The 56,067-nt window shown below is 66.3% G+C and carries 60 protein-coding genes and 1 pseudogene (2 of these 61 cut by a window edge); 26 read left to right on the top strand and 35 right to left on the bottom strand.

What is annotated here, in order from left to right; translation table 11 throughout:
- Positions 1-189, bottom strand: partial view of a type VII secretion protein EccCb gene (gene eccCb / locus G6N68_RS03495; RefSeq protein ID WP_443093970.1) — the 5' end (the start) only. The gene continues 3,345 nt to the left of window position 1, outside the view; the window shows 189 of its 3,534 coding nt (coding positions 1-189); it begins with the start codon at positions 187-189; the stop codon falls past the left edge of the window.
- Between the two features lie 50 nt (positions 190-239).
- Here eccCb and eccD point away from each other — a divergent pair, with 50 nt between their 5' ends.
- The 3 genes from eccD (at position 240) to G6N68_RS03480 (ending at position 3,354) form a co-directional block, all read left to right on the top strand.
- Positions 240-1,400, top strand: a complete 1,161-nt coding sequence (gene eccD / locus G6N68_RS03490) for a type VII secretion integral membrane protein EccD (protein ID WP_163707911.1) — start codon at positions 240-242, stop codon at positions 1,398-1,400.
- A 13-nt stretch (positions 1,401-1,413) separates the two neighbouring features.
- Positions 1,414-2,757: a type VII secretion-associated serine protease mycosin gene (gene mycP, locus G6N68_RS03485; protein ID WP_163718112.1), complete on the top strand. Its 1,344-nt coding sequence runs from the start codon at positions 1,414-1,416 to the stop codon at positions 2,755-2,757.
- A gap of 114 nt (positions 2,758-2,871) precedes the next feature.
- A complete protein-coding gene (locus tag G6N68_RS03480) occupies positions 2,872-3,354 on the top strand; it encodes a hypothetical protein (RefSeq protein WP_163707908.1) in 483 nt (160 codons plus the stop codon).
- A gap of 34 nt (positions 3,355-3,388) precedes the next feature.
- Here G6N68_RS03480 and eccB read toward each other — a convergent pair whose 3' ends face one another.
- Positions 3,389-4,759 carry a type VII secretion protein EccB gene (gene eccB, locus G6N68_RS03475; protein ID WP_240355350.1) on the bottom strand — a complete coding sequence of 457 codons (1,371 nt, stop codon included), beginning with the start codon at positions 4,757-4,759 and terminating at the stop codon, positions 3,389-3,391.
- A gap of 172 nt (positions 4,760-4,931) precedes the next feature.
- On the opposite strand from eccB, the gene G6N68_RS03470 reads away from it, so the two are divergent.
- Both G6N68_RS03470 and G6N68_RS03465 read left to right on the top strand, forming a co-directional pair.
- Positions 4,932-5,657 carry a cutinase family protein gene (locus G6N68_RS03470; RefSeq protein ID WP_163718107.1) on the top strand — a complete coding sequence of 242 codons (726 nt, stop codon included), beginning with the start codon at positions 4,932-4,934 and terminating at the stop codon, positions 5,655-5,657.
- 32 nt (positions 5,658-5,689) lie between these two features.
- Positions 5,690-6,328, top strand: coding sequence for a cutinase family protein (locus G6N68_RS03465; RefSeq protein WP_163707905.1), 639 nt, complete (start codon positions 5,690-5,692; stop codon positions 6,326-6,328).
- Between the two features lie 6 nt (positions 6,329-6,334).
- Here the strand turns inward: G6N68_RS03465 and truA are convergent, their stop codons facing one another.
- The 8 genes from truA to infA form a co-directional block, all read right to left on the bottom strand.
- Complete coding sequence (gene truA, locus G6N68_RS03460; RefSeq protein WP_205351224.1) at positions 6,335-7,234, bottom strand: tRNA pseudouridine(38-40) synthase TruA; 900 nt, start codon at positions 7,232-7,234, stop codon at positions 6,335-6,337.
- A complete protein-coding gene (gene rplQ / locus G6N68_RS03455) occupies positions 7,176-7,820 on the bottom strand; it encodes a 50S ribosomal protein L17 (RefSeq protein WP_163707901.1) in 645 nt (214 codons plus the stop codon). Before rplQ ends, truA begins: the two co-directional genes overlap by 59 nt.
- A 113-nt stretch (positions 7,821-7,933) precedes the next feature.
- Complete coding sequence (locus tag G6N68_RS03450) at positions 7,934-8,977, bottom strand: DNA-directed RNA polymerase subunit alpha (protein WP_069417554.1); 1,044 nt, start codon at positions 8,975-8,977, stop codon at positions 7,934-7,936.
- An 84-nt stretch (positions 8,978-9,061) separates the two neighbouring features.
- Positions 9,062-9,667, bottom strand: a complete 606-nt coding sequence (gene rpsD, locus G6N68_RS03445) for a 30S ribosomal protein S4 (protein ID WP_163707898.1) — start codon at positions 9,665-9,667, stop codon at positions 9,062-9,064.
- 22 nt (positions 9,668-9,689) lie between these two features.
- On the bottom strand, positions 9,690-10,106 hold the full coding sequence (rpsK, locus tag G6N68_RS03440) for a 30S ribosomal protein S11 (protein ID WP_036352831.1): 417 nt from the start codon (positions 10,104-10,106) through the stop codon (positions 9,690-9,692).
- A gap of 3 nt (positions 10,107-10,109) precedes the next feature.
- Positions 10,110-10,484: a 30S ribosomal protein S13 gene (rpsM, locus tag G6N68_RS03435; RefSeq protein WP_069417556.1), complete on the bottom strand. Its 375-nt coding sequence runs from the start codon at positions 10,482-10,484 to the stop codon at positions 10,110-10,112.
- A 349-nt stretch (positions 10,485-10,833) separates the two neighbouring features.
- The gene (rpmJ, locus tag G6N68_RS03430) at positions 10,834-10,947 is read right to left on the bottom strand and encodes a 50S ribosomal protein L36 (protein WP_003886927.1); all 114 of its coding nucleotides are present in this window, start codon (positions 10,945-10,947) and stop codon (positions 10,834-10,836) included.
- A gap of 36 nt (positions 10,948-10,983) precedes the next feature.
- Positions 10,984-11,205 carry a translation initiation factor IF-1 gene (gene infA / locus G6N68_RS03425; protein WP_003418601.1) on the bottom strand — a complete coding sequence of 74 codons (222 nt, stop codon included), beginning with the start codon at positions 11,203-11,205 and terminating at the stop codon, positions 10,984-10,986.
- 245 nt (positions 11,206-11,450) lie between these two features.
- On the opposite strand from infA, the gene G6N68_RS03420 reads away from it, so the two are divergent.
- The 6 genes from G6N68_RS03420 (at position 11,451) to G6N68_RS03395 (ending at position 17,361) form a co-directional block, all read left to right on the top strand.
- Complete coding sequence (locus G6N68_RS03420) at positions 11,451-12,299, top strand: LLM class F420-dependent oxidoreductase (protein WP_163707895.1); 849 nt, start codon at positions 11,451-11,453, stop codon at positions 12,297-12,299.
- A 9-nt stretch (positions 12,300-12,308) separates the two neighbouring features.
- Positions 12,309-13,166 carry an LLM class F420-dependent oxidoreductase gene (locus G6N68_RS03415; protein ID WP_163707892.1) on the top strand — a complete coding sequence of 286 codons (858 nt, stop codon included), beginning with the start codon at positions 12,309-12,311 and terminating at the stop codon, positions 13,164-13,166.
- 10 nt (positions 13,167-13,176) lie between these two features.
- The gene (gene rfbB, locus G6N68_RS03410) at positions 13,177-14,172 is read left to right on the top strand and encodes a dTDP-glucose 4,6-dehydratase (protein WP_163707889.1); all 996 of its coding nucleotides are present in this window, start codon (positions 13,177-13,179) and stop codon (positions 14,170-14,172) included.
- 1 nt (position 14,173) lies between these two features.
- Entirely contained in the window at positions 14,174-14,782 is a 609-nt protein-coding gene (gene rfbC, locus G6N68_RS03405) for a dTDP-4-dehydrorhamnose 3,5-epimerase (protein WP_163707887.1), read from the top strand.
- Positions 14,783-14,848: 66 nt separating this feature from the next.
- Complete coding sequence (locus tag G6N68_RS03400) at positions 14,849-15,346, top strand: lipoprotein LpqH (RefSeq protein WP_163707884.1); 498 nt, start codon at positions 14,849-14,851, stop codon at positions 15,344-15,346.
- A 122-nt stretch (positions 15,347-15,468) separates the two neighbouring features.
- Entirely contained in the window at positions 15,469-17,361 is a 1,893-nt protein-coding gene (locus tag G6N68_RS03395) for a PecA family PE domain-processing aspartic protease (protein WP_163707881.1), read from the top strand.
- A gap of 68 nt (positions 17,362-17,429) precedes the next feature.
- Here G6N68_RS03395 and G6N68_RS03390 read toward each other — a convergent pair whose 3' ends face one another.
- A complete protein-coding gene (locus G6N68_RS03390; protein WP_163707877.1) occupies positions 17,430-18,146 on the bottom strand; it encodes a maleylpyruvate isomerase N-terminal domain-containing protein in 717 nt (238 codons plus the stop codon).
- Positions 18,147-18,275: 129 nt separating this feature from the next.
- Here G6N68_RS03390 and G6N68_RS03385 point away from each other — a divergent pair, with 129 nt between their 5' ends.
- Positions 18,276-18,563: a hypothetical protein gene (locus G6N68_RS03385; protein ID WP_163707874.1), complete on the top strand. Its 288-nt coding sequence runs from the start codon at positions 18,276-18,278 to the stop codon at positions 18,561-18,563.
- A gap of 49 nt (positions 18,564-18,612) precedes the next feature.
- Here the strand turns inward: G6N68_RS03385 and G6N68_RS03380 are convergent, their stop codons facing one another.
- The gene (locus G6N68_RS03380) at positions 18,613-19,476 is read right to left on the bottom strand and encodes an LLM class F420-dependent oxidoreductase (protein WP_163707871.1); all 864 of its coding nucleotides are present in this window, start codon (positions 19,474-19,476) and stop codon (positions 18,613-18,615) included.
- A gap of 70 nt (positions 19,477-19,546) precedes the next feature.
- Between G6N68_RS03380 and G6N68_RS03375 the strand changes: the two genes are divergently transcribed.
- The 3 genes from G6N68_RS03375 to mmsB are packed head-to-tail and all read left to right on the top strand — an operon-like array spanning position 19,547 to position 23,149.
- Positions 19,547-21,067, top strand: coding sequence for a CoA-acylating methylmalonate-semialdehyde dehydrogenase (locus G6N68_RS03375; RefSeq protein WP_163707868.1), 1,521 nt, complete (start codon positions 19,547-19,549; stop codon positions 21,065-21,067).
- An 18-nt stretch (positions 21,068-21,085) separates the two neighbouring features.
- On the top strand, positions 21,086-22,246 hold the full coding sequence (locus G6N68_RS03370) for an isobutyryl-CoA dehydrogenase (RefSeq protein WP_163707865.1): 1,161 nt from the start codon (positions 21,086-21,088) through the stop codon (positions 22,244-22,246).
- Between the two features lie 9 nt (positions 22,247-22,255).
- On the top strand, positions 22,256-23,149 hold the full coding sequence (gene mmsB, locus G6N68_RS03365; protein ID WP_163707862.1) for a 3-hydroxyisobutyrate dehydrogenase: 894 nt from the start codon (positions 22,256-22,258) through the stop codon (positions 23,147-23,149).
- 6 nt (positions 23,150-23,155) lie between these two features.
- On the opposite strand, the gene G6N68_RS03360 is transcribed toward mmsB, so the two are convergent.
- Positions 23,156-23,650 (bottom strand): hypothetical protein, encoded by a 495-nt coding sequence (locus tag G6N68_RS03360; protein WP_163707858.1) that lies wholly within the window; start codon positions 23,648-23,650, stop codon positions 23,156-23,158.
- Positions 23,651-23,897: 247 nt separating this feature from the next.
- Positions 23,898-24,398: a MarR family winged helix-turn-helix transcriptional regulator gene (locus G6N68_RS03355; RefSeq protein WP_163707855.1), complete on the bottom strand. Its 501-nt coding sequence runs from the start codon at positions 24,396-24,398 to the stop codon at positions 23,898-23,900.
- A gap of 80 nt (positions 24,399-24,478) precedes the next feature.
- On the opposite strand from G6N68_RS03355, the gene G6N68_RS03350 reads away from it, so the two are divergent.
- Positions 24,479-25,204 carry an ABC transporter ATP-binding protein gene (locus G6N68_RS03350; RefSeq protein ID WP_371871529.1) on the top strand — a complete coding sequence of 242 codons (726 nt, stop codon included), beginning with the start codon at positions 24,479-24,481 and terminating at the stop codon, positions 25,202-25,204.
- On the top strand, positions 25,201-27,714 hold the full coding sequence (locus tag G6N68_RS03345) for an FtsX-like permease family protein (RefSeq protein ID WP_163707852.1): 2,514 nt from the start codon (positions 25,201-25,203) through the stop codon (positions 27,712-27,714). The genes G6N68_RS03350 and G6N68_RS03345 overlap by 4 nt, the downstream gene beginning before the upstream one ends.
- 381 nt (positions 27,715-28,095) lie before the next feature.
- Here G6N68_RS03345 and G6N68_RS30485 read toward each other — a convergent pair.
- From G6N68_RS30485 to secY, 13 genes and pseudogenes are all read right to left on the bottom strand, one after another.
- Positions 28,096-28,627: pseudogene (locus tag G6N68_RS30485) on the bottom strand (PPE family protein); the annotation flags it as partial.
- Between the two features lie 79 nt (positions 28,628-28,706).
- Entirely contained in the window at positions 28,707-29,288 is a 582-nt protein-coding gene (locus tag G6N68_RS03335) for a class I SAM-dependent methyltransferase (RefSeq protein ID WP_163707850.1), read from the bottom strand.
- Between the two features lie 31 nt (positions 29,289-29,319).
- Positions 29,320-29,925 carry a DUF4389 domain-containing protein gene (locus G6N68_RS03330; RefSeq protein ID WP_163718099.1) on the bottom strand — a complete coding sequence of 202 codons (606 nt, stop codon included), beginning with the start codon at positions 29,923-29,925 and terminating at the stop codon, positions 29,320-29,322.
- Between the two features lie 23 nt (positions 29,926-29,948).
- Complete coding sequence (locus G6N68_RS03325) at positions 29,949-31,136, bottom strand: FAD-dependent oxidoreductase (protein WP_240355349.1); 1,188 nt, start codon at positions 31,134-31,136, stop codon at positions 29,949-29,951.
- Positions 31,133-32,176: a pyridoxal phosphate-dependent aminotransferase gene (locus G6N68_RS30480; RefSeq protein ID WP_240355348.1), complete on the bottom strand. Its 1,044-nt coding sequence runs from the start codon at positions 32,174-32,176 to the stop codon at positions 31,133-31,135. Before G6N68_RS30480 ends, G6N68_RS03325 begins: the two co-directional genes overlap by 4 nt.
- A complete protein-coding gene (locus tag G6N68_RS03320) occupies positions 32,176-33,195 on the bottom strand; it encodes a 3-oxoacyl-ACP synthase III family protein (protein ID WP_163707844.1) in 1,020 nt (339 codons plus the stop codon). Before G6N68_RS03320 ends, G6N68_RS30480 begins: the two co-directional genes overlap by 1 nt.
- A 4-nt stretch (positions 33,196-33,199) precedes the next feature.
- Complete coding sequence (locus tag G6N68_RS03315; RefSeq protein WP_163707841.1) at positions 33,200-33,865, bottom strand: SRPBCC family protein; 666 nt, start codon at positions 33,863-33,865, stop codon at positions 33,200-33,202.
- Positions 33,828-35,591, bottom strand: a complete 1,764-nt coding sequence (locus G6N68_RS03310; protein ID WP_163707838.1) for a thiamine pyrophosphate-binding protein — start codon at positions 35,589-35,591, stop codon at positions 33,828-33,830. Before G6N68_RS03310 ends, G6N68_RS03315 begins: the two co-directional genes overlap by 38 nt.
- A 50-nt stretch (positions 35,592-35,641) precedes the next feature.
- Entirely contained in the window at positions 35,642-36,382 is a 741-nt protein-coding gene (locus G6N68_RS03305; protein WP_275899948.1) for an anti-sigma factor family protein, read from the bottom strand.
- Positions 36,383-36,440: 58 nt separating this feature from the next.
- Positions 36,441-36,974 carry a sigma-70 family RNA polymerase sigma factor gene (locus G6N68_RS03300; protein ID WP_163707835.1) on the bottom strand — a complete coding sequence of 178 codons (534 nt, stop codon included), beginning with the start codon at positions 36,972-36,974 and terminating at the stop codon, positions 36,441-36,443.
- Between the two features lie 76 nt (positions 36,975-37,050).
- Positions 37,051-37,851 carry a type I methionyl aminopeptidase gene (gene map, locus G6N68_RS03295; protein ID WP_163707833.1) on the bottom strand — a complete coding sequence of 267 codons (801 nt, stop codon included), beginning with the start codon at positions 37,849-37,851 and terminating at the stop codon, positions 37,051-37,053.
- A gap of 2 nt (positions 37,852-37,853) precedes the next feature.
- Positions 37,854-38,399 (bottom strand): adenylate kinase, encoded by a 546-nt coding sequence (locus G6N68_RS03290; protein ID WP_163707830.1) that lies wholly within the window; start codon positions 38,397-38,399, stop codon positions 37,854-37,856.
- Positions 38,396-39,721, bottom strand: a complete 1,326-nt coding sequence (gene secY / locus G6N68_RS03285) for a preprotein translocase subunit SecY (RefSeq protein ID WP_163707826.1) — start codon at positions 39,719-39,721, stop codon at positions 38,396-38,398. Before secY ends, G6N68_RS03290 begins: the two co-directional genes overlap by 4 nt.
- Before the next feature lie 209 nt (positions 39,722-39,930).
- On the opposite strand from secY, the gene G6N68_RS03280 reads away from it, so the two are divergent.
- Together G6N68_RS03280 and G6N68_RS03275 are read left to right on the top strand one after the other, a co-directional pair.
- The gene (locus G6N68_RS03280; RefSeq protein WP_163707823.1) at positions 39,931-40,866 is read left to right on the top strand and encodes a class I SAM-dependent methyltransferase; all 936 of its coding nucleotides are present in this window, start codon (positions 39,931-39,933) and stop codon (positions 40,864-40,866) included.
- 67 nt (positions 40,867-40,933) lie between these two features.
- Positions 40,934-41,827, top strand: a complete 894-nt coding sequence (locus G6N68_RS03275) for a class I SAM-dependent methyltransferase (RefSeq protein WP_163707820.1) — start codon at positions 40,934-40,936, stop codon at positions 41,825-41,827.
- 245 nt (positions 41,828-42,072) lie between these two features.
- Here G6N68_RS03275 and G6N68_RS03270 read toward each other — a convergent pair whose 3' ends face one another.
- Together G6N68_RS03270 and G6N68_RS03265 are read right to left on the bottom strand one after the other, a co-directional pair.
- Positions 42,073-42,738, bottom strand: a complete 666-nt coding sequence (locus G6N68_RS03270; protein WP_163707817.1) for a GNAT family N-acetyltransferase — start codon at positions 42,736-42,738, stop codon at positions 42,073-42,075.
- A gap of 43 nt (positions 42,739-42,781) precedes the next feature.
- Positions 42,782-44,125 carry a xylulokinase gene (locus G6N68_RS03265; protein ID WP_163707814.1) on the bottom strand — a complete coding sequence of 448 codons (1,344 nt, stop codon included), beginning with the start codon at positions 44,123-44,125 and terminating at the stop codon, positions 42,782-42,784.
- A 30-nt stretch (positions 44,126-44,155) separates the two neighbouring features.
- Here G6N68_RS03265 and G6N68_RS03260 point away from each other — a divergent pair, with 30 nt between their 5' ends.
- The 3 genes from G6N68_RS03260 to G6N68_RS03250 are packed head-to-tail and all read left to right on the top strand — an operon-like array spanning position 44,156 to position 46,745.
- Positions 44,156-45,142 (top strand): NAD(P)-dependent oxidoreductase, encoded by a 987-nt coding sequence (locus G6N68_RS03260; RefSeq protein WP_163707811.1) that lies wholly within the window; start codon positions 44,156-44,158, stop codon positions 45,140-45,142.
- A complete protein-coding gene (locus G6N68_RS03255; RefSeq protein WP_163707809.1) occupies positions 45,142-45,795 on the top strand; it encodes an L-fuculose-phosphate aldolase in 654 nt (217 codons plus the stop codon). Before G6N68_RS03260 ends, G6N68_RS03255 begins: the two co-directional genes overlap by 1 nt.
- 17 nt (positions 45,796-45,812) lie before the next feature.
- On the top strand, positions 45,813-46,745 hold the full coding sequence (locus G6N68_RS03250; protein ID WP_163707805.1) for an MBL fold metallo-hydrolase: 933 nt from the start codon (positions 45,813-45,815) through the stop codon (positions 46,743-46,745).
- Here the strand turns inward: G6N68_RS03250 and G6N68_RS03245 are convergent.
- From G6N68_RS03245 to G6N68_RS03235, 3 genes are all read right to left on the bottom strand, one after another.
- Entirely contained in the window at positions 46,725-47,948 is a 1,224-nt protein-coding gene (locus tag G6N68_RS03245; protein WP_163707802.1) for a cytochrome P450, read from the bottom strand. The two genes, G6N68_RS03250 and G6N68_RS03245, sit on opposite strands and share 21 nt — an antisense overlap.
- Positions 47,945-48,487, bottom strand: a complete 543-nt coding sequence (locus G6N68_RS03240) for a TetR/AcrR family transcriptional regulator (protein WP_163707799.1) — start codon at positions 48,485-48,487, stop codon at positions 47,945-47,947. Before G6N68_RS03240 ends, G6N68_RS03245 begins: the two co-directional genes overlap by 4 nt.
- A gap of 86 nt (positions 48,488-48,573) precedes the next feature.
- Positions 48,574-49,437 carry a helix-turn-helix transcriptional regulator gene (locus tag G6N68_RS03235; RefSeq protein ID WP_163707796.1) on the bottom strand — a complete coding sequence of 288 codons (864 nt, stop codon included), beginning with the start codon at positions 49,435-49,437 and terminating at the stop codon, positions 48,574-48,576.
- Positions 49,438-49,511: 74 nt separating this feature from the next.
- Between G6N68_RS03235 and G6N68_RS03230 the strand changes: the two genes are divergently transcribed.
- Positions 49,512-50,159, top strand: a complete 648-nt coding sequence (locus G6N68_RS03230; RefSeq protein ID WP_371871528.1) for a class I SAM-dependent methyltransferase — start codon at positions 49,512-49,514, stop codon at positions 50,157-50,159.
- A 124-nt stretch (positions 50,160-50,283) separates the two neighbouring features.
- On the opposite strand, the gene G6N68_RS03225 is transcribed toward G6N68_RS03230, so the two are convergent.
- Entirely contained in the window at positions 50,284-51,102 is an 819-nt protein-coding gene (locus G6N68_RS03225; RefSeq protein WP_163707790.1) for an SDR family NAD(P)-dependent oxidoreductase, read from the bottom strand.
- A gap of 100 nt (positions 51,103-51,202) precedes the next feature.
- Between G6N68_RS03225 and G6N68_RS03220 the strand changes: the two genes are divergently transcribed.
- Positions 51,203-52,159, top strand: coding sequence for a class I SAM-dependent methyltransferase (locus tag G6N68_RS03220; RefSeq protein ID WP_163707787.1), 957 nt, complete (start codon positions 51,203-51,205; stop codon positions 52,157-52,159).
- 23 nt (positions 52,160-52,182) lie between these two features.
- Positions 52,183-53,097 carry a class I SAM-dependent methyltransferase gene (locus tag G6N68_RS03215; protein WP_163707784.1) on the top strand — a complete coding sequence of 305 codons (915 nt, stop codon included), beginning with the start codon at positions 52,183-52,185 and terminating at the stop codon, positions 53,095-53,097.
- Between the two features lie 8 nt (positions 53,098-53,105).
- On the opposite strand, the gene sppA is transcribed toward G6N68_RS03215, so the two are convergent.
- Complete coding sequence (gene sppA, locus G6N68_RS03210) at positions 53,106-54,863, bottom strand: signal peptide peptidase SppA (RefSeq protein WP_163707782.1); 1,758 nt, start codon at positions 54,861-54,863, stop codon at positions 53,106-53,108.
- Positions 54,864-54,904: 41 nt separating this feature from the next.
- On the opposite strand from sppA, the gene G6N68_RS03205 reads away from it, so the two are divergent.
- A complete protein-coding gene (locus tag G6N68_RS03205) occupies positions 54,905-55,849 on the top strand; it encodes an LLM class flavin-dependent oxidoreductase (protein WP_163707779.1) in 945 nt (314 codons plus the stop codon).
- Between the two features lie 69 nt (positions 55,850-55,918).
- Here the strand turns inward: G6N68_RS03205 and rplO are convergent, their stop codons facing one another.
- Positions 55,919-56,067 carry the end of a 50S ribosomal protein L15 gene (gene rplO / locus G6N68_RS03200; protein WP_163707776.1) on the bottom strand. It continues 292 nt past the right edge of the window, so 149 of the gene's 441 nt are visible here — the last part of the coding sequence; its start codon lies beyond the right edge, outside the window; it ends in the stop codon at positions 55,919-55,921.

The raw sequence follows: 56,067 nt of genomic DNA, 5'->3' as shown, positions 1-56,067 counted from the left end.
CGGGTTGCGGGTGACCGGAGACCCCGAAACAAGCGCCGTAGTCATGACCGAAAGCGTTGCGACGGAAATGACGAGCGGCAGCAGGCGCCCCGCTATGCCGGTGGATTCCAGGGGCGAAACCGGCGGCGGTGCGGCTACCTCGATCATGCTGCGGGAACATATGCAGCGCCCGGATGCGCCGCAATTCACCTGTGGACAGCCGCAAACCCGGGCACCGCACAATCGTTAGCGTCACAACGGTGTCCGCTTCCGATAGTGAGCTACGCCGGGTTACCGTCCATTCCGCCGCCGCATCCGCGGATTTGACCCTTCCGGCGAACCTGCCCATCACCGCGTTGATCCCTTCGATACGTGACATCCTGGGCATCCGCGGCGCCGAGACCGCAACGCGTTATCACTTGTCGCTACCGGGTGCGCCCGCCCTGCCGGGTACGACGACGTTGGCGCAACACGGCATTCGGGACGGGTCAGTACTGGTCTTGACCAAGTCCTCACCCGTAGCGCCCATCCGTCGTTGTGATGATGTGCCGGAAGTTGTTTCGGCCACGCTTGCGGCCAACCATCCCGACATGACCGGGCACACCGCCCGGGTCACCCTCGCAGTCATCGCCACCGTGTTTGCGGCGTTGGCGGGCCTGTTCGCCGTCCCGGGGCCTGCGGGTACGCCCCATGTCCTGCTCGCCACGATGGCGGCGACGGCGACGTCGGTTCTTGCAATGCGGGTAACCGGTTGTGACGGAGTCATTTTGCGGGGAGTGGCTTGTTTCGCGACGGTGGCAGCGGTTGCCGCACTGGTAGGTGTACTTACGACGATGCCGCCGCTCGCCATCGCTTCGCTGGTCACGCTGGCTTCCTTCGCCCTGCTCGAGGTGTCGCCACGAATCTCCATCGTGCTGACCGGCTTGTCACCCCGCCTAGCTGCCGATACAGACCTCGATACCACCGATCATGTTGCCGCTAGGGCGACGCGCGCTGGCGGCTGGCTGGCCGGCCTGCACACCGCGTTCTCGGCGTCCGTGGCCTCCGGTGCCATCGTCACCGTCCTGGCGAGTCCGCACTGGGTGGCCGTCGCATCGGCCGCGACAGCCGGTTGCCTACTATTGCTGCGCGCCCGCTCGATGGGTCTGGTCGCGATCATCGGCGGAATGACAGTTGCCACAACCACCTTCGTTGTCGTCGTGGTGCGGGGTCTAGTGCCCGGGCAATGGGTGGCGGCAATGGCCGCGGGGTTGACAATTGTGGCAATGTTTGTGGCACTGCGCCTGGGCTCCAACGCCCTGGCGCTGTCGCCCATCGCACGACGCGGTGTCGAATCGCTGGAGTGTCTAGCGCTGGTCGGTTTGGTGCCACTGGCCGCTTGGAACTGCGGGGCTTTCAGCGCCGTTAGTGGCTGGGTGTGACGTGAAAACCGCTATGGCTGCGGCTCGGGTTGTGCGGTTGTGGCTCGCCGCGGCCCTCATCGCACTGCCCCCATGTGCGCTTCCCGCGATGGCACACGCCGTCGCACCACATCCGATCGACGAAAAGTGGCTACCGCGACCGGGATTGCCCGCACCACCGCAGCCCACCGTGCAGCGCGAGGTATGCGCCGTGGTCCACGCAGACGCGAACCTCACCGGCGCCGGCGCACCCGTTCAGTTCGCGGATTTCGACTTGACGCGGCTGTGGCAATTCACCCGTGGCGGCGGCCAGCGGGTCGCGGTCATCGACACCGGCGTCGCCAGACACCGCCGACTCCAAAATCTCATCGCCGGAGGTGACTACGTGTCCACCGGGGACGGCACCCAGGATTGCGATGCACACGGCACTTTGGTGGCCGGAATCATCGCTGCCGCGCCCGATCCCAGCTCCGACCAATTCAGCGGGGTGGCACCCGACGCAACAATCATCGGCATCCGCCAGTCGAGCGCGAAATTCGCCCGGACGAGCAATCGGTCAGCCGGGGGCGTGGGTGACGTCGACACGATGGCCAAGGCCGTCCGCACCGCAGCCGACCTCGGCGCGACGGTGATCAACATTTCCACGGTGGCCTGCGTCCCGGCCGCCAACGAACTCAACGACCGCGCCCTAGGCGCCGCGCTCGCCTACGCCGTCGATATCAAGGACGCCGTCGTGGTCGCCGCCGCCGGCAACGCCGCCGACGACGCGCACTGCCCGGCGCAGCGGCCGGACGCCACCCGCGACACCGTCACCGTCGCGGTCAGTCCGGCCTGGTACGACGACTACGTCCTGACCGTCGGTTCGGTGAACGCCGACGGAGCCCCTTCCGCGTTCACCCTCGCGGGACCGTGGGTGGATGTCGCGGCCTCCGGCGAGGGAATCACCTCCCTCAGCCCGGCCGGCGATGGGCTCGTCAATAGCATTGCGGGACAACATGGATCGCGGCCGTTGACCGGTACCAGCTACGCCGCTCCCCTGGTGAGCGGGCTAGTCGCGTTGGTCCGGGCCCGATTTCCCGAGCTGACCGCCCGGCAAGTCATGCAGCGCATCGAGTCGACGGCGCATCATCCTCCCGCGGGACGGGACGCACTGGTCGGCAACGGCGCCGTTGACCCGCCGGCCGCCATCAGCACCGGTCCGATACCGCAACCGGTCGCAGCCAGGCCATCACCCCTGTCACCGCCGCAGCCGCCTACCCGCTACCAGCCGGACCGCCGCGACCGCAACGTGGCGTTGGTCGGCGCGGCGTGCTGCGTGGTTGTTCTGGTCGCCGTCGGGTTGATGCGTCCCAGTCGCAAGCGCGTTGCGGGCGACTGAATGCGGAGCGCAAGTTGCGTTGACCTCGTCGCAAATTTTGCGTTAATTACCGATGGGACAACAGGATTGGTTGCATAAGTGCTGGTGCCCATTCCGGGGATGTACCATCCCCCAATGAGACGACATGTGATGCTGGCCCTCGCGGTTTCCACCGCGTCGTTCATCGCGGTGGCAGCCGCCCCGCTTGTCCGCGCCGACCGCGCTACACCGCAGCCCGGCGCGCCCTGCAGCGGATCCGCTGACAGTAGCGGGGCAATTGTTGGCTCACAAACGTTTTCACCGCAAGGGGAAGTGCTGCTATGCGCGAAAGATGCTGACCCAATATCTGTCTGGCAGCACCTTGACGGCATCCAACGGCCGGTTCAAATCTGGTTTAGCTATGGTCCGGACGCGACGTTGAATGCCGATGATGGCTTCGTCTCGGGTCAATATTGGGTCGCCGGTGCACGTAGCGGAAGGTGCACCGTAGTGCAAACCCCCTCCACCGCAGGGCCGCCCGTCGTGAAGACGAGCAACAGCGAGAGGATGGACTTCAAGCTGATACCCGACCTGGCGACCATTACGTTCAAGGGGGAATGCGATTGGCGGTCCTTCTGACGACGAGCAGATTTCGCGAGAACTCAAGTCGGGGTTAAGGCGGCCCGCTGCCAATGGTGTCGCGGGCGACTGATGCCTTGGCCTTGGTGAGTTCCGGTCCGGCAGGCAGCATTGCCAACACCGGCCACGGCGCCGGGACCGCCTGCGCGGTTAGACCGAGGTCGTGAGCCGCCTGGTCGTCGCCAATGGCGAAGCGGACCCCGGTGTCGGTCACCAGGTAACGCGTCGCGGCCCGACGGCCTCCACCCGAGAGGCTGCGCGCGGCCGCGAATGCACTGCGGCCCGGCGGGAGGTAGACCTCGTCCAATGCGGGGCCGGGACCGTCGGCCTGCGCCAACGTCACCGGCAGCTGTCCGTCGGGCAACGGCACGCCACCGCCAAGCAGGAATCCAGCGTGCCCGGAAGCCCAGCCCACGCACACGGATGCGGCGTCGACCAGCTGCGGCACCCGCTCCGGAAAATCTGCGACCGGCAGGGTGTCCACGACGGGCGAGGCACGGATCACATCGGGTGCCACGGCGACCACGTTCGCGGCGGACTGCGCGTCGCCGAAGCGCAGCAGGTCCGCGACGACCTGGCCGACGCGCTGCACCCCGCCCGCCAGGACAACGAAGTACTCGTCGCCCTCCGCGCGCGTGATACGCAGCACAGTGCCCACCCGAAACCCGGGCAGGGCGGCCGACCGCCCGCCGGCCCCGCTAATCCTGGGCGCACTGATCGGCGGCGCCTCTGGGATGGCCGCCAGCAACGCCGGGGCGACGACGTGAGGAGTCCGCCCGTCCAGCCGCAGCGCCCGCTGCACCGCACCATCGGCGAGATCGACCGAAGCCCGACGGCCGTGGTACAGCAGTTGAGCCGGCAAACCCGATTGAGCCCTGACCAAAAGAGCCTGATCGGGGGCAACCCGGGCGCTGTATTCCCCCACCGAGCCGACGAGCACCGTCGTCTTCCCGGCCGAGTCGCATATCGTCCACATCGACTCGGATTCGGACAATGGCGGCGCCAGCAGCTGCGGCGCCCCCGGAATACCGAGCAGTGGACCACGTTTGGTGTGTCGAAAGGCAGCATCGTGCACCGGTTTTGGGTTCGCATCGGTGCCCGCGATCAACCGCGCCGAGGCGAGGTTGAGCACCGGGTGCCAGGCATCCCCCACCCGGACGAATAGCGCCCCGGACTCTTGCCCGAGCGCGATCGGCGCACCGCCCAGCCCAGCATCCGGTCGTAGCAAAGCAACAAACGCGCATCCGGCCGTGGCGACCATCGTCAACACACAGCCGACCGCCAGCGCCCTCGTCCGGGCGCTCAGCGATTCGTGGAGCACATCGACGTGGTGGTACAGCAACGCGCATTCCAGGCGCCGCAGTAGGAGTCGGTGGCCGCTGGCGTGCAATCGGGTGGCTCTCACCAGCGCTTACGGTAGGTCCTGAGCCGCACGCTTTGGCGCCGTTTATCCACAGGCACGCAGGCTTCACACAGGTTTGGGCCATGAGCGCGGTGGGTAGAATTTCGGAGTGAATCAGGCATTTTCGCGGCTTTTTGCTGCCCTGGGCACGGCAGTCGGGCTGCTGGTTGTGTCCATGGGAACCGGCCAGACACCCGTAGCCTCGGCGGACGACTGTCCGGACGCCGAGGTCGTTTTCGCACGAGGAACCAACGAGCCACCGGGCCTGGGACGCGTCGGCGATGCCTTTGTCGACGCGCTGCGCCAGCAGGCCGGCGGCATGGACATCGGGAGCTATGGCGTGAACTACGCCGCCAGCAAGCTGCAATTGCACGGTGGCGACGGCGCCAACGACGTCATCAATCACGTGAAGTCCATGGCGTCGTCCTGCCCTGACACCAAGATCGTGCTGGGCGGCTACTCACAGGGCGCTTCGGTGATGGACATCGTCGCCGGCGTTCCGATCGGCGGCATCAACTGGGGCAACTCGCTGCCGCCCGAATACCAGAACAACATCGCCGCGGTCGTCACCTTCGGGGACATCGCCGACCGCGCCGGCGGGTCGCTGCCGACCAAGAGCGCTCTCTTGGGCTCCAAGGCCATCGACTTCTGCAACCCCGTCGACCCGATCTGCCACGCCGGCGCCGGGAACGAGTGGACCGGACACACCGAGGGCTATGTCCCCGTCTACACCACCCAGGCGGCGAGTTTCGTCGCGTCCAAGCTGTCGGCGCTCGTCGGCGTCCCGCACATGCCGCCCGGGTATGTACCGCAGGTTCCGATTCCGCTGGTGCCCACCCCGGCTCCGCCCGTGCCCAGCACGGCCATGCCGGGGGCGGGAATGGTCGCGGCGGTCCACTGACGCACGCTGAATAGCCCGTAATATGCCGTGGCATGAGGCGGGTTGGGGCGGCCGTCGTGATCGCGATGGCCAGTTTGGCGGTTGCTCTGACCCCCGCATCGAACTCACCTAAAGCCCAGGGCGCGGGTTGCCCTGACGTCGAGGTGATCTTCGCCCGCGGCACCGGCGAGCCGCCGGGCGTGGGACGCGTCGGGAGCGCGCTGGTCAGCTCACTGAAGCAAAAGACCCGCAAAAACATCGGGGCGTACGCCGTCAACTATCCGGCCAGCAAGAACTTTCTCGCCGCGCGGGACGGCGCCAATGACGCCAGTGCGCACATCCAGCACATGACTACCGCGTGCCCCCGCACCAAGCTGGTGCTCGGCGGATATTCGCAGGGCGCCGCGGTGATCGACATCGTCACGACCGCACCGATCGCCGGTCTGGGCTTCGATGAGCCGCTACCCGCCGAAGCCGCCAACCACGTTGCCGCGGTCACCCTCTTCGGCAATCCGTCCGCTCGCGCCGGCGGTCTGATGACCGCCCTGAGCCCGCGCTTCGGCGACAAAATTCTTGACCTGTGCAACCAGGGTGACCCGATCTGCTCCGACGGCAATCAGTGGAAGGCGCACCTGAGCTACGTTCCCGGATTCACCAATCAGGCCGCGAGTTTCATCGCGGCACGGCTCTAACCCGCTCTAACCCGGGGTCCGCAGATCCCGCGTGATCAGTACGCGCGCCGCAAGCTGGTCGTCGGCCGGATAGTCCACCCCGATCAGCGTCAACCCGCGCGCCGGCGCCGCCGCGAAATCACTGGATCGGCTTGTCGCAGTGAGCAACTCGGCACACCACTCCGGCGGGCGCCGATGCTCGCCGACGGCGAGCAGCGCCCCGACCAGTGACCGCACCATCGACCAGCAGAAGGCGTCAGCGGTGACGTGGGCCGATATCAGGTGACCGTCTTGCGACCAGTCCAGCCGCTGCAGTTCGCGGATCGTGGTGGCACCCTCGCGGTGCCGACAGAAGGCCGCAAAGTCGCGCAATCCCAACAGTTCTCGCGAGGCTGCCGTCATCGCAGCCACGTCCAGGTCGCGAGACCAGGGGGTGACATAACGCGCCAACTGCGGCTCCACACCGTAGGGTGCCGTCGACAACCGGTACCGGTAGTGCCGCCGCAACGCGGAGAACCTGGCGTCGAAATCCTTTGGCGCACGGACGATGTTGATGACCCGAACGTCCTCAGGCAGAAACCTGGCCAGCCGCCGTATCAGCGGAACGAACTCCGCGTCGCCGGGGCGTGGCGACCGCGAATAGGCGCGCGGCAGGGCATCCGACGGCACGTCGGCATGGGCCACCTGCGCGGTGGCATGCACTCCGGCATCGGTGCGCCCAGCCGCGCGCAGCCGCACCGGTGTGCGGAAAATCGTCGTCAGCGCCTCGTCGAGTACGCCCGCGACCGTGCGCTGGCCGGCTTGGACGGCCCAGCCTGCGAAGTCGGTTCCGTCATAGGCGATATCGAGCCGCAGACGGACGTCCCCGCTAATTCTCAGAGGCCTCTTCGGGCTTGTCGGACGCGGCCTCGTCGGAGGCGGCCTCACCGGACTCGTCGGCCTCTTCGACCGCGGCTTGCGGAGCGGCCGCGGCCGTCTCCTCGGCCTCGGTCGCCTCCGCCTTGGCTTCCGTCGCCTCTTCGGCGGCCTCGTCGGCCGCAGGACCTTCGGTCGCCTCCGGCTCGACCGCGGCCTGCGGTGCCGCAGCGGCGGCCACGGGCGCGTCCTTCTTCGAAGCCTTCACCCGACGGGCCCGGTCGGCCTCGGCGGTCACCGTCTTCTCCCGCACCAGTTCGATCACGGCCATGGGCGCGTTGTCGCCCTTGCGCGGCTCGACCTTGATGATGCGGGTGTAGCCGCCGTTGCGGTCCGCGAAGAACGGACCGATCTCGGCGAACAGCGCGTGCACCACGTCCTTGTCGCGGATCTTCTTGAGCACCTCACGCCGGTTGTGCAGCGTGCCCTTCTTGGCGTGGGTGATCAGCTTCTCCGCGTACGGCCGCAATGCCCGGGCCTTCGGCTCGGTGGTCTTGATCCGACCGTGCTCGAACAACGACGTAGCCAGGTTGGCCAAGATCGCCTTCTGGTGTGCAGACGACCCGCCGAGGCGAGGGCCCTTGGTGGGCTTGGGCATTGCAACTTCTCCTCAATGGGGGCCGACCCCCGTATCAGGTAGGGCCGGGACGGACGGTCTTGCATTTGTCCGGTTCCTCAGCGGCCGCTACACGGCCGCATCGTCACCGGACGTTACAGCTGTTCGGTTTCGGCGTAGTCCTGGTCGTCGTAGGCACCCTCGGTGGACCAGGTACCGGTGGCGACGTCGTAGCCGGCGACCTCCGACGGGTCGAAGGTCGGCGGGCTGTCCTTGAGCGACAGGCCCAGCTGGTGCAGCTTGACTTTCACCTCGTCGATGGACTTCTGACCGAAGTTACGGATGTCGAGCAGGTCGGACTCGGTGCGCGAGACCAACTCGCCGACGGTGTGCACACCCTCACGCTTGAGGCAGTTGTACGACCGCACGGTCAGGTCCAGGTCGTCGATCGGCAGCGCGAACGACGCGATGTGGTCGGCCTCGGCCGGCGACGGCCCAATCTCGATGCCCTCGGCCTCGACATTGAGTTCGCGTGCCAGACCGAACAATTCGACCAGCGTCTTGCCGGCCGAGGCCAGCGCGTCGCGCGGGGTGATGGAGCTCTTGGTCTCCACATCCAGGATCAGCTTGTCGAAGTCGGTGCGCTGCTCGACACGGGTGGCGTCCACCTTGTAGGTGACCTTGAGCACCGGCGAGTAGATGGAATCGACTGGGATACGGCCGATTTCGGCGCCGGACGCACGGTTCTGGACGGCGGGGACGTAACCGCGGCCGCGCTCGACGACGAGTTCGACCTCCAGCTTGCCCTTGTCGTTCAGGGTGGCGATGTGCATGGACGGGTTGTGCACGGTGACACCGGCGGGCGGCACGATGTCGCCCGCAGTGACCTCACCCGGCCCTTGCTTGCGCAGGTACATGGTGACCGGCTCGTCCTCCTCGGAGGACACGACCAGACTCTTGAGGTTCAAGATGATGTCGGTGACGTCTTCCTTGACCCCGGGCACGGTGGTGAACTCGTGCAGCACACCGTCGATGCGGATGCTGGTGACGGCCGCGCCGGGAATCGACGACAGCAGCGTGCGACGCAGCGAATTGCCAAGGGTGTAACCAAATCCCGGCTCCAGCGGCTCGATGACGAACTGGGACCGGTTGTCGGTGAGGACTTCCTCCGACAAGGTGGGACGCTGAGAAATCAGCATGGTGTTTCTTCTTCTCCTTCTCGGCACCCGCTATTTGATGCCGTTAGGTGTCCGCCGCTGCGGCCGCAGCGCCGGAGGTCTGCGTTACTTCGAGTAGTACTCGACGATCAGCTGCTCAGCGAGCGGCACGTCGATCTGCGAACGCTCGGGCAGCTGGTGGATCAGGATCCGCTGACGCTCGCCGACGACCTGAAGCCAACTCGGGACCGGGCGGTCACCCGCCGTCTCCCGCGCGATCTGGAACGGCACCGTGTTCAGCGACTGGTCCCGCACATCGATGATGTCGTACTGCGACACCCGGTAGCTGGGGACGTCCACGCGCACGCCGTTGACCAGGAAGTGACCGTGCGTGACCAGCTGGCGGGCCATCCGACGGGTCCGGGCCAGCCCGGCGCGGTACACGACGTTGTCGAGCCGGCTCTCCAGGATGCGCAGCAGTTCTTCACCGGTCTTGCCGGAGTGACGAACGGCCTCTTCGTAGTAGCGGCGGAACTGCTTCTCCATCACGCCGTAGGTGAAGCGCGCCTTCTGCTTCTCCTGCAGCTGCTGACGGTATTCGCTCTCCTTGACCCGCGCGCGGCCGTGCTGGCCGGGGGGGTAAGGGCGCTTTTCGTAGGACTGGTCGCCACCGACGAGGTCGGTGCCCAGCCGGCGCGACTTGCGGGTAACGGGTCCGGTGTAACGAGCCATGAAAGTTCTCCTCCTCGACCCTCTAGACCCTGCGCCGCTTGGGCGGACGGACGCCGTTGTGCGGCTGCGGGGTGACGTCAGAAATCGCGCCGACCTCCAGGCCCGCGGCCTGCAGGGAACGGATCGCGGTCTCGCGGCCCGAGCCCGGGCCCTTCACGAACACATCGACCTTGCGCACGCCGTGCTCCTGGGCCTTGCGCGCGGCATTCTCCGCGGCCAGCTGCGCGGCGAACGGAGTCGACTTACGCGAACCCTTGAAGCCGACGTGACCCGACGACGCCCAGGCAATGACGTTGCCTTGCGGGTCGGTGATCGTCACGATCGTGTTGTTGAACGTGCTCTTGATGTGCGCGGCGCCGTGCGGGACGTTCTTCTTCTCCCGGCGGCGGGTCTTCTGGCCCTTCTTGGGCCCCCCGGCACTGGCTTTCTTCGGTGGCATCGGTTACCTGGCCTTCTTCTTGCCTGCGATGGTGCGCTTGGGGCCTTTACGGGTCCGCGCATTGGTCTTGGTCCGCTGGCCGCGCACCGGCAGGCCGCGGCGGTGCCGCAGACCCTGGTAGCAGCCGATTTCGATCTTGCGGCGAATGTCGGCCTGCACCTCGCGGCGCAGGTCACCCTCGACCTTCAGGTTCGCTTCGATGTAGTCACGCAGATGGGTGAGCTGGTCGTCGGTGAGGTCCTTGGTGCGCAGGTTCTTGTCGATGCCGGTGGCGGCAAGGATCTCGTTCGAACGGGTACGACCGATGCCGTAGATGTACGTCAGCGCGATCTCCATGCGCTTGTCGCGCGGGAGATCGACGCCCACTAGTCGAGCCATAGGTGGCGTTTCCTCTTTCTCAGCGGAGGTCTTTTCCCAGTCCGTTCCCGCAATCCGTAGGGATCTGCGGGGCCCGGCCTCCGTCCGGGCGCAGCCGAGCTAGCCCATCTCTATAGATGCCAGCCGCTCAGTGGTGCTGGGAGGTCTGCATTCAGTTGTGTTACGCGGGCCGGCGGGCCGTTGCTGTTTGCGGCGACCCGCTGCGCCCGGCTGTGCCGCGCTTGCGATCGCCGCCCTGCTGTTTGCGGCGACCCGCTGCGCCCGGCTGTGCCGCGCTTGCGATCGCCGCCCTGCTGTTTGCGGCGACCCGCTGCGCCCGGCTGTGCCGCGCTTGCGATCGCCGCTGTGATCAGCCTTGCCGCTGCTTGTGGCGGGGATCCTGGCAGATCACCATGACCCGTCCATGCCGACGGATCACCCTGCACTTGTCACAGATCGGCTTGACGCTGGGGTTCACCTTCACGGCAGTTCGGTCCTGTTCTCGTTCTCGGATGTTGGCTTACTTGTAGCGGTACACAATGCGGCCGCGGGACAGGTCGTAGGGAGACAACTCCACCACCACCCGGTCCTCGGGCAGGATGCGGATGTAGTGCTGCCGCATCTTGCCACTGATGTGGGCGAGCACCTTGTGACCGTTCTCCAGCTCAATGCGGAACATTGCATTGGGCAGGGGTTCGACCACGCGACCCTCGACCTCGATGGCACCGTCCTTCTTTGCCATTACTTTCTGGCGATCCTCACTTGTTGTCAGTGCACGCTGTATCGGCGCAGCATGCCTCCGGACTACTAAAACGTGGGCCGGTGATGGAAATTCCGCGAACTGCTCCGCAGATTTCAGACTGGGCACGCAAAGAGCCGGCACGGACGCCGCACCGTTGTTCCACGATACCCGCCCGGACGCACCGCCGCAAAACGCCAAGGGAATAGGGCAGGAATACGGTCGGGGTCCGCCAAGTTGGTCCAACCATGACCGATTCTGCTGAGCGCAAACCCGACCTTACTCGCTTCGGAACGATGGGACTCAAGGTCACGCCCGAGCAGGCAAAAGACATCGAAGCCCTGGGATACGGGGCCGTCTGGGTGGGTGGTTCACCGCCGGCCGAGCTGGACTGGGTGGAACCCATTCTCGAGGCGACGACGACGTTGCAGGTCGCTACCGGCATCGTCAACATCTGGACGGCCGCCGCCAAGCCGGTTGCCGAGTCCTTCCACCGCATCGACAAGGCGTATCCGGGCCGATTCCTGCTCGGCATCGGCGTCGGTCATCCCGAGGCGATCAGCCAGTACCGCAAGCCCTACAACGCGCTGACCGAGTACCTGGACCAACTCGACGAATACGGCGTGCCCGCCAACCGTCGCGTGGTCGCGGCCCTCGGACCCCGGGTGCTGAAGCTTTCCGCACAGCGCGCCGCCGGCGCGCACCCCTACCTGACCACACCGGAGCACACCGCGCAGGCGCGGCAACTGATCGGCCCAGACGCGTTCTTGGCCCCCGAACACAAGGTCGTGCTCACCACCGACGCCGAGAAGGCCCGCACGGTGGGCCGAAAGGCCCTGCGGATTTACCTCGACCTCGCGAACTACCTGAACAACTTCAAGCGAATGGGCTTCAGCGATGACGACATCGCCGCGCCGGGCAGCGACCGGTTGGTCGATGCCGTCGTCGCCTACGGGACGACCGATGCCATTGCGGCCCGGCTCCGGGAGCACCTCGACGCCGGCGCCGACCACGTGCCCGTTCAGGTCCTGACCCGAAGTGACAACCTGGTTCCAGCGCTGGCCGAACTCGCTGGGGCACTCGGACTCAACCGATAGGAGCAGCAGATGACTGGCGGAGTTTCACTCAAACCCGATCTCGGCCGATTTGGCGTCTGGACGGGACCTTCTATCACTCCCGAGTTCGCGGCAGGCATCGAAGAACGCGGCTACGGCGCCGCCTGGATCGGCTACTCGCCTCCCGCGGAGCTGGCGTGGGCGGAGCCCGCCCTGGCGCAGACAACCTCACTGCAGCTCGCGACCGGAATCGTCAACGTGTGGACGGCGGCCGCCCCGGCCGTCGCCGAGTCCTATCACCGGATCGAGAACGCCTACCCGGGGCGGTTCCTGCTCGGCGTCGGCGTCGGCCATCCGGAGCACACCAAGGAGTACGTCAAGCCCTATGACGCATTGGTCTCCTACCTCGATGAACTCGACGCGGCCGGGGTGCCCACCAGCCGACGGGTGCTCGCCGCGCTCGGCCCCAAGGTGCTGCGACTGGCGGCGGACCGCAGCGCCGGCGCCCATCCGTACCTGACCACCCCGGAGCACACGGCCAAGGCGCGCGAACTGGTCGGCAACTCGGTGTTCTTGGCGCCGGAGCACAAAGTCGTCCTCACGACCGACGCCGAGGAGGCCCGCGCCATCGGTCGCAAGTTCGTCGACTTCTACCTGGGCCTGACCAACTACGTGAACAACTGGCTGCGCCTCGGGTTCACCCAGGCCGATGTGGACAAGCCCGGCAGCGACAAACTGATCGACTCGGTGGTGGCCTATGGCACCCCCGAGACGATCGCGCGTCGCCTCAACGAGCACCTCGAAGCGGGCGCGGACCACGTGGCGATTCAGGTGTTGGGACGATCAGGCGACGAGGAGGTGTTGTCCGCCCTGACGGAACTGGCGGGGCCGCTCGGCCTTACCCGTTAGGGTTTGACCCATGCGACTCCTAGTCACCGGGGGGGCCGGGTTCATCGGCGCGAACTTCGTGCACAGCACCGTGCGCGAGTATCCCGACGACGCGGTGACGGTGATCGATGCACTGACGTACGCCGGCCGGCGCGAGTCGCTGGCCGCCGTCGAGGACTCGATTCGGCTGGTAGAGGGCGACATTTGCGACGCCGAACTGGTCGACAACTTGGTTGCCGAGTCCGACGCCGTCATCCACTTCGCCGCCGAATCCCACGTCGACAACGCGCTGGACAATCCCGAGCCTTTCCTGCACACGAACGTCATCGGAACCTTCACCATCCTGGAAGCGGTACGCCGCCACGGGGTGCGGTTGCATCACATCTCGACCGACGAGGTGTACGGCGACCTCGCCCTTGACGAACCCCAGCGGTTCACGGAGGCCACGCCCTACAACCCGTCGAGCCCCTACTCGGCGACCAAGGCCGGCAGCGACATGCTGGTGCGCGCCTGGGTGCGGTCCTACGGCGTGCGCGCGACGATCTCGAACTGCTCGAACAACTACGGGCCGTATCAGCACATCGAGAAGTTCATCCCGCGTCAGATCACCAATATCCTCACCGGCCGGCGCGCCAAGCTGTACGGCACCGGCCACAACGTCCGCGACTGGATCCACGTCGAGGATCACAACAGCGCCGTCCGGCGGATCCTGGAAAAGGGTCAGATCGGGCGGACCTACCTGATCAGCTCGGAGGGAGAGCGCGACAACCTCACCGTGCTGCGCACCCTGCTGCGCCTGATGGACCGGGATCCCGACGACTTCGACCACGTGACCGACCGGGTCGGCCACGATCTGCGCTACGCCATCGATCCGTCCACGCTCTACAACGAATTGGGCTGGGCGCCGAAACACACCGACTTCGAAGAGGGCCTGCGCAGCACCATCGAGTGGTATCGAAACAACGAATCATGGTGGCGCCCGATAAAGGACGCCGCGGAAGCCCAGTACGAAAAGCGCGGGCAATGAGATGAAAGCACGCGAACTCAAAGTTCCTGGCGCCTGGGAAATCACGCCGTCCATCCATCCCGACTCCCGCGGCCTGTTCTTCGAATGGTTCACCGACCACGGTTTCCGCGAGTTCGCCGGTCACCGCCTGGACATCAAGCAGGCCAACTGCTCGGTGTCGTCGGCCGGAGCACTGCGGGGGCTGCATTTCGCCGAGTTACCGCCCAGCCAGGCCAAGTATGTGACCTGCCTGACCGGCGCGATCTTCGACGTCGTGGTCGACATCCGGGTTGGCTCACCGACATTCGGCCAGTGGGACGGGGTCCGCCTCGACGCACAGAACCACAAGTCGATCTACATCTCCGAGGGCCTTGGCCACGGTTTCCTTGCGCTCGAAGACAATTCGACGGTCATGTACCTGTGCTCGGCGGAATACAACCCACAGCGCGAACACACCATCCGGGCCACGGATCCCGCGCTGGCCATCGACTGGCCACTGGTCGACGGGGCATCCCCGAGCCTGTCCGACCGCGACGCCGCGGCCCCGACCTTCGAGGATGTGGTCGCCTCCGGCCTGCTGCCCAAGTGGGAGGATGCCCGGGCGTTCGTCGCGAAGCTGCGCGGCGACTGATTCGACATACTGCTTCACTAGATCCGCCCTGTTGCGGGCGTGCAGTCCTGTTCGAAGGAGAACTCGATGAAACGTGAATTGGTGATCGGTGTTGGCGCGGTGTCCCTCATGGCGGGTATGGCCGGCTGTTCCGGCGGTGAAAAGGGTGCCACCACATCGTCGAACACACCGACCACCGTTGTCGCCAGCGCGACCACCAGTTCCGCCTCGGCAACCATCACCCCTGCGGCAGCGGGAGAAACCCGCGTACTCATCGGCGGCCAACCGCTGAACACCGCCGGACCCGTAGTGTGCACCGGCTACGAAGGCAGGTTCTCCATTCAAATCGGCGACCCGATCACCGGCGTCATCGTCGGACTCGAACAGGACGGATCGGCAGTGCACAACGCCGGATTCGGCAACGTCGACGGCATCGTCCTGAGCTTCACCGACGGTGCACCCGGCAACAGTGCCACGGCGACCAAGAATGGCGACAGCTATCGGTTGACCGGCACCGCGACGGGTGTGGACAGCGCCGGGCAACTCGTGACCAAGCCCTTCGAAGTCGACGTCACCTGCCCCTAGCCGTGGTCTGTACAAATAATTGTGTAACGGCGTCGTCAATTCGCGCCAGTGCGCGCGCGTAAATAGCTACCATCCCTAAAACGCCAGCGGTGTGGACCGCCTGATCAGCGCGGGAGGGCGCTATGTCGTTTGTGATCGTGGCGCCGGAAGCGGTGGCTGACGCGGTGACAAGCCTCGAAAACCTCGACGCGACAGTCCGTTCCGCGCGCGCGGCGGCGGCAGTGCCGACGACGACCATCGCGGCGGCCGCCGCCGATGAGGTGTCGACCGCCATCGCGACCCTGTTCGCGCAGCACGGAGCGGCCTTCCAGGCGCTCAGTGGCCGGGGAGCCGCATTCCACACCGAGTTGGTGCAAACACTCGAGGCGAGTGTGCGCGCCTATGCGGCGGCCGAGGCGGCCGACGTGACGCTGCTGCAGGTCGTTGAGGCGGTGCTGGAAGCCGTTCAGCAGGATGTGCTGGCTCTGATCAACGCGCCGACCAACATCCTGTTGGGACGTCCGCTCATCGGCGACGGCGCCAACGGCATCACCGATGCGGCCGGAGTCGGTTCGGCCGGCGGTGCGGGCGGAATCCTGTGGGGCAATGGCGGTCGCGGCGGCGCCAGCATCGCCGACGGCGCGCCGGGCGGTCCCGGCGGACCGGCCGGCTTGATCGGTACCGGCGGAGCGGGCGGTATGGGTGGGCTCGCCGCGGCCGGCGGGGCCGGCGGCACCGGCGGGCTGCTCTGGGGTAGCGGCGGGACCGGCGGCCTCGGCGGCTGGACCGGAGTCGGCGGCGCCGGCGGAAACGCGGTGTTCTTCGGTGACGGCGGCACCGGCGGTCAGGGCGGAACGTTCATGGTCAACGGCGGTGTCACCATTCCTGGCGGGACGGGTGGCACCGGCGGAGCCGGCGGCCTGCTCTGGGGCAACGGGGGCGCCGGCGGCATCGGCGGGCCCTACGCAACCGGCGGCCGCGGTGGCAGCGCGCTGTGGTTCGGCGACGGCGGCACCGGCGGCATGGGCGGGGCCTTCGCAAACGGCGGGCTCGGTGGCAACGGCGGGTACCTGGTTGGCAACGGCGGTGCCGGCGGTACCGGCGGCGTCGTCTCCGGCATCGGAGGCCTTGGCGGCGCAAGCGGCCAGTGGCTGGGCCACTCCGGGGCCGCTGGCGCCGACGGTGGGCCGGCCGCAGTTCAACTGACGGTGCACCACACTCGCCCGACGATGCAGGTCTCCGTCGACGGCGGGCCGGTTGTCCAGGCAACCGTGGACACCGGATCCAATGCCCTGTTCTTCGCGCCCCAAGACGTCGACCTGGCGGCCCTGGGCGCCCCAATCCAGACCGGCCTCATTTACAACTTCGGCAGCCCCGGAGACGAGACGGTCGTCACCTACAACCAGTACCGAGCCGCGGTCAACTTCGGGAACGGAATCATGACGCAGCCGACCACCATCGGCGTCATCACCTCCGAAGTACACAACGGAACACCCGTAGCACCCGAAACCCTCATCGGTGTGGGGGCGAACGCCAACAACCCGGCGTTCGCATTCACCGCCGTACAGCAATTGCCGGGCGTCCTAGCCCAGGGAATCCTGGTCAACCAGCCCCAGCACTATTTCCAGTTCGGCGAAAACCCGCTAACCGAAATCGCCCGTGTCACCGGTTCGCCGGTCACCAACGAATTGCGGGTTCAGATCAACGACACCAGCCTGCAGGCGGTGACGCTTGGCGCCGTCGACACCGGCGGGGTCAACGGCACGATACCCCGCAACCTGTTGCCTCCGGAACTACAGCACATCCCCGTGGGCGGGACACTTCCGGCCGGAACGAAAATCTATGTCGCCGTGGGCGATACGGTGCTCTACGAACAGATAACGCTCGGCGGTACCAGCGCCACGATGGTCACCGCGCCGTTGGGGTCCGGCGGCGTCTTCAACACCGGGAACTACCCGTACACCCTGATGCCGATCTACCACTCCTACGACCCAGCCGGCGTCGGGACGATCGTTTTCGACCTGCTGCCCACCTGAAGCACCCCGCTGCCCCCACCGGCTTGATGCCGAGACGAGTCAATTACGGCGCGGTCGCCCAGAGCCATCTACATGTGCGGCAGATCAGCCAGAACCACCGCCAACCGCGGATCGGACACTTCAATCCTTCCGAAGAACCCCAGGAGCAACTCGTCGGGTTGTGCGTCGATCGGCTCATCGCCGCCAGGACGGGGTGCCGAGGGCGCGAGGAATTCGACGGTGTCGTCGTTTCCCAGATGCACCCGGTGTCGGGTGCAACTCTTGCTCTCAACCAGTCGATTCATCGACTCAGCCGGGCCACGAATCGCGATGGATGCCGCCGCGGCCGGTATCCCCCAGTCGTTGCCGGTTGCAGCGGCGATGTCGTAGCCGTGGACGAGCAGTTCGCACAAGATCCATCGAGCCCCACCACCGGCGGAGATCGTTGATCCACCGTGGAAGGGATACTGACGGTCGAAGTCGACTTTGAAGTAGACGCGGTCGATCACCGTACGCAGATTTGCCTCGAGCCGGTCGGCGACATCGTTCAAATCTCGATCGGTGTACTCCGAGAGACAGGTCGCATTCAGCTCGGCAACCGCCTCGTTTGTGGTGGCGCGTCGACGGTCGCCAAGCAGCCTGCCGAGCACGGTCACAACGTGCGCCGCGGTCTCCACGGCCGTCCAGGCGAGCCCAGGCACCGGCCGCGCGGAGCGATCCGGATCGAGCCCCCGGACCAGCGAGACGAACCGTTCCCCACTGTCGTCGAGCGCGGCGAGGATATCGGCTTTGGTTGCCCCTTCCACCGGCTAAGCGTACGGCGGCCCGGGTACTCTCCTACGCCCCAGCCGGCGTCGGCAATCGTTTTCGACCTGCTGCACACGTAAAGCCGCCGACGCAAGAATTCTGCAAGATCTTCGGCGCACGCTGTAGCCATGAAGCGAAAAATCACGGCACTTGCCGCCACCGTATTAACCACGGGCGGAATGGGATTGGTGGGTCTGGCCCTGGCAGGCACCGCCCAGGCACTCCCTTCCTGGTGCCCTGGTCAACCCCTGCCGAATCCCGGCGTCAATTGGGACATGACCCTCTGTCACGCCTACGAGCTGAACCCGGACGGAAGCGTGCACCCGATTGGCACCTTCTTCCCGCCCGGGTACCGGCCACCTCCGAACGATCCGAATTGGTGCGCGAACAACCCGATTCCCTGCCACGCTCTGTGACGCCGGCGGACCGGGCAACCCCGTCACGACCGGCTGATGCAGCTGGCGGCTACCGCAGCGCGGCGCCGATCCGCCGCCACTGCTCGCGGGGCAACGCCCTCGGATCGGCGTCCAGCGCCTGGACACACACGTGGTCGGCCCCGGCCGACCGGTGTTCCTCGATTCGGCTCAGCACCGCGTCTTCGTCTCCCCACGCGATGATCGCATCGAACAGACGGTCGCTCACGGCCTCGATGTCTTCGTCCGAAAAGCCAAGGCGGCGAAGGTTGTTGGCGTAGTTCGGCAGCGACAGATAGTTCCGCAGCCAGTCGACTCCCACGGCCCTGGCCGATTCCCGATCCTCGCAGAGGATCACCGTCTGCTCCGGTAGCACCAGCGGTCCCTCACCCAGTTCCTGGCGGACCTGCGCGGTGTGTTCGGGTGTCACCAGGTAGGGGTGAGTGCCGGCGGCGCGTTCGGCCGCCAAGCGCAACATCTTGGGACCGAGCGCGGCGATCACCCGACTGTCCCGGGGCACCGGACGTTCCGCGGCGTCCAATCCGTCCAGGAACGCCGTCACGGCGGCCAGCGGCTTGCGGTAGCGGCCGGGCTCCTTGGCGTCGATCAACCGGGCATGGCTGACGCCGATGCCCAGCAGGAATCGGTCGCCGTGGTCGGCGGTCAACCCGGCAAACGAAGCGGCAGCCTCGGCGGGCTCGTGCATCCAGATGTTGAGGATCCCGGTCGCGATCACCGCGCGCTTCGTCGCCCCCAACAGGTTTTCCACGGCTTCGAAGAGCCGGCCGCCGCCCACGTCGGGAATCCACAGTGCCGAGAAGCCCAGTTCCTCCAATTCTGCGGCGGCCTCGGCTGCCTCGCCGCTGTCGCCGTACCGCAGCGGCCCACTCCACACGCCGACGCCCGAGAGCCTCATTTGCATCGCCTTTCCCTGGTTACTAGGATATGCAAGTATCCCCGATACTTCCTACCCGTTTGGGACAACCATGACCACTCAAATTCCGCACTTTATCGATGGGCAGCGCACCACCGGGCAGTCCACCCGCACCGCTGACGTCTTCAACCCCAGCACCGGCGAGGTCCAGTCGAAGGTGCTGATGGCGTCGCAGGCCGACATCGACGCCGCGGTAGCCTCCGCGGTAGAAGCCCAAAAAGGTTGGGCCGCTTGGAATCCGCAGCGCCGCGCCCGGGTGTTGATGCGATTCATCGAGCTGGTCAACAAGAACATCGACGAGCTGGCCGAGCTGCTGTCCCTCGAGCACGGCAAGACGCTGGCCGATGCCCGCGGCGACATCCAGCGCGGCATCGAAGTCGTCGAGTTCTGCATCGGAATCCCCCACCTCCTCAAGGGCGACTACACCGAAGGCGCCGGGCCGGGCATCGACGTCTACTCGCTGCGCCAGCCCCTTGGTGTGGTCGCCGGGATCACCCCGTTCAACTTCCCGGCGATGATCCCGCTGTGGAAGGCGGGCCCGGCCATAGCCTGCGGGAACGCGTTCGTGCTCAAGCCCAGCGAGCGCGACCCGTCGGTTCCGGTGCGGCTGGCCGAGCTGTTCCTCGAGGCCGGGCTGCCGCCGGGGGTGTTCCAGGTCGTGCACGGCGACAAGGAAGCCGTCGACGCCATCCTGCACCACCCCGACATTCAGGCCGTCGGCTTCGTCGGCAGCTCCGACATCGCGCATTACATCTATTCGACGGCCGCGGCCAACGGCAAGCGGTCCCAGTGCTTCGGCGGCGCCAAGAACCACATGATCGTCATGCCCGATGCGGACCTCGACCAGGCCGTCGACGCACTGATCGGCGCCGGATACGGCAGCGCCGGCGAACGCTGCATGGCGATCAGCGTCGCCGTACCCGTTGGCGAACAGACCGCAGAACGCCTGCGCGCCAGGCTGATTGAGCGCATCAACAACCTGCGGGTGGGACACAGCCTGGACCCCAAGGCCGACTACGGCCCGCTGGTCACCGAGGCCGCGCTGGCCCGGGTGCGCGACTACATCGGCCAGGGTGTTGAGGCGGGCGCCGAGATCGTCATCGACGGGCGCGAGCGCACCAGCGACGACCTCGCCTACGGCGACGCCAACTTGGAGGGCGGGTTCTTCATCGGCCCCACCCTCTTCGACCACGTCACCACCGACATGTCGATCTACACCGACGAGATCTTCGGCCCGGTGCTCTGCATCGTTCGCGCCCATGACTACGAGGAAGCCCTGCGGTTGCCCTCCGAGCACGAGTACGGCAACGGCGTGGCGGTCTTCACCCGCGACGGCGACACCGCCCGCGACTTCGTCTCGCGAGTCCAGGTGGGGATGGTCGGCGTCAACGTGCCGATCCCGGTGCCGGTGGCCTATCACACCTTCGGCGGCTGGAAGCGTTCCGGCTTCGGCGATCTCAACCAGCACGGGACCGCGTCGATCCAGTTCTACACCAAGGTCAAGACCGTCACGTCGCGGTGGCCTTCCGGCATCAAGGATGGCGCCGAATTCGTCATCCCCACAATGAATTAACGAAATCGGCGGATACTCATGTTTACCCTCACCCATGAAGAGCGGGTGATCACCGAAACGGCGGCCGCCTTTGCCGAGAAGCGGATGGCTCCCTATGCACTGGAATGGGATGCCAGCCACCACTTTCCCACCGACGTGCTGCGCGAGGCAGCCGAGCTGGGGATGGCGGCCATCTACTGCCGCGACGACGTGGGCGGCAGCGGACTACGCCGCCTCGACGGGGTGCGCATCTTCGAACAGTTGGCTATCGCCGACCCCGTCACCGCCGCCTTCCTGTCCATCCACAACATGTGCTCGTGGATGATCGACAGCTTCGGCACCGAGGAACAACGCAAGAGCTGGATCCCCCGGCTGGCCAGCATGGACGCCATCGCCAGCTACTGCCTGACCGAGCCCGGCGCCGGATCGGACGCCAGCGCGCTGAGCACGCGAGCCGTCAAGCAAGGTGGCGACTACGTGCTCGACGGCGTCAAGCAGTTCATTTCCGGTGCCGGCGCGTCCGACGTCTACGTGGTGATGGCAAGAACGGGCAGTGAAGGCCCGCGCGGGATCTCCGCCTTCATCGTCGAAAAGGGCACTCCCGGACTGAGTTTCGGTGCGCTAGAAGAGAAGATGGGCTGGAACGCCCAGCCCACCGCGCAGGTGATCTTCGACGGTGTCCGCATCCCCGCCGACGCGATGTTGGGCGGCGCGGACGGCGAGGGCACCGGCTTCGGTATCGCGATGAACGGCCTCAACGGCGGCCGGCTCAACATCGCGGCCTGCTCGCTGGGCGGCGCCCAGGCGGCCTACAAGAAGGCCGGCGCGTACGTGCGCGATCGCCAGGCGTTCGGCGGCAGCCTGCTCGACGAGCCGACCATCCGGTTCACCCTGGCCGACATGGCCACCGGGCTGGAAACTTCGCGGATGATGTTGTGGCGGGCGGCAACTGCGCTGGATGAAAACGACGCCGACAAGGTCGAGCTGTGCGCGATGGCCAAACGCTACGTGACCGACACGTGCTTCGACGTCGCCGACAAGGCGCTGCAATTGCACGGCGGCTACGGTTACCTGCGTGAATACGGGCTGGAGAAGATCGTCCGCGACCTCCGGGTGCATCGAATTCTGGAAGGGACCAACGAAATCATGCGGGTCGTCATCGGCCGGGCCGAGTCCGCACGGTTCCGGGCGAGTGCGTAGGAGGACGCGGTGACTGAGCATCTGACGGTCGCGTTCCTCGGGCTCGGCAACATGGGTGGTCCGATGTCGGCGAATCTCGTTGCGGCCAAGCATGCTGTGCGTGGATTCGACCCGGTACCAGCAGCCGCCGCCGCAGCGGAAGCCGGCGGCGCCACGCTGTTCGACAGCGCCGCCGATGCCGTCGCCGGCGCCGACGTCGTCATCACCATGCTGCCCAACGGTGACGTGGTCAAGCGTTGTTACGCCGAGGTGCTTCCGGCCGCGCGCGAGAACGCGTTGTTCATCGACAGCTCCACGATTTCGGTGAACGACGCTCGCGAAGTCCACTCGCTGGCCCAGTCGCACGGCATGCAGCAAGTCGACGCCCCGGTCTCCGGCGGCGTGAAGGGCGCCGTGGCCGGGACGCTGGCATTCATGGTCGGCGGCGAAGATTCGGCGGTGGAACGGGCCCGCGCCGTGCTGGAACCCATGGCCGGCAAGATCATTCACTGCGGCGCGGCCGGCGCGGGGCAGGCCGCCAAGGTGTGCAACAACATGGTGCTGGCCGTACAGCAGATCGCGATCGGCGAGGCCTTCGTGCTGGCCGAGAAGCTCGGACTGTCGGCGCAGTCGCTGTTCGACGTCATCACCGGCGCCACCGGCAATTGCTGGGCGGTCCACACCAACTGCCCCGTCCCAGGCCCGGTTCCGACCTCCCCGGCCAACAACGACTTCAAGCCGGGATTCGCGGCCGCCTTGATGAACAAAGACTTGGGTCTGGCCATGGACGCCGTTGCCGCCACGGGTTCCTCGGCCCCGCTCGGCAGCCACGCCGCCGAGATCTACACCGAGTTCATCGCCTCCGACGCCGCCAACGCCGGCAAGGACTTCAGCGCCGTGATCGAGGCGCTGCGCGGCGGCTGAGTGAACTCAGATTACGCGGGTGAGCTTGCCGGAAAGGTCGTACTCCAACACCTTTGAACCGCGGGGCCCACTGACCGGCACCGAGATATGGGGTTCGGGATCGTTGGCAAAGGTTTTGTCCACCGTCAACGAGCTGACCTTCGCGTCCTCGACCCCAGAATCCTTGATGGCGGAATTCAAGATGGCACTGAGCACTTCCGGCTTGACCGTGTCGCTCGAGAACTTGCTCTCCTCGATAGCTCCCGGCTCGTTGTGGCTGACATCGACCGGCGAGATTTCTACGCCCCCTGTGCCGCGGTACTCGTATTCATCGACGTTCTCCCGCTTCTTGGGGTCAATCGCCTTCACCTGTACCGCGGTCAAGGCGACTATGACCTCGAGGTAGTCGGCCGGGTTGGCGCCGATCCTGTTGTTGATCGCCCTGAACGCCTTGGTCAGGTTTTCGGTGGTCCATTGCTGTTGGATGCTTGAAGGCACGCCGGGGCCCGTCGAGATGGTCACACCTCCCCCTTGCGACGGCACCGGGCCTCCGGGGGCCGGCGATGCGGTCGCCGCCGACGGGGAGGCGTGTTGTGAATGATGCATCGCTCGGCCGAGGAACCGTGAGCACCCCGCCGACGCGAGAACCGCAATGAGCAACACAGCGGCGACCATGCGTGACCGCAACACCATCGTTCTGCCTCCTAGGACGAAATTCGCTAGGCGGACACTACCCGACTTGCCTTTCGTATTTCGGATAAATGATGGCTTAGAAATCGCCCGCATTGCGGCGCAGCGTCTCGATGGACGACACCAATGCCCGCGATTCCTCGTCGGACATGCCGATGTCGGCGAACACCTGCTCGTTGAGCGTGACGGTGGCGTCCTCGACGGTCGAGCGACCCAGGTCGGTGATCTCTACCAGCGTGGTTCGGCCGTCGGTGGGATGCGGCACCCGCCGCACCAACCCGTCTGCCTCCAGGCGGCGGATCGCGTGGGTGACGCTGGTGACGTGCACCTGCAGCCGGTCGGACGCCTTGGTGATCGGCAACGCGCCGGTGCGACTGAAGGCCAACAATCGCAGCAGTTCGAATCGGGAGAAGCTCAGGTCATACGGCCGTAGCGCGGCCTCGACGCGCGCCAACAGAATCTGGTGCGCCCGCATGACCGACGTCACCGCGACCATGCCCTCCGCCACGTCGGACCACCCGGCGCGCTCCCAGTTGGCGCGGGCGGCCGCGATGGGATCAGGCTTCGACGAGGCGGCCACGCCCCTTCTTACCGCACTTTCGTCAAGTAGATCGCAAAGTGGTACTGAACCGACCGGGGATGGGCCTCGTTGTACCTCATATGGGTCGCGACGCACCCAACGCTGGGTTGGACATCCAACTCCACAATGTGGTGCGCCGATACCAAGTCGGCGGTCAGACCGTCCGTGCCCTCGACGAAATCAGCCTTGGACTGCACGGCGGGCAGTTTGTGTCGATCGTCGGCCCGTCGGGGGCGGGCAAGAGCACATTGCTGCACTTGCTCGGCGCGTTGGACTCCCCCGATTCGGGGTCGATCACCTTCGATGGCGACGAGATCGGTCGTCTCAGCGACGAGGAGCGGTCGGAGTTCCGCCATCACCGCGTCGGTTTCATATTCCAGTTCTTCAATCTGCTGCCGACCCTGTCGGCATGGGAGAACGTCGCGGTGCCGCGACTGCTCGACGGCGTCCGATTACGCAAGGCCAAACCGGCTGCCATCCGGTTGCTGGACCGGGTCGGGCTGGGCAATCGGATCGACCACCGACCCGCCGAACTGTCCGGCGGGCAAATGCAGCGGGTCGCCGTCGCCCGCGCGCTGATGATGGATCCCCCGTTGATCCTGGCCGACGAACCGACTGGAAACCTCGACTCCGCCACGGGCGCCTCGATCTTGGCGTTGCTGGCCGAGATGGCCCACGACGACGACCGCGGCCGACTCGTGGTGATGGTGACCCACAACGCGGACGCCGCGGCCGCGACGGACCGCGTGATCACGCTGCAGGATGGCCGCGTCGGTTCCGACGAGTTGTCGGCGGTCCCAGGGTGAGACCCGGGTCGGGGATCGCCGCCGCGGCAAGCCGGTTGCGGCTGTTCAGCCTGCGCGAGCTCGCGGTGCATCGGCGGCGCACGTTCGCCTCGATCGCCGTTATGGCCGTCTCCGCAATGTATCTGGTCGCCATCTTCGGTGTCTTCGGATCGATCAGGGAGTCGGTCAACCGGCTTTCGCACGGCATCGCCGGCGTCGCCGAACTGGAAGTCTCGGGCATCACCGATGCGGGATTTCCGGACAGCATCAGGGCGGACGTCGCCGCGGTGCCCGGCGTGGAGAACGCGGTGCCGATGATCCGGACCTCGGCGTCCACGGCGTCGGGACCGGTCCTGCTGCTGGGTGCGGACGCAAACGTCGCCGCGTTGCGGGGGGCCCTGAAAGATGCCGTCGTCGAGCATGGTTTGGCTGGACCGGCCCCGGCTCAGGCGCCGAACGGTGTTCGGGTGGGCCCGGGCGTCGGCCACGCCAAAGGCGAGTCCTTCCAGCTGGGTTCGGGTTCGGTCACCGTCACCGAGGTGCTCACGGGCAAGCGTCTTGGCGCCCTGAACGAGGGGCACTACGTCCTTGCCCCGCTTGCGTTGGCGCAGCACGTCACCGGGCGAGAGGGACAGCTCGACTCGATCCTGATCACCACGAAACCGGGCACCGACCTCAGTGCAGTCCGCACCGAGGTCACCGCAGCCGTCAAGGGACGAGCGCTCGTCGCGGAACCGAGCATGCGCGGCGCCCGGGCGGGTGACGGCGTCAAGCTGATGAACTACATGGGCCTGATGGGCGCCATGGTCGCATTGGCGGTCGGCGCCTTCCTGGTCTACACCACGGCCACCATGGCGATCACCCAGCGCCGGCCCGTCATCTCAATGCTGCGCGCGATCGGCGGGCGACGCGTCACCATCGTGCGCGACATGCTTGCCGAGGCCGCGATTCTCGGCCTGATCGGCGGAGCTATCGGATCAGCGTTGGGAATACTGCTGGGCCGCATGGCGATTGGCCGATTGCCCGCGGCGATCACCCAGGGACTGGAAGCCCGCATCGAATACTGGCTGCCCCCCTACGCCATACCGGTCACCGTGCTCGCCACCGCGCTCACCAGCGTGGCCGCCTCCGCGATGGCCGCCCGGCAGGTGTACAAGGTGTCGCCGATCGAGGCGCTGGCGCCGGTCGGGGTGTCGGCCGCCGACCGGGTACCCCGCTGGCTGCGGGTCGGGTGCGGGTTGGCGGCGGTCGTCGTGCTGGCGGCGTCGATCGCGGTGGTGGCCAACCAACGAGGGGTGTTGGCCTTCATCGCAATGTCGGCCGTGTTCTGCGCCGAGATCGCGCTCGGCTTCGCACTTACGGTGCCGATCGTCCGAGTCACCGCCGCAACGGCACGGGTGTTCGGGTCGGTGGGGGCACTCGCGGCGGCGACCATCGAACGCGCGCCGCGCCGGGTCTGGGCCACGGTGATGACGGTGCTCATCGCCGTGGTCACCACGGTGGCGATCACCGGCACCAACACCGACATGATCCGATCGGCTCGCGGCATCTTCGCCCCAGTCGCGAATGTCCCGGTGTGGGTGAGCGCGGATCCCCCGGATCGCTACCCCACCAGCGTTCTGCCGCAGGGTCTTTCCGCGACGGTGGCCGAGGTGCCGGGGGTGGCCCGCGTCACCGAGGGCGCGTTCGCCTTCGCCGTGGTCGGCGGTACCCGGGTACTGCTCGACGGATTCTCCCCCGGAACCGCCGATGCGCTCTACCGCGCGCTCGACGCGAAGGTGCGCGACGACGTGCTGGCCGGCCGCGGCGTGGTGCTCTCGCAGGATCTGGGTAAGACTCTGGACGTCCGGATTGGCGACCCGCTTCGCCTGCAAACGCCGCGCGGCGTGCAGCAGGTGCCCGTGCTGGCCCTGGTGCCGTTCTTTTCGACCGTGATCGGGACCGTCGGCATGAGCCTGGAACGGCTGCGCGCATGGTTCGATCGCCCTGCGGCGACCACGCTGCAAATCACCGCGGCGCCCGGCGTCAACGCGGAACGACTGCTGGCCGACGTCCGTCGTGCGGTGCCGAGCCCCTACCACGTGTACGACGGTCGCGCCGAACTCGCCGGCCTGGAAGCGCCGCTACACCAGAGCATGTTCATCGCCAACGCCGTCTGGATCATCGTCGCGCTGGTCGCCGCGGTCGCGCTGCTCAACACCCTGACGCTGTCGGTTCTGGAAAGACGCCGCGAGATCGGTGTTTTGCGCGCAATGGGATCGAGTCGCCCCTTCACGTTACGGATGGTGCTGGCCGAGGCTGCGGGCATCGGTGTCGTCGGCGGGGTCTTGGGCCTGATTTTCGGCCTGACGGACCAGTGGCTGTTCAGCCTCGTCAGCGGGGACATGATGAATTTTCAGGTGGGCTTCCAGCCGAGCTACATGGCCCTCGTCTTCACCGTCGGCGCGCTGGTGCTGAGCCTGCTCGGCTCCCTGCCGCCGGCGCTCCGCGCCGCGCGGCTGAACATAATCGAGGCCGTCAGCGTCGAATAACCCTGTTGAGTGTAGACGCGAATTCGCCCGCAGCAGGCCCCTGAAATCACAGACCAAGCGGAAGCAAAGCAATAAACAGCGGTGCCAGCGGATCGGTGACGGGCAAGGCGATCCCGCTATTCAAGAAGGGCAGAACCGGGCTCTGGAAGTTGTTAATTGTCTGACCGGGCGCACCCAAACCGGTCGAGGATTCAAATCCCGAAGTCAGAGTATTGGTGAAGAACGGACTCGAAATCTTGAAAGCGACAAAGTCATTATCGGCCGCGTCACCAAGAGCGGTGAGGGTGAACGGCCCGAACGTCTGGGTCTGGCTCTCGAGTGACGGGTCGCCCGGCACCGGGTTGGTGATCGGGTTGAGGCCGAGGAATCCGGCGACCTGAGTGGCCAGGTCGCGCAACGACTGCTGCCACGGAGCCAGTTGCGCGGCGGCCGCCGAGACCCCGGCGTGATAGGCCGCCATGGCTTCGACATCCTGCGCCCACATCGCCTCGTAGTCGGCCTCCATTGCCGCGATCGCCGGCCAGTTCTGTCCGAAGAGATTCGACATCAACAACTGCACCAAGCCATTTCGGTTGGCATCCACCAGCAGTGGATGAATCGTCGCCGCCCGCGCAGCTTCGAACGAGTCGACAGTCGCTTGCGCCTGCCCGGCCGCCCCGGCCGCCTGCGCTGCGGCCGCGTTGAGCCACCCCGTGTAAGGAGTCGCGGCGGCCGCCATGGCCTGGGCGGCCGGACCCTGCCACGCCTGATCCACCAACCCGGACGTCACCGACGAGAATGACGACGCCGCCGAGGACAATTCTTCCGCCAATCCGTTCCAGGCCGTGGCGGCCGCGAGCATCGGGGCCGAACCCGCACCGGAAAATAAGCGCGCCGAATTAATCTCCGGCGGCAGCATTGGAAAATCAACCATGACAGCCCCCTGCACAAGCAATTAAATTTTATACCGCTGGTGGCAATGAACTCAAGATAATGTGTAATTCACATACCGGTTAATTGTCGATTAGGGTGGCAAATCCCTGCAGATGAGGTTTGCACGGAAAAGGCACCGGAGTTCGGGCAATGCGGCGCAGCCGCGAAGTGTCGAACCCCGCCGCGGCGATGGCGTCCACCGTCCGACGGTTGGGATGGCACCCGGAAGACAGCCAGGACCACGGCTTGGCGATCAGATCCTGCAGTCGGCCCACCAGACCCCCGCCACGGACATGTTCGAGGACCACCAGCCTGCCGCCGGGCACCAGCACCCGCCGGATTTCGCCAAGCGTGGCGGCGACATCATCAACCGAGCACAACACCAGCCCCACGTACACCGAGTCGAAGCTGTTGTCGGAGAACGGGATCGACTCACCCCTCCCGTCGACGATGTCAGCGCCGATGCCATGGCGGCCGGCAAGGCGCGACGCCATCCGCCGGAATGCCGGCACCGGCTCGACCGCGGTCACCGAGGTCACCGTCGGTGGCAGGAACTTCAGGTCGGCGCCCGGACCGAGTCCGACGATCAGCAGCCGACCGGCCGCATTAGCGACCGCCGCTCGGCGAAACCGGCTGTAGAACAACCGGTCGAACATCGGCATGCCGAGCCGATATACATAGGGGAACAACGGATTACCGCGCGTAATGGTGGCTCCTTCCGGGGCCTTTTTTGAGGCTCCTTCCAGGATCCAATCGGTACGGCGGATACTCGTCGCGCATCAGCGATACGTAGACCGCGACCCGATACCGCCATCGCACAATGCCCATCAGAAGGTCGAACATGCCTTGGTTGATCGTCCCGCTGCACAACAGCCACCCCGCGTTGATGACACACAGCACCTGCAGCAGCGGCTCCATGGCCCAGCAGAGCACTATCTGGGGCAAGCCCAGCAGCCACTTCACCAGCACCGCCCACCTGGTGAGCCGCTCCGGATAGTCGACCTCGAGATCACCGGGGTAGTCCGGCCGGGCGGCGAGGGTGAACGGCGGGTACCTGTCGGTGGTGTTCATCGGGAATCGGAAATTCATGACTCGCCACGACCAGCGCAGCACTCCGACGTTGAAGTCGAAGATGGGGCGTGGATACCGCCCCGTGCACAAAATTGCAACGCCGGCAACGAAAGTCAGTATCGGATACACCAGGTAGAGCAGGATCAGGATGGGGTAATGCGGGACGGCCAGCACGCACCACTTGACCAGCCAGAGCCAGCGCGACGGCGCATCGATCCCGCCGCGCACCCGAACCAGGTCGTCCCGCTCGCTCACCGCACGCCCCCGGACAGCAGGTCGCGGCTGATCTCCGCCGACATCCGGCGGTGACTGGTTCCACTCAGAAAGGCCCGCAACGCCCAGGTGTGGAGCCGGTCGGAGATCATCGCTGCCGGTTTGAGCACCGATTCACTGTGCGACACCTGCAGCGACGCCACCTTGGACACCGCCCTGACCCTGCGGCGCCTGGATCTTTCGTACCGGCGCAGCGCGGCGGACAGGTCGTGTGGGTTGGTGTTGTTGCCGACGTCCGAGATCGCCTTGCACAGCACCATCGTGTCGAGCAGCGCCTGATTGGTCCCTTGGGCCAGGGTCGGCGGCATGGTGTGCGCGGCGTCGCCGAGCAGCGTGACCGCACCGCGCGCCGGAGGGGGGATCGGGTGGCGAAAGTGCGGGTAGGGCGAAGGCGCGAGGTCGTCGTCCGTGAGGGCGGCCAGTACTCGATCGACCAGCTCGGACCATCCGGCGAAGTGGGACCGGATCATCTCGATCGGGCGCTGCGGCCTGACGAAGTCCTGCGACCACGGCAGGTCGAACCACCACTGCACGTCGCAGTCACCGGCCGGCCACAGCCCCGTGTTGCCACGGTCGCCGATAATCACCTGGGCGACATGCCTTTCCGTGAGGTCCGGCAGCGTCACCAACCCCTGCCAACTGCACCACCCGGTCGGCTTCGCGCGCCGGCCGCCGACCACGGCCCGCACCGTCGAGTGCAGGCCGTCCGCACCGATCAACAGATCTCCCTCGGCCGAACGACCGTCGTCGAACTCGACCCGCACGCCATGCCCGGCGGAGTGCCCGCTGACTACCTCGATTGCCCGGGAGTTGCACCGGATACGTTCGGCGGGAAAGCCCTTCAGTAGCCGTTCGAGCAGGACGCGGCGCGGGGCCATCCGAACCGGTGCACCCCAGCGCCGCACCATTTCAGACACATCAAACGTAGCGAGTGCGCGGCCGCTGGACGTCAATACCCGCACGGTGGACAGCAACTGGCCGGCTCCGGCCATGTCGACACCGAGCTGCTCCAGCACCGTCTCCCCGTTGGGCCAGATGGTGACGGCGCCCCCACCCGCCTCCACATCCGGTCGCCGCTCGAACACCGTGACGTCATGGCCGTCGCGCAGCAACCCCCGGGCGACGGAAACACCGCCGACGCCGGAGCCGACAACCAGAACCTTCAAGCCGACCTCCCGACCGCGGCCAACACCGCCTGGGTAGATGCCCGGCCGCCCACGGTGATGCGGGCACCGCCGTCGGGATACACCCGGACGCGCAGTCCGTTCCCGGTCAGCTCTCCGCCCCACTGCCGACCCCTCGACGGCAGGTAGACGAAGTTCGCGTGCGCGTCCGTGGTGTAGATCCCCAGTGCGCCCAGCCGCTTGCGCAGATACCGCCGCTCGGCGGTGATCAACTGAACACGTTGCAGCAGTTGGTCTTCGGCGTCGTACGAGGCCGCGACCGCGAACAGGCCGGTGATCGCGATGCCAAAGGGTGGCTGCTGAGCCCGTAGCGCCCGGGCAAGTTCGACGGAGGCGAGGCCGTAGCCGATGCGCAATCCCGCCAGGCCGTACGCCTTGGAAAAGGTTCGCACCACCACCACGTTGGGGAATCGCCCGATCAACTCCGAGACGTCGAGCCGATGCTCGGGTGCGACGAATTCGATGTACGCCTCGTCCAGCAGCACGACGGTGTCCGTCGGCACCTGCCGCAAGAACCTCAACACCGCGGCCCTGGGCTCGATGGTGCCGGTCGGGTTGTGCGGTCGGCATAAGACCACCACCCGCGCGTCTGCCGCCGCGTCGGTCAGGGCGTCGAGGTCGTGATGGCCGTGCTCGTCGAGTGAGACTTTCACCGCGACCAGCCGTGCCATCTCGGCAAAGATCGGATATCCGTCGAAGGTCGGGGCCGCCATGACCATCCTGTCGCCCGGTGTGGTCAGCGCGTGTAGCGCCTGCAGGATCACGCCCGTCGCACCGGCACCCACCACCACCTGGTCCGACTGCGTCGGGTGGATTCCGGCATGACCGGCAATCAATCGGCGCAGTTGTTCTGGCAGCAGCTCCGGGTAGCGGTTGGCCGCGTCGACCGAGCGGATCAAGGCCGTCCGGACCGCCGGCAGCGGCGGGAACGGCATTTCGTTGAGCGACAACGCAAACGGATCTATCGCGTGCGGCAGCACACCGTGCATCCCGGCGTCGACCCCGCTTGGGACGGGTTGCATCAGGGTCGCCCGCCCCAGCGGACGGCTGCGGCGCCGGCGAAGTCACCGGCATGCGCGAATGCGGCCATCAGGATCACATCGCCGTTCTTGACGCGGCCGCTCGATATGGCACGGTCCAGGTTCACCGGAATGCCGGCACCGAACAGGTTGCCGCACTCGTCGAACGTGTCCTGGTGGCGTTCCTTGGGTAACTCGAGCGCATCGCGCCAGTTGCGCAGGAACGCCCGATTGGGCTGGTTGCTGACGAACAGGTCGATGTCCTTGGAACGCACGCCGATCCGATCGCAGACGGCAAGGGCCACTTCGGGTACCAGCCGGTTGCCCCGGGCCAGCACCTTGGTGATCTTGCTGTCGGTGAAGCCGATGCTGCCCTCGCCGGGACCGGCCTGCCACCATTTGCGGGGCGGGTCGAAGGAGAGCGTCATCTCGCCGGCGTATTGCCCGTAGGTGCGGCATTCGATACCCAGAATCGGCGACTGGTCCGACAGCGTCACCAAGCCGACCGCTGCGCCGTCGCCGGGAACGGCCGACTGCACCTTGCGACGGATCCCGGGCTGATCGAAAAACTCTCCCGCGGCATTCTGGGCGATGGCGATCACCGCGGTGCGACCGTCACCCGTCGCCAGCAGCTTGCGGGCGACGTTGAGCGCCAAGACAAATGCGCCGCAGCCCCCGTTGTGCAGGTCGAGCACCCATGACGGGCGCATGCCCAGTCGGTGCGCGATGCCACCACCCTCGCCGTAGAACGCCATGTCCGGTACCTGAGTGTGGGTGATCAACACGTCGGCGCCCTCGATCACGTCGCGGCCGTGGCGTTCGATCAACCCCTGCGCGGCGCGTTCGACCATGTCGACGGCGCTCTCGTCTTGGGCGATGTGATGACGAAACTCCGGCGCACGAAACATGAGATTGTCTCGCAGGTCGTCCGATTCGGCGAACTGCGCGTAGTAGTCCGCGCCGATCGGTTCGCCCGGCAGGTAGGTGGATACGTCGGTCAGGCTGACGGTGGCTGGGTTCACTGTGTCACCTCATCCAGTCTGGAGTGACGGGCAGACCGTTGCGGTACCGGTATTCCGCAATGGCCTTGAGGTTCTGCAGTTCCAGCAGATGGCCGGCACCGAACATGTCCCAGAAGTCGCCGACCCACACCGGGCGCTGCGGCGGTGCGGTCTCCGGGTAGGGGTTGCTGTCGTAGAACGGGTGATGACAATTGGTCCACAGCACAACGGAACCGGGCTTGTTGAGCACCAACTGCGCGTCGATGACCCGCATCAAATAGATCATCCACAGGTGCTCACCCTGATCCCAGGCGCAGTGATAGTCGACGGTTCGGGCCTGCTTGTTGGCCAAGGTGCGAGTGTAGATCTCGGTCTCCGAACCGAGCCGGTCATGGGCCAGCCACAGGCCGGGTTCGTCGGTGGTGGTGAACCCGCGCAGGCTGTAGGTCCACTCCTCCAGGCTGCGCGTGTCGGCCATATAGGCGAACAACTCATCGGGTGGGCAATCGATGAAATCGTTGACGGTGCAGTACTCGCCGAAGACTAGGTCGTGTGGATACACCGACCGCATCATCTCCATGATGATCGGGGTGGCCCGCTCGCGAGGGGTGGTCTCGACGCGGATCACGCCGTCGAGCGAACCGTCGATATCCTCAAGCGCTGGCAGTGCTTTCCATGCTTTCACTGACATCGTCTTGGTTCTCCTTTTCGGTTGCGCGAGCGAGAAACGGTGCGAACGGCGGAATCTCGTCGGCGGCGCACTCGACGCTCACCACCGCAGGCCCATCGATGCCCAACGCCGTCCGCAATACGTCGGTAAAGTGATCGAGGTCGGCCACGTCGACGGAGGCAAGTCCGGGGAACATCGCGGCCAGACCGGCGCCCAATTTGCTCGCCCGAAATCGGTTGTAGCTGTAGAGGTCTTCGTAGAACAGTTGTTCGCGGGTCACGCACATGGCGTGGGCGTTGTTGTTGAACAAGACAAAGGTGATCGGCAGGTGGTACTGGACGGCGGTGTGTACCTCGGTGCCATGCATGAAAAACGCGCCGTCCCCGGCGATTACGACGGTACGGCCGCCGGGCCGGCCACTGTTCGCGCGGCCGAACGCCATCCCGATGCCGGCGCCGAAGCTGTACCCCATGCCGCCCATCCCGAGCGCGACCGCGAACCTGCCGCCCCGGCGAGCCGGTAGGTAGTGGATCGCGGCCGCGCCGGTGTTGCCGGCGTCGACGACGATGTCGGTGCCGTCGGGCAGCACACCGTCCAGCACCGTCATGGCGTCGCGGTAGCGCACTCCCGGAGCGGTCGAAGGTGGCGTCGTCAGTTCGCTGTCACCGCACAGTTCGGGCGCGCTATAGGTCTGACCGGAGGGCACGTTACAGCCGTTGGACGCACGTCGTTCGGCCATCGCTTCCGAAAGCGCGTCGGTCAGCATCCGCAATGAGCCGCGCAGATCCTCGGTGTGCACGTGAGTGCAGGCGACATACGGCGGCACGGACCCGATCGACATCGTCCGCACCGACGCCAACGCCTCCTCCAGCCCGGCGCGTGCGGTCACCGACAGCCGGGTCCCGACGACGAGACACACCGCGCTGGCGGCCAGCGCTTCGCCCACGGTGGGGTGACCCATCACGCCGGTCACCCCCAGCGGCGCCGGCGACCCGAAACCCGTTGCGGCGGCGGCATCTTTGGCGTCGGGAACCGTTGCGACGCGTGCCCGCAACACCGCTCTCAGCGCTTCGAGCTCCGCCCTGGCGTCGTCCCGGGCGACCTGTTCGCCCGCGATGATGGTGACCGGGCCGCCGGCATTGCGCAGTACCGGCACGATCGTTATCGGGTCGCCCGGCGGCTGTCGCTCGGGCGGGCGTTCGCCGGCGTATCCGATCTCGACATAGTCCTGCTGAATATCCTTGGGCAGCAACAGCACCGCTGGACCACCGGCGCGTGCCGCGGCAATGGCGCGAGGCAGGGCGGAGATGATGTCGGCCGGCGCGAGCACCCGTCGGCACCAGACCGACACCGCCGAGAACACCGCCTCGGCGTTCAGCGCCCCGTTGCGGCCGCTGGTGTCCTGGAAGCTGCCCCGACCGTCCATCGCGGTGGCGGGTTGACCTACCAACGCCAACACCGGAACACGGCTTGCCAACGACTCGCCCAGTCCCGCGACCAGATTCAGGGCGCCGCCACCGGAGGTGGCCATCACCACGCCCAGACCGGCTCCGCTGCGGCTGTAGCCGTCGGCCATGGTGGCGGCGGAGAACTCGTGCTTGGCCAACACCGCGGTGATCGACGACTGGAAATGCACTGCGTCGTAGAGATCTTCGATGTTGGCGCCGTCCACACCAAAGACGTGGTCGACTCCCATTTCGGCGAGGTACCCGACGATGTGGTCGACCACCCGGTGCTTCCTGGGCATGTATGTAACACGACGGGCTGAGACCTAAGGTTCACCGCCCGTTCAGGAAGCTACAGTGAGCGCTCCAACAACACCTTGCCCGTGTCAGCGGAAACCACTTGCACGGCGGCGATCTGGTCGACTGGCAGCGCGGTGCTTCCGGCCGGTGTCGCGGTATGGCCTGGTGCCGCGACCCACGTCGCCAACCGGGATTGGCTGCCGTCGCGACCGACGACCACCATGGCCAACGTGTCGTGCGGCGCGTCCGGCGGTGCCAGGCAGACACACTTCAGGTTGATGAATGTGCCCCAATGCTGGCCGGTGACCGAGACCGTCGAGGCCAGCAGCGACGTCCCGACCTGCGCCATTGGTTGCGCCGACACCGTCACCTCGTGCGCCGGTGTCGAGAACCCCTGCACGCCGACGAATACGCCGAGCGTCAGCACCACGGCGGCCGCGGCCGAGGCGACCCAGGCCACCACCCGAGTACGCCGACGCCGTCTGCGCACCGCGTCCAGCAGTGACGGCAGCAAGGTAGGTGATACCGGCGGTGACGCCGGGCCAACGCCGGCGGCGCAGAAGGACTCGTCGATCTCGGCCACGTCTTCGCGGCTCAACTTCGCAAGCAGACCGGGCACACCGCTCATCTCGGCGACAGCGGCCCGGCATGCCGCGCAGTCGGCCATGTGCGTCTCATATTCGCGCCGCTCGGTCGCCGACAGCGACCCGAGCACATACGCGGCGTCCCACGTCGCGTAGCTGTGGTCCACCGGCGGGCCAAGACCACGCAGCGGCGTCGTCATGTCGTCCATCTCCCGTCACCCCTTAAGTGTTCGGAGCCGATGACCACCCGGATGGGCTGTTGGGGTGTCATCTTGTGACTCCGTGTTCCTGCAGAGTGAGCCGCAACGCCCGCACCGCATAGTGTAGGCGCGACTTCACTGTTCCTTCCGCGATTTCAAGATCCGTTGCGATCTGGGCGGTCGTCCAGCCGCGGTAGTACGAACGGATGATCACGGCCCGGTGCTCCGCGGACAGCTGGGCTATCGCATCAGCGATCAGCAGCCGGTCCAGCGCGGCATTCACCTCGTCCGGGGTGGACTGCTCCGGTGCACCATCTACGTCGGTCGATGCGACGACATTGCGAAACCGCGGGCTGCGTCGATCGTCGATGATCATGTTGCGCGCCACTGTGAACAACCAGGCCCGCGCCGACCGTTGTGTGTCGTTGATAACTTCCGGGTGTTGCCACGCCCGCAGCAGCGTCTCCTGGACAACGTCCTCGGCGTGGGCCGTATCGCCCGTCAAACGCAGCGCGTAACGCCACAAAACCGCGGCATGCTCGTCGTAGAGCGCCTTCATCAGTGCGGCTTCTGCAGCCGCTCCGCCGGCTACCTCAGCCACTCGACCACCTCCGCTAAGTGACACGAGTCGACTAGGCGATTAGTTCAATCGTGCCTGGTGATCGGCAAAGCTAGTGTCACGCCAGGGTCAGTATGCGCGGCCCGTCCTCGGTCACCGCCACGGTGTGCTCCCAATGCGCCGCCCGGGACCCGTCGGCCGTCTTGACCGTCCACTTGTCTTCGAGCACCACCGTCTTGGCCGTCCCCAGCGTGAGCATCGGCTCGATGGCCAGCACCGAGCCCGGGGCCAGCAGCGGGCCGCGCCCGGGAGAGCCCTCGTTGGGCAGGAACGGGTCCATGTGCATCTGGCGGCCGATGCCGTGGCCGCCGTAGCCGTCCACGATCCCGAACGAGCGTCCATAGCGGGCCTCGGCGGCACGGGTGCCGGTCTCGATGGCATGGGAGACGTCGCTCAACCGGTTGCCGACGACCATCGCAGCAATGCCGGCCTCCAGGGATTCCTTGGTGGCCTGCGAGAGCGCTTCGTCCACCGGGATGAGGTTGCCGATCCCAAAGGTGATGGCCGCATCACCGTGCCAGCCGTCCAGCACGGCGCCACAGTCGATGGATACCAGGTCTCCGGGGGCCAGCACCTCGGTGGCCGACGGGATGCCGTGGACCACCCGGTCGTTGACCGACGCGCAGATCGACGCCGGATACCCGTGATAGCCGAGAAACGACGGAATGGCGCCCGCTTCGCGGATCACCGACTCGGCGATTTCATCCAAACTCAGGGTGGACACCCCGGCCTCCGCGGCGTTCCGGACCGCCTGCAGCGCGGTGGCCACCACCGCACCGGCGGCCGCCATCGCGTCGAGTTCGCCGGGTGTGCGTTGTGGTACGGCTTTGCGGCCCCGCAGCCGTGCCAGGGCACGCACGGCTACTTGCCCAGTGCTTGCAACGCGCGTGCGAAGACCTCGTCGAGGGATCCGACGGCGTCGACGGTCTTCAGCTCGTCGCTGTAGTAGTCCAGCAGCGGCGCTGTCTCAGCCTGATAGACCTTCATCCGGTTGAGGATGACCTCTTCGGTGTCGTCGGCGCGGCCCCGGCTCTTGAGCCGCTTCAGCAGCTCTTCGTCGGAAACCCGGAACTCCACCACCGCATCGAGGTCGCAGCCCCGGCGTTGGAGCATGTCGTGCAGGGCCTTGGCTTGTTCCACCGAGCGCGGGTAGCCGTCCAGGATGAAGCCGTTGGCCGCGTCGGGATTGTTGAGCCGGTCGTCGACGAGTTCGTTGGTCAGTTCCGCGGGCACCAGGTCCCCGGCGTCCAAATAGCGCTTGGCCTCGAGACCGAGCTTGGTGCCCTCTTGGATGTTGTGTCGGAAGAGGTCCCCGGTGGAGATATGTGGGATGTCGAGCTTCTCGGCCAGCTTCTGGGCTTGCGTTCCCTTCCCCGCTCCGGGCGGGCCCAGCAAAACGATTCTCACTTAAGGAACCCTTCGTAGTTGCGCTGCATGAGCTGACTCTCGATCTGTTTGACCGTATCCAAACCGACGCCGATCATGATCAGAACCGCGGTACCCCCGAAGGGTAGGTTCTGGATCCCGCCGGTGTTGCCAATCTGCAGGAACAGGTTCGGCAACACAGCGATAACGCCCAGATAGATCGAGCCCGGCAGGGTGATTCGGCTTAGCACGAAACGCAGATAGTCGGCCGTCGGACGGCCCGGGCGGATTCCGGGGATGAAGCCGCCGAACTTCTTCATTTCGTCAGCGCGTTCGTCGGGGTTGAACGTGATTGACACGTAGAAGTAGGTGAAGAAGATGATCAGCCCGAAGTAGATGGCGATGTAACCCAGGTTGCTGGGGTCGGTCAGGTAGGTGTTGACGAATTTGTCCCACCAGCTGTTGCCGACGCCGCCGCTGCCACTGCGGACCAGTTGCGTGATCAGATGCGGAATGTAGATCAATGATGAGGCGAAGATCACCGGGATAACGCCGGCCTGGTTGACCTTGAGCGGCAGGTACGTCGAGGTTCCGCCGTACATCCGCCGGCCCACCATGCGCTTGGCGTATTGCACCGGGATACGGCGTTGACCCTGCTCAACGAACACCACGCCGACGATGATGATCAGCGTGGCCAAGCAGACCGCGGCGAAGGTGAACCCGCCGCGGCTCTCCAGGATCTGGTTGCCTTCGGCCGGGATGCGGGCCGCGATGCCGACGAAGATCAGCAGCGACATGCCGTTTCCGATGCCGCGCTCGGTGATCAGCTCGCCCATCCACATCACCAGGGCGGCTCCCGCCGTCATCACCAGCACGATGACGACGAGGGTGAAGATGCTCTGGTCGGCGATGATGTCCTGCGTGCAGCCCTGCAACAGCCCGCCATTTGCGGCCAGGGCCACGATGCTGGTGGCCTGCAGGATGGCCAGCGCGATGGCCAGATACCGCGTGTACTGCGTCATCTTGGCCTGGCCGGCCTGACCTTCTTTCCGCAGCTCTTCAAAGCGGGGAATGACCACCGTGAGCAGCTGGGTGATGATGCTGGCGGTGATGTAGGGCATGACGCCCACCGCGAAAACCGTCAGTTTCAGCAGGGCGCCGCCGGAAAACAGGTTGATCAGCGAGTAGATCTGTCCGGCCTCGCCGCCGCTGACCTCGTTAATGCACTGCTGAACGTTCTTGAAATTGACGCCGGGCGACGGCAGCGACGCGCCGACGCGATACAGAATGACGATGCTGAGCGTGAAGAGGATCTTCCGTCTGAGGTCGGCTGTTCGCAGCGATGAGATGAAAGCCGAAAGCAAATCTTCCTCCTGCGAAGCGGGGGTATTCCTGCATCACGCGCCCACTCCCGCAGGCCAGGACGTACGGCCCGACCAATTCCAGCGCGTCAAATCGTGTACGAGACTAACAGCTAGTTTGCACAGGTCTTTCCCAGCCCGCCAGGCTGACGGCCCCGTGTGCGCTTCATTATATTTGCTAATTAATGGATTACGACACGTCAGGGGCATAAATGACGCAAGTGGGCAGCGCGCGGTTTGAGGGCGATACCTGGGACCTGGCATCGAGTGTGGGTTTGACGGCCACCATGGTCGCCGCCGCCCGTGCCGCAGCGAATCGAAATCCCGACGCGGTGGCGCACGATCAGTTCGCCGAGCCGCTGGTGCGCGCGGTGGGCGTCGACTTCTTCACCCGGATGGCCAGCGGTGAACTGGACCCGGCGGAGATGGACGACGACGAGGCCAGGGGGTTGCGCAGCTTCGCCGACGCGATGGCGCTACGCACCCGGTTCTTCGACGACTTCTTTACGGACGCGGTGGCCGCGGGCATCCGGCAGGCGGTCATCCTGGCGGCCGGCCTCGATTCGCGCGCCTTCCGGCTGGCCTGGCCGGCCGGCACGACCGTCTTCGAGGTCGATCAACCCGAAGTGATCGCCTTCAAGACCGCGACGCTGACCGACCTGGGGGTGAGCCCCACGGCGGACCGCCGGACGGTGGCGGTTGACCTGCGGGACGACTGGCCCGCCGCGCTGAAGGCCGCCGGTTTCGACGCCACCCAGCCCACAGCCTGGATCGCCGAGGGCCTGTTGGGCTATCTGCCGGCCGAAGCCCAGGACCGGCTGCTCGACCAGGTCACCGCCCAGAGCGCGAAGGGCAGCCGGGTCGCCACCGAAGGCCTGCTCGACATCAACGAGCTGAACGAAGAGGAACTCCGGGGCCGCATGAATCGTGTTTCCGACCGGTGGCGACGGCACGGCCTGGAACTCGACATGGCGGCGCTGGTGTATTTCGACCAACGCAGGGACGCGGCTTCCTATCTTGGCGACCACGGTTGGCGGACCGTCACCGCCGATGACGCCGAGCTGCTGGCCGAACACGGACTGCCTCCGATCGACGGCGACGATGCCCCGTTCGGCCGGGTGGCCTACGTCTGGGCCGAGCTGACCTAAGTCGTTGACGGCTCCCAAAGCCGCCCTAAATACAGCCCTAAATACAGAAGGAAGGTCGGGAGACCCCATGACCCGCAGTGACCAAGACACCTGGGATCTGGCTTCCAGCGTGGGTGCGACGGCCACCATGGTCGCGGCCGCCCGCGCGTTGGCCTCCGAGGATGCCGACCCGGTGATCAACGACCCGTTCGCGGCGCCGCTGGTGCGCGCGGTGGGCCTGGACTACTTCACCCGCCTGGTCGACGGCGAGCGGGTCGAGGGCACCGAACGCGACCTGCAGTTGATGACGGATTCAATGGCCGTCCGCACCCGCTTCTTTGACGAATTCTTCCTCGCCGCTGCCGGGGACGGCGTCCGCCAGTCGGTGATCCTGGCCGCCGGTCTCGATGCCCGGGCATACCGGCTGTCGTGGCGGCGCGGCACGGTGGTCTATGAGGTCGACCAGCCCGAGGTGATCGCCTTTAAGAACGAAGCCATGTCACGGCAGGGCGCAGTGCCGTCGGTCCACCGGAAAACGGTCAGCATCGATCTGCGCGACGACTGGCCCGCCGCCTTGCGGCGCCACGGTTTCGACCCCGGAAGACCCTCCGCTTGGAGCGCGGAAGGCTTGCTGATGTATCTACCGCCCGAAGCCCAGGACCGGCTCTTCGACAACATCACCGAGCTGAGCGCACCCGGGAGCCGGGTGGCCACCGAGTTCAATCCCGACACCTCGACGACCATGAGCGAACGTGCGCGGGAGTTCAGCCGGCGCTGGGCGAACTTGGGCTGCGACATCGACATGTCGGGGCTGTTCTACGACGGCGAACGCAGCAACGTCGTCGAATACCTGACTGGCCATGGCTGGGAAGTCAGCACTCGGGCGCGCCGGGACCTGTTCACCGACTACGGCCGCGTGTTCCCCGACGAAGAGACGGGCCAGTTGCGCAACATCGTCGCGGTCACCGCGACCAAGAGTTAGGACCCCCCGGGTCGGTCGATGGTCCAAACACATTGGCAGCCAAGGTGTCTCCCATGGCGAACATCCAGCGCACCAGCTACCCGGCGGGAGGGACTCCGGGATCGGGTGCCTGCGAAATCAATCCGGCTCAGCCCCAATGGATGCGGGAGCGTACCGAGTCAGCAAGACGCGACCACCCCGTTTCGCTAAGGGGCACAATGGCTTCCACGCCGGCCGGACCGGTAACCTCAGGTGAGGGCGCAGGTCTAGCTGGGCTTGGCCGCCGGTGCGCGCACGACCATCGGGACGGCGGGAAAGGCCCATGCCATCTCCGCGCGCGAAGCACGCAGAGCGGCAGTGCCGTAACCCTTCTTGCGGTGATCCGGATGGATCCAAATCCGAACATTCACTTCGCCCTGCAGAAGTTCGCCGAACACCAATCCGACCTTTTGACCGGAATCGATGGCCACGAACCACGCGGCTTCTTCGTCGTGCAATCGCTTGATCGCAGCCTTGATCTCGTCATCGACCGACCCGGCGGCTCGACCCGATCCGTCGCCGGCCGCCTTCATGTCCTCGGTGCGCGCCGCGAAGATGTCACGGTCCTCGGCGGGCGAGAACGCGCGCAACTCCAGGGTCTCGCCCGAACTTGCGGGTCGTTCCCCGAGCGCGAAGCTCAATTGCTTGTTCAAATCCTCTAGTTCGGCAAGGACCTTGGCGCGCGCATCCTGGGTCAGCTGATCGAACGACATACTCATCACCGCCTCGGCGGCGACGTGGGACGTGCCGAGCAGCCGCACGATCTCTTCCACCGCGGCGGCCTTGTTCTTGGCTTCGACAATCACGTCGGCCACCTCATGCCGGCGCTCCAGCGCGGCGAGCAGAGCATCGGCAATCTCTCGACGAACAGCGGTCTGGTCGTGGTCGGTCATTGCACTAGCGTAGAACGCCGTACCCGCCGCCGCGCAACGATCGTCAAGCCAGCCTCGATCCACTGAGTTCCAGGAACCGGTGATAGCGGTCCTTGGTCGCGCTCACCCAGCCCGGCTGAGGTTCGACCGTGCGGCCGATGCGGGCCCATCGCGCGGCGTCGGTGATCGACGATTCCAGGCCGACCGCCATCCGAGCCAGAAAGGCCGCCCCCAACGCGGCACCTTCGGCGACGGCGGACACTTCCACCGGTCTGCCGGTCACATCCGCGATGGCCTGTATCCAGGGCTGCACGTGGGTGCCTCCACCGGAGGCGACGATGCGCGCCACCGGCGCCCCGCTCAACTCGATGAGCTGTCGCACCACGAAGGCCGATGCCTCGTAGGCGGCGCGGCGCAACGACGTGCCGTCGTGCGTGAGGTCCAGCCCGTGCAGCGCTGCCCGGCGGTGCGGATCGTGAAACGGCGTGCGCTCGCCACGAATGTAGGGCAGCCACACCGGCACCCGCTTCGGATCGAGCTCCCGCGAAACACCCGGCGCCACAACTCGATTGACCCAATCGAGGAACAATCCGCCGGCGTTGCTGGCGCCGCCGATCTTGCTCAGGCCGGGCAGCGTGTGCGGGATGGTCCACAGGCCGGGCACCTGCCGCACCCCGGCGATGGTCGTCCACACGAGCAGCGTGGTGCCGCACAGCACCAGCACATCGCCCTCGTTGTCGGCACCGGCGACCAGTTGTTCACAGAGGGCGTCGATCGCTCCCACCGCCAGCACCGAACCGGTGGTGCGCACCTCTCCCACAGCCGCGCCGAATTTCTCCACCCGGGGCATTTGGTCAACGGTTACACCGCAATCGGCGCATGCCGCCGCATTCCAGGCGGTCCCGTCGAACAGGGGGAGTGTCGTGATCGCGGTTGCGAAATCGATCACCGCTTGGCCGCCGAGGGCGTGGTTGGCCACCGCGGGCGCCGGCCAGTAGCCGGCCGCGCCCGGCGCCTGGGCAGCAGTCCAGCGGAGAAACTCGGTGGCCTCGCCCACGGCTGGGAGCGGCTGTTCGACCGCGGCGACGCCCGGCGCCCAGCCCCGGCTGTCGCCGTACAGCAGCCCCGGGGTGAGTGGCCGTCCGTCGTTGTCCACGGCGGTCATCGAGGGCACCATCGCGGACACCGCCACGGCGCTCGGCCGTGATTCGGCCAACCGTTCCACGGCCGCGAGCGGCGCCCGGCGCCAGGCCTCCTCGGCGTCGTGCTCGAGTTGGTCGGGCCGCGGCACGCGCACTTGGTGCGCAACCCGCGCCCGCGCCGTCACGCGACCGTCTTCGTCGGCGGCTACCGCTTTGACCGCGGTGGTCCCGATGTCGATGCCGAGTGTGACATCAGTGCGTGACACGCGGGCAACGGTACGCCAGCATTGGCGTACGTGACTCCTCGACCGCGCGCTCTGGTGACGGCCCCGTTACGAGGGCCGGGATTCGCCAAACTCCGGCAGTTGACCGACGTGGTGTACGACCCCTGGATAAGTGAGCACGATCAGAAGTCGTTGCGCATCTACAGTGCCGAGCAACTGGCCGAGCGGGTCGCCGCAGAATCAGCTGAAATCGTTGTGGTGGAGAGCGATTCGGTCAAAGGCCCGGTGTTGGAACTAGGTCTGCGCGCGATCGCCGCAACCCGCGGGGACCCCAACAACGTCGACATCGCCGCCGCGACCGCCGCCGGCATCCCGGTGCTGAACACTCCGGCCCGCAACGCCGACGCGGTGGCCGAGTTGACCGTGGCGCTGTTGCTGTCGGTCACCCGCCACGTCGTGACAGCCGACGCCGACGTGCGGTCCGGCAACATCTTTCGCGACGGCTCCATCCCTTACCAGCGGTTCCGCGGGTGGGAGATCAACGGGCTCACCGCCGGCCTGGTGGGCCTGGGCGCCGTCGGCCGCGCGACGCGGTGGCGGCTGTCCGGATTGGGCATGCGGGTGATCGCGCATGATCCGTACAACGACGAGGCCCGGCACAGCCTGGACGAGCTGCTGGGCGAGTCCGACGTCGTGTCGCTGCATGCGCCGGTCACCGACGACACCGTCGGCATGATCGGTGCCGAGCAGTTCGACGCCATGCGTGACGGCGTCGTCTTCCTCAACACCGCGCGCGCTCAGCTGCACGACACTGATGCGCTGGTCGAAGCGTTGCGCTCTGGCAAGGTCGCCGCGGCCGGACTGGATCACTTCGTCGGCGAATGGCTACCCACCGACCACCCGCTGGTGGGAATGAGCAACGTCGTACTGACCCCGCACATCGGCGGGGCCACGTGGAACACTGAGGCACGGCAGGCGCAGCAGGTTGCCGACGATCTGGAGGCGCTGCTGACGGGCAACGCGCCCGTCCATATCCTCAACCCGGAGGTGCTGGGCTGATGAAATTCGTGGAAAACCCGGAGACAGCAGTGCTGGCCGCGGCCAAAGACATGCTGCGTCGCGGTCTCGTCGAGGGCACGGCCGGCAACATCTCGGCCCGGCGCTCCGACGGCAATCTGGTCATCACGCCCTCGTCGGTCGACTATGCCGACATGACCCTCGACGATCTGGTCCTGGTGGATCCGGACGGCGCTGTGCTGCAAGCCAAAGAAGGTCGCATGCCGTCGACCGAGATGCAGTTGCATCTGGCGTGCTACCGCGCATTCGACGACATCGGCAGCGTGATCCACAGCCATCCGGTGTGGGCGACCATGTTCGCCATCGCCCATCAGCCGATCCCCGCCTGTGTGGACGAGTTCGCCGTCTTCTGCGGCGGGGACGTGCGCTGCACCGAGTACGCCGGGTCTGGCACGCCCGACGTCGGGGTGAACGCGGTCAAGGCGCTGGAGGGCCGCGGCGCCGCGTTGATCGCCAACCACGGCCTGGTGGCGGTAGGCCCCCGCCCGGACAAGGTCATGCACATCACCGCACTGGTCGAACGCACCGCCCAAATAGTCTGGGGCGCAAGGGCAATCGGTGGACCGGTGCCGATTCCGGAGGACGTCAACCGGAACTTTGCCGGCGTCTACAGCTACCTGCGCGCCAACACCTAACCAACACCGAGCCAAGCATGAACCGAATCCAGATGGGGCGCGCCAGCGTCACCCGGGTGCTGGAGCTGCGCTTCGACCTGCCGACCCGCACCTTCCCGCACACGCCTCCATCGGGTTGGCGCGACCACGCCGACCTCTTGGTTCCGGACTTCTTCGATCCCGACGCCAACCTGTGGCACGTCGCGATCCAGAGCTGGGTCATCGAGGTCGACGGGCTGACCGTGGTGGTGGATACCGGTGTCGGGAATGACCGCTCGCGCCCGCACATGCCGCCGTTGGATCACCTGCGGACCGGGTTCCTCAATGCGTTGCGGTCGGCGGGCGTGAACCGCAACGCCGTCGACGTGGTGATCAACACCCACGTCCACTCCGACCACGTCGGGTGGAACACGATGCTGGAGAACGGCGCATGGGTGCCGACGTTTCCCAACGCCCGCTACCTGGTGCCCGCACCCGACTACCAACACTTTCACCCAGACGGGACCGCCGCGCGTCAGTCGCCGCGCAACGAACAAGAGGAACTCGCGCGGCGCGGCGATCGGTTGGTGTTCGAGGACAGCGTCGTACCGGTCGACGAGGCGGGACAGGTCGTGCAATGGTCCGATGACTACCAGATCAGCCCGTCGCTACGACTGCGACTGGCGCCGGGACACACGCCCGGTTCGTCGGTGCTGTGGCTGGACGCGGGCGAGCCGGCGGTCTTCGTCGGCGACCTCACGCACAGCCCGCTGCAGGTGCGTCGACCCGGCGACGCGTGCGCCTTCGACATCGACGCATCCGCGGCGGCGGCCACCCGCCACCGCATCTTCACCGAGGCCGCACGCGCCGGGGCCACCGTCATCCCCGCGCACTATCCCGGTCGTGGCGGCGCGAGGCTGCGCGCCGTCGACGACCACTTCGACGTCGATCAGTGGCTAGACATCGAGCCGCTACAGGCGGATCGGCAGTGAGTCGTAGACGGTCATGTTGTTGGTCAGGTTGGGCAACGTCATGGTCGGCTCGCCGATCTCGATGTCGTTGGTGTGCAACAGGATTTCGTCAAGCGCGGCCCTGACCTCGGCGCGCGCCAGCATCGCGCCCAGGCAGTGATGGGCACCGCCGCCGCCGAATGACTGGTGTGGGTTGGGATCCCGCCGGATGTCGAAGCGGTAGGGATCCTCGAACACATCCTCGTCGCGGTTCGCCGAGCGCAACATCGTCACCACGCGCGCGCCCTCGGGGATCATCGTGTCCCCCAACACGACGTCCTTGGTTGCGCCCCGCACCCAGAACATGATGGGCGTGGAATACCGGATCACCTCTTCGACCGCCGTGTGCCGCGCCCCAGGCTCGGACCGATAAATCGCGATCTGATCCGGGTTGGCCACAAAGGCCCGGATGCCGTCGCACAACGCATTTCGCGTGGTGTCCGCGCCCGCCAACCCGAGAACGAAAAAGAAGATCTCAAGTTCGTTGGACGGGAGTAGGAAGCTCTCACCCGATGGGTCCGTGATCTTGGTGGTGCACAACACGCTCCAGATGTCGTCCTCGGGATGCTCACGTTTGCGGGCGGTCAGCGCGCTGGCGTACTGGAACAACTCCAGGAAGGGCTTGACGTCGCCTCCGTCGGGCACCAACATCTGTCCGCCCGTGGTTTTCACCACCAACTCGATCAGGCTGAACACGTGCGGCCGGTCCGATTCCGGGATGCCCACAATGTCACCAATCACCGAGATGGGCAGCCCGGCAGCCAGATCCACGAAATCTCCGCCGCCGGCCTCCAGCAATGCGCCGGCCAACGCCTTCGCGCGGTGGCGAATGCCGTCCTCCAATTTGGCCACCGCCCGCGGGGTGAACGCGCGCGTGATGACCCTGCGGCGCACGGTGTGATCGGGCGGGTCCAGGCTCACGATGGCCGGATAGGCGTCGAACAACGGCACGTCTTGGATCAACGGGCCGCGGGTCGCGGTGAACGATTCGTAATCCCGGTGCACCCGGGCAACGTCGGCGTGTTTGGTGCACACCCAGAATTCGCGTCCCACCGCCGATTTCACGTCGTCGGTGAGTCGCTGGTGGAAGACCGGGGTCTGCGCCCGCAGTTCGGCAAACAGATCGTCGGGGAATCGGGACGCCCAGATCGCCGGCTGCGCGAGGTCAACGGCCGTGTTGGTCATGAGTTCTCCGCCATCACATTACGCAGGCCCCCGAGGATCAGGCGCAACCCGTATCCGAATGCCCAGTCGCTCTGCGCGAGCTGCACCGAACCCAGCAGGTGGATGTACAAGGCTGCGTGCGCCGCTTCGAATTGCCTTTTCCGCAGGCCGCATTCGCCCAGGATGGCGCGTGCCGCTCGGTCCATCTCGGTGGCCGCGGCCGTGTGCGGGTGTTCCTGCAGCAGGGTGGCGATTCCCGGCACGTCGACGAGCACTTTTCGAGCGTTGGTGTACAGCGCGATCAACCGCGTTTCCCAATCCCCTTTTTGCGGCACCTCGATTTGAGCGAGCACCGATTCGATCAGCAAATCGAGCAATTCACGCTTGTCGCGCACGTGGTAGTAGACCGATGACGGAGCCGTACCGGCCTCGGCCGCCAGCGCGCGCATGGTGACCCGATCGACGCCGACGCGCTTCGCCAGTTGGTAAAGGTGCTTGGTCAGGTGCGCGCGATCCAGCGCGCCGTAGCGCAGCACCGGTGCCGTGGACGCAGCCTCCATGGGTCGCCATCCCCACTTTCGAACAGTGGCCGAATTCGAACAGTGTTCTGATTAGAGCAGCGTTCGGAGGCCTCCGTCAATCAGCGTCAGCCCTGCCTGATACGCCATTGCCGCGGCGAGAGGCCGTGCGTCCGGCTGAAGAGCCTGCTGAAGTATCCGGGATCGGCGATCCCGACCCGGCTGGCCACCTCCGCGACCGGTAGATCCGTTGCGGCCAGCAAGCCGCGAGCCTCGGCCATCCGACGTTCGATGATCCAATCGCCGACGGTGCGGCCGGTGCGCCGCCGCACGACGGTAGTCAGGTGTCCTGGCGTCACGCCGAGGTCGCGGGCCACGTCACGCAGCGACAGCCGTTCACCGAGCCGACGGTCGATCACGGCGAAAACGTCGGCCAGTAGCGGTTCTCCGCTACGCCGAAGATCGTCCACCACGTCGCGCGCCAAGCGCGCGAGTTCGATCAGCAGCAGCGTCAGATGCGCCAGCGCGGCCTGTCGGTAGCCTTCCTCTCCCCCGGCCAGCTCGGTTTCGATCGATCGGATCGCGTTGTCCCAAGTCGCTCGGCGTGCCAGGGGCACGTCCAAGCGCAGCATCCCCCCAGAATGTCCGTGCAAGAACGGGAAAAGTAGCGGATGCGCCCGCCACGCCGGCCACGGTGACCGGGCGTCTTCGCCTAGAGCGGCGGGGTCGAAGAACACCGCGACCCCCTCATCCAGCTGGTTCATCCGAGCGGGGTCGAGCACCGCACCAGCGGCCGCGACGTAGACCTGCCCGGCGGCGGGGACGTACCACAGGGCCGGGAAGTGATGGATGTGCCGCCCGCGCTCCGCGAGGTCGTCGGCGTCGCCGCTGCGTCGTCGGTGTACCGAGACCGGGGGTATGTCCGGGTCGGTGCGGTATTGATACACCGGCACGCCACCGCGGTAGCGGATGAGCCGAGCCGCTTGTGTCACCTAGTCGAAGATAGTCCAAGTATTCGCAATAATCACCCAATTACTCAGCAGTGCTACGAGTAAACATGGATAGTATGACCAAACATCATCCACATGACTATCTGCCGGCCGCCGGCCACGACGCGTTCCTGCCCGGTTACGACTTGCTCGCGCGCCTCATGGGCTTCAACGGCGTCTACCGGAAGCTCATCGAGCAGGCCGAACTCGCCCCCGGTCAGAGCGTTCTGGAAATCGGCTGCGGCACTGGTAATCTCACGATTCGCGCCAAGCGTTCCCAGCCCGCGGCGGAAGTGATCGGCAGCGACCCGGATCCGTTGGCGTTGCGTCGGGCGCAGCGAAAGGTGCGCGGGCTCAGCGGGATCCGCTTCGAGCGCGCCTACGCCCAACGCTTGCCGTTTGCCGACGGGGAATTCGACCGGGTGCTGTCGTCGATGATGCTGCACCATCTGGACAGCGATGCGAAGGCCGATGCGGCCGCAGAGGTTTTCCGGGTGCTGCGTCCAGGCGGCCGACTACACCTGGTCGACATCGGCGGCGACGCGGCCGAGCGCGGCGGCCTCGCGTCGCGGTTCATGCGGCACAGCCACCTCACCGCCGGGAACCTCGGGGACGCTATCCCCCGGTTGTTTGGTGAGGCGGGATTCGAGTGCACACAGGTCGCCACCCAACGGCACCGCGTATTCGGACAACTCGCCTACTATCGAGCCATCCGTTCCGGCTAGGGTCGGGCACTTCTTCCAATGCGCGTTGGGTGCGGCGCACATTCTTCGGCCAGCGGGTTGGCGTCATCATCAACCTCGAAGGGTTCCGGTTGCACGCCGCATTCATTGGGCCTTCATCGGAACGTCAATGCCTGTCGCCGCTCGGCTTGGTGGCCATGGCGGCAACGCCGGCGATGAAGGTGTCGAGGTCGGCGTTCTTGGCGTCAACGACCGCCTTCAGATCGGGCAGGTAGTGCTCGAACCGGTCGCTGCCCATCGCGGCGATGATGCCCGCGGCCACCTCCTCGGGCGCCACCTTGGGGCCTTGATACAACGGCTCGTCGTTGTCTGGCTGATCCCAGATCTCGGTGTCAACCGGGCCCGGCTGGATCAGCTTCACCGATACTCCGGTGCCCACGAGGTCCGCCGCGATCGCTTCGCTCCACCCACAAAGCGCGAATTTACTGGCACAGTACGCAGATTCGTGGAGTATGCCCATCCGGCCGGCCACACTCGCGACGTTGACGATCAGGCCCGAACGGCGCGCCAGCATCCGCGGTAGCAGGGCCATGGTCAGCCGCATTGGTGCGGTGAAATTGACCCGCATCACGGTCTCCACGTCGACGACATTGAGCTCTGTCACCGAGCGCCGCTTCGGGATGGCCGCGTTGTTCACCAACACATCGATACCTCGCAAGCCATGCCAGGCTTGCAACGCCAGCGGGCCATCCTTGGATGAGTCGGCCAGATCGGCAACCCACATTTGCGAGTCCGGCGAGTTCCTTTGGCAGTCGGCCAGGACATCGGCCAGCCTGTCCTGTCGACGTGCAATCAGCCCCACCACAGCGCCTTGCGCGGCCAACTGCCTGGCCAGCGCGGCTCCGACGCCCGACGAGGCGCCCGTGATGAGGACCCGCTTGCCGGCGGCCTGAAAGGCGCCTCCGCTCGGAATGGTTTGCGACATGCCCATCAAGGTAGCCACGGATCGACCCGAGTTGGAACTAATTGCGCCCGCTTGCTCGTTATGTTGGCTAAGTATCAGCGTCAAAGGATGGGGGCAGTACATGGCGGCCAGCGGCACCGTGAGATATGAGGGCGACACCTGGGACCTGGCATCCAGCGTCGGAGTCACCGCGACAATGGTCGCGGCGGCCCGCGCGGTCGCGACCCGGGCCGAAAACGCACTGATCAGCGACCCGTTCGCCGAACCGCTGGTCCGGGCGGTGGGCGTCGACATGCTCACCCGGTTGGCGACCGGGGAGTTGACGCCCGCGGAGATCGACGATGCGGATCGCCCGAATACCTCGATGGCCCGCATGGCCGACAACATGGCCATCCGCACCAAGTTCTTCGACGAGTTCTTCCTCGACGCGACCGGCGCCGGCATCAGACAGGCTGTCATCCTGGCTTCGGGGCTCGATTCGCGCGCCTACCGGTTGGACTGGCCCGCGGGGACTGTCGTCTACGAGATCGACCAGCCGAAGGTGATCGAGTTCAAGTCTCGCACCCTGGCTGAACTCAACGCCTCCCCCACCGCCGACCGTCGCACGGTCGCCGTCGACCTGCGTGAGGACTGGCCCGCCGCGCTCCGGGCGGCCGGGTTCGACCCGAGCCAACCGACCGCGTGGAGCGCCGAAGGCCTGCTGGGTTACCTGCCGCCGGAAGCCCAGGATCGGCTGTTGGACACGATCACCGAACTCAGTGCACCGGGCAGCCGGATCGCCACCGAAAGCATCCGCAATATCGATCCCGACCACGAGGAGCGGATGAAAGAGCGCATGAAGCACATCTCCGAGCGGTGGCGCTCGCAAGGTTTCGATTTCGACATGACCGGGCTGGTGTACTTCGGCGACCGCAACGAAGCCGCTGCCTACCTGGCCGACCACGGATGGTCGCTGACCGAGAACAACGCTCGGGACCTGTTGGCCGCGAACGGCCTTCCCCCCATCGAGGAGGAAGACGTGCCGATGCCCGACCTGTTCTACGTGAGCGGCACGCTAACCGACAAGCGGACCGGATAGCGGGCCCGCATAAGGTTACGTTCATGGCACGCACTCACGACGACAACTGGGATCTGGCGTCCAGCGTCGGCGTCACGGCGACGCTGGTCGCGTCCGGTCGCGCAATGGCGACCAAAGATCCTCGCGGCTTGATCAACGACCCCTACGCCGACCCGCTGGTGCGTGCGGTCGGCGTGGATTTCTTCATCAAGATGATGGATGGGGAGCTGGATCTCGCGGCGTTCGACAACAGTTCCCCGGCTCGCGCACAGGCGATGATCGATGGAATGGCGGTGCGCACCAAGTACTTCGACGACTACTTTGTCAACGCCACCAATGGGGGCATACGGCAGGCGGTGATATTGGCTTCCGGGTTGGATGCCCGCGCCTACCGGCTGCCGTGGCCGGAGGGGACCGTTGTCTACGAACTCGACCAGCCGAAAGTGATCGAGTTCAAGACAACGACTTTGGCAGGTATCGGCGCCGAGCCCACCGCGACCAGGCGCGCGATCCCCATCGATCTGCGCGGCGATTGGCCGACGGCGCTGCAGGAGGCCGGCCTGGACGCTACGGCGCCGACGGCCTGGTTGGCCGAAGGCCTGCTGATCTACCTGCCGCCCGAGGCCCAGGACCGGTTGTTCGACAACATCACCGCGCTCAGTGCTCCCGGGAGTACCATTGCGACCGAATTCGTGCCTGGCATAGTCGATTTCGATGTCGACCGGGCGCGGGAGATGAGCAGCTCGTTCCGCGAGTTTGGCCTGGACATCGACATGGCGTCGTTGGTGTACCCCGGCGAGCGCAACCACGTCGTCGACTATCTGCGCGCCAAGGGTTGGGACGTCGAGGGTGTCACGCGCACTGAGCTGTTCGAGCGCAACGGCATCCCTGTTCCCGCGTCGGAAGACGACGACCCGCTGGGCGAGATCATCTTCATCAGCGCCGCGTATCACGGCTGACGCACTGGTTAGAAGCGCGACTCCCCCAGCCACAGCACATTGGCGCCGCTGAGTGTCTCCTCCACCTGACCGATGAGCCCGGCGATCGAGCGGGTCACCAAGGCCTCCACCGAAATTCGCGGTCGCACCAGATCGAACAGCGACGGGCCCGGCACACCCACGAGGCGAACCTCGGTGTCCTCATCCAACCCGGCCAGTATCTTCGCCCGGCGCAACGCGGTACGAAAGCCACCGAGCTCGTCCACCAAGCCGCGTTCGAGGGCGTCGGCTCCGGTCCAGACCCGGCCACGCGCCACGGCATCGACGGCTTCCACGCTCAGGTTGCGGCCTTCGGCGACACGCTGGACGAAGTCGTTGTAGAACAGGTCCGCCTCGGCCTCCCGGCGCGCCTGTTGTTCCGGCGTGAACGGCGTGTCGATGGACCAGGCGTCGGCATTGGCGTTGGTGCGCACCGTATCTGACGCGACCCCCAGGCGGTCCTTCAGATCGCGCACCACCAGCTTGCCGGTGATCACCCCGATCGATCCGGTGATGGTGCCCGGATTCGCCACGATCGCATCGGCGGCCACGGAGACGTAGTAGCCACCGGACGCCGCGACGGAACCCATCGACGCCACCACCGGCTTGCCGCGCTGGCGTGCCCGTTTCACCTCGCGCCAGATCGTTTCCGATGCCGTGACCGAGCCGCCGGGACTGTCCACCCGCAGCACGACGGCCGACACCGACTCCTCGGCCGCTACCTCGCGTAGGGCAGCGGCAATGGTGTCACCACCGGCGTTCGAGGGGCCGATCGGTAGACCTTTCGGCCCACCTCGCCCGTTGACGATCGCACCTTCGACGGTGACGACCGCGATCGTCGGCTTGGACTTGCGCCCGGGCACCGACGGCACCGGCGGCGCCAGCCTAGATCGGGCTGAACTGGCGTAGCGCGCCAGAGATATTCGCGGCAGCTTGTCGTCGGTGTCGATCGACTCCGGTGAAATATCTTTTGCACCAGTCAACTCCGCGATCCGGAAGTAGGCTTCGTCGCGGAATCCGATGCGGTCGACCAGGCCGGAAGACACCGCGTCGTCCCGCAACAGCGGCGCCCGGTCGGCCAGTTCGTCAAGAACGGCGACATCGAGGTTGCGCGACTTCGCAACGGCCTGCCAAACCTGCTCCTGCAGACTCTCCAACATCCGGGTGACGGCTTCACGGTGCGCCTCGGTAAAGCCGTCTTCGGTGAAAACATTTGCGGCAGACTTGTATTCGCCCTTGGCGATGAACTGCGCCTCGATGCCCGCCTTGTTCAGCGCGTCGCGCAGGAACATCGCGGTGCCGGCGAAACCGACCAGCCCCACCTCACCCGAGGGCTGCACCCAGATCTCGCGGAAAGCCGACGCCAGGTAGTAGGACAGGGTGCCCGGGTAGGTTTCGGCCCAGGCCAGCGACGGCTTGACCGCGCTGAACGCCGCGATGGCCTCCCGTAACTCCTGAACGGCCGCGGCCGGGGAAGGTGGAAGCTGGACGCGGGCAATCAGTCCAGCGACGCGCGGATCCTCGGCGGCGCGGTGAATCGCCGCGACCGCGGCGCGCAGTGATATCTGCCTGTCACCACCGGAGAACAGGGTGAACGGGTCAAAGCTCGTCGTCTCCGGTGGCATGGACCGCAGGTTGAGCTCGAGCACGCAGCCGTTGGGTATGCCGTGGTGACGCGCCGTGTCGACGCGAGTGGCCAAGGCGCGCACGTCGTCTACACCCGGCAGAAAATCCAGAAAGGCAAACATAATAAGCCAGCCTACCGATCGGCCGCCGTACCGTGGTCAGCGTGAGGTTTTCCATTTCGATCCCCCAGCTCGATTCCGGGACCCCAAACGGCCCTGCCGGCTTCGACATCGAAGGACTTCGCTCGTATCTCACCCGCGCCGAGGAGCTCGGTTTCGAAGGCGGGTGGACACTCGAGCAGATCATCGGCGATACACCGCTGTTGGCGCCGCTGGAGCTGTTGGCCTATTCGGCGGCCTGCACGCAACGGTTGCGTCTGGGCGTTGCTGTGCTGGTGACGTCGCTGCACGATCCGCTGCAACTGGCCTCGGCCGTCACCACCATCGACCGGCTCAGCCACGGCCGACTGGACGTAGGCGTCGCACCCGGGGGTGGTCGTCGCAAATTCGCCGCCTTCGGGGTCGACAAGGACAGCTACGTCAGCTACTTCACCGAGGGGCTGCGATTGATGAAGGCGGCCTGGTCGGACGAACCGCGGGTGACCTTCCACGGCCGGTTCCGTGATGTCGACGACCTGCCCATCCAACCCAAACCGGTGCAGCGACCGCATCCGCCGATCTGGTTCGGGGCGCACGCGCCTAAAGCGCTGGCCCGGGCGGTGCGCCACGGTGATGGGTTCATGGGCGCGGGGTCCTCGACGACCGCTGATTTCGCCGCCGCCGTGCTGACCGTGCGCCGCGAACTCGCCGCCCAGGGCAAAGACCCCGCGACCTTCACGATCGGCAAACGCGTCTATCTGATGATCGACCACGACGCCGACCGGGCCCGCGAACGGGTGATGGCCGGACTGCGTCGCATCTACGGCAAAATGTCCGGTATCGAGTCGGTGTCGGTGTCGGGTACCCCCGACGACGTGGTCCGCGGGCTGCAGGACGTCGTCTCCGCGGGCGCGCAGATGCTGCTACTCAATCCCGTTGGGGCCACGGTCGCGGAAGACCGTGAGCAAATGGAACGCCTGGCCGCAGAAGTGATTCCGCGCCTCACCTAATGCCGCACAGACGCGAAAGCCCCAGTTTCGGGCACGAAACCGGGGCTCTTGCGTTTGCTCGGCGGAGAACTACAGCTCGGTGGCCGAGCCGCCGGCGGCAGTGATCTTCTCGCGCGCGCTGCCGCTGAACTTGTGCGCGGTCACCGCGACGTTCACGGTCAGCTTGCCGTCACCGAGGACCTTCACCAGAGAGTTCTTGCGGACGGCGCCTTTGGCCA

The organism is Mycobacterium bourgelatii (assembly GCF_010723575.1).
Taxonomy (GTDB): Bacteria; Actinomycetota; Actinomycetes; order Mycobacteriales; family Mycobacteriaceae; genus Mycobacterium; species Mycobacterium bourgelatii.
Note: the sequence above shows the minus strand (reverse complement) of the source record. Positions and strands in the feature narration are given on the sequence as shown.

What these genes read in the sequence shown, in the direction of transcription:
- G6N68_RS03270 (WP_163707817.1), bottom strand. Translation starts at nt 42,738, where the DNA reads ATGACCGACCACGACCAGACCGCTGTTCGTCGAGAGATTGCCGATGCT.
- G6N68_RS03420 (WP_163707895.1), top strand. Translation starts at nt 11,451, where the DNA reads ATGACCGATTCTGCTGAGCGCAAACCCGACCTTACTCGCTTCGGAACG.
- G6N68_RS30480 (WP_240355348.1), bottom strand. Translation starts at nt 32,176, where the DNA reads ATGCAACCCGTCCCAAGCGGGGTCGACGCCGGGATGCACGGTGTGCTG.
- rpsK (WP_036352831.1), bottom strand. Translation starts at nt 10,106, where the DNA reads ATGCCACCGAAGAAAGCCAGTGCCGGGGGGCCCAAGAAGGGCCAGAAG.
- G6N68_RS03335 (WP_163707850.1), bottom strand. Translation starts at nt 29,288, where the DNA reads ATGCCGATGTTCGACCGGTTGTTCTACAGCCGGTTTCGCCGAGCGGCG.
- G6N68_RS03305 (WP_275899948.1), bottom strand. Translation starts at nt 36,382, where the DNA reads ATGGACGACATGACGACGCCGCTGCGTGGTCTTGGCCCGCCGGTGGAC.
- G6N68_RS03395 (WP_163707881.1), top strand. Translation starts at nt 15,469, where the DNA reads ATGTCGTTTGTGATCGTGGCGCCGGAAGCGGTGGCTGACGCGGTGACA.
- G6N68_RS03370 (WP_163707865.1), top strand. Translation starts at nt 21,086, where the DNA reads ATGTTTACCCTCACCCATGAAGAGCGGGTGATCACCGAAACGGCGGCC.
- G6N68_RS03400 (WP_163707884.1), top strand. Translation starts at nt 14,849, where the DNA reads ATGAAACGTGAATTGGTGATCGGTGTTGGCGCGGTGTCCCTCATGGCG.
- mycP (WP_163718112.1), top strand. Translation starts at nt 1,414, where the DNA reads ATGGCTGCGGCTCGGGTTGTGCGGTTGTGGCTCGCCGCGGCCCTCATC.
- G6N68_RS03255 (WP_163707809.1), top strand. Translation starts at nt 45,142, where the DNA reads ATGAAATTCGTGGAAAACCCGGAGACAGCAGTGCTGGCCGCGGCCAAA.
- G6N68_RS03450 (WP_069417554.1), bottom strand. Translation starts at nt 8,977, where the DNA reads ATGCTGATTTCTCAGCGTCCCACCTTGTCGGAGGAAGTCCTCACCGAC.
- G6N68_RS03225 (WP_163707790.1), bottom strand. Translation starts at nt 51,102, where the DNA reads ATGTCGCAAACCATTCCGAGCGGAGGCGCCTTTCAGGCCGCCGGCAAG.
- sppA (WP_163707782.1), bottom strand. Translation starts at nt 54,863, where the DNA reads ATGTTTGCCTTTCTGGATTTTCTGCCGGGTGTAGACGACGTGCGCGCC.
- rplQ (WP_163707901.1), bottom strand. Translation starts at nt 7,820, where the DNA reads ATGCCCAAGCCCACCAAGGGCCCTCGCCTCGGCGGGTCGTCTGCACAC.
- G6N68_RS03245 (WP_163707802.1), bottom strand. Translation starts at nt 47,948, where the DNA reads ATGACCAACACGGCCGTTGACCTCGCGCAGCCGGCGATCTGGGCGTCC.
- G6N68_RS03375 (WP_163707868.1), top strand. Translation starts at nt 19,547, where the DNA reads ATGACCACTCAAATTCCGCACTTTATCGATGGGCAGCGCACCACCGGG.
- G6N68_RS03315 (WP_163707841.1), bottom strand. Translation starts at nt 33,865, where the DNA reads ATGTCAGTGAAAGCATGGAAAGCACTGCCAGCGCTTGAGGATATCGAC.
- G6N68_RS03480 (WP_163707908.1), top strand. Translation starts at nt 2,872, where the DNA reads ATGAGACGACATGTGATGCTGGCCCTCGCGGTTTCCACCGCGTCGTTC.
- rpsD (WP_163707898.1), bottom strand. Translation starts at nt 9,667, where the DNA reads ATGGCTCGTTACACCGGACCCGTTACCCGCAAGTCGCGCCGGCTGGGC.
- G6N68_RS03250 (WP_163707805.1), top strand. Translation starts at nt 45,813, where the DNA reads ATGAACCGAATCCAGATGGGGCGCGCCAGCGTCACCCGGGTGCTGGAG.
- G6N68_RS03380 (WP_163707871.1), bottom strand. Translation starts at nt 19,476, where the DNA reads ATGAGGCTCTCGGGCGTCGGCGTGTGGAGTGGGCCGCTGCGGTACGGC.
- infA (WP_003418601.1), bottom strand. Translation starts at nt 11,205, where the DNA reads ATGGCAAAGAAGGACGGTGCCATCGAGGTCGAGGGTCGCGTGGTCGAA.
- rfbB (WP_163707889.1), top strand. Translation starts at nt 13,177, where the DNA reads ATGCGACTCCTAGTCACCGGGGGGGCCGGGTTCATCGGCGCGAACTTC.
- G6N68_RS03230 (WP_371871528.1), top strand. Translation starts at nt 49,512, where the DNA reads ATGACCAAACATCATCCACATGACTATCTGCCGGCCGCCGGCCACGAC.
- G6N68_RS03350 (WP_371871529.1), top strand. Translation starts at nt 24,479, where the DNA reads ATGGGTCGCGACGCACCCAACGCTGGGTTGGACATCCAACTCCACAAT.
- rfbC (WP_163707887.1), top strand. Translation starts at nt 14,174, where the DNA reads ATGAAAGCACGCGAACTCAAAGTTCCTGGCGCCTGGGAAATCACGCCG.
- G6N68_RS03470 (WP_163718107.1), top strand. Translation starts at nt 4,932, where the DNA reads ATGGGAACCGGCCAGACACCCGTAGCCTCGGCGGACGACTGTCCGGAC.
- G6N68_RS03240 (WP_163707799.1), bottom strand. Translation starts at nt 48,487, where the DNA reads ATGGAGGCTGCGTCCACGGCACCGGTGCTGCGCTACGGCGCGCTGGAT.
- G6N68_RS03465 (WP_163707905.1), top strand. Translation starts at nt 5,690, where the DNA reads ATGAGGCGGGTTGGGGCGGCCGTCGTGATCGCGATGGCCAGTTTGGCG.
- G6N68_RS03220 (WP_163707787.1), top strand. Translation starts at nt 51,203, where the DNA reads ATGGCGGCCAGCGGCACCGTGAGATATGAGGGCGACACCTGGGACCTG.
- rpsM (WP_069417556.1), bottom strand. Translation starts at nt 10,484, where the DNA reads ATGGCTCGACTAGTGGGCGTCGATCTCCCGCGCGACAAGCGCATGGAG.
- G6N68_RS03215 (WP_163707784.1), top strand. Translation starts at nt 52,183, where the DNA reads ATGGCACGCACTCACGACGACAACTGGGATCTGGCGTCCAGCGTCGGC.
- G6N68_RS03280 (WP_163707823.1), top strand. Translation starts at nt 39,931, where the DNA reads ATGACGCAAGTGGGCAGCGCGCGGTTTGAGGGCGATACCTGGGACCTG.
- G6N68_RS03415 (WP_163707892.1), top strand. Translation starts at nt 12,309, where the DNA reads ATGACTGGCGGAGTTTCACTCAAACCCGATCTCGGCCGATTTGGCGTC.
- G6N68_RS03310 (WP_163707838.1), bottom strand. Translation starts at nt 35,591, where the DNA reads ATGCCCAGGAAGCACCGGGTGGTCGACCACATCGTCGGGTACCTCGCC.
- G6N68_RS03275 (WP_163707820.1), top strand. Translation starts at nt 40,934, where the DNA reads ATGACCCGCAGTGACCAAGACACCTGGGATCTGGCTTCCAGCGTGGGT.
- G6N68_RS03385 (WP_163707874.1), top strand. Translation starts at nt 18,276, where the DNA reads ATGAAGCGAAAAATCACGGCACTTGCCGCCACCGTATTAACCACGGGC.